45 protein-coding genes, 1 tRNA gene and 1 pseudogene (1 of these 47 only partly in view) are annotated in these 54994 nt (G+C 74.2%); 30 read left to right on the top strand and 17 right to left on the bottom strand.

Annotated features, from left to right (window positions below; translation table 11 throughout):
* The first annotated feature begins 176 nt into the window (after positions 1-176).
* The 5 genes from ABZ836_RS11795 (at position 177) to nudC (ending at position 11392) form a co-directional block, all read left to right on the top strand.
* Positions 177-563 (top strand): MGMT family protein, encoded by a 387-nt coding sequence (locus tag ABZ836_RS11795; protein WP_361141457.1) that lies wholly within the window; start codon positions 177-179, stop codon positions 561-563.
* 250 nt (positions 564-813) lie between these two features.
* Entirely contained in the window at positions 814-4425 is a 3612-nt protein-coding gene (locus ABZ836_RS11790; RefSeq protein WP_361141455.1) for an ATP-dependent DNA helicase, read from the top strand.
* Between the two features lie 788 nt (positions 4426-5213).
* The gene (locus ABZ836_RS11785; protein WP_361141453.1) at positions 5214-8921 is read left to right on the top strand and encodes an ATP-dependent DNA helicase; all 3708 of its coding nucleotides are present in this window, start codon (positions 5214-5216) and stop codon (positions 8919-8921) included.
* 10 nt (positions 8922-8931) lie between these two features.
* Positions 8932-10335 carry a dipeptidase gene (locus ABZ836_RS11780; RefSeq protein ID WP_361141451.1) on the top strand — a complete coding sequence of 468 codons (1404 nt, stop codon included), beginning with the start codon at positions 8932-8934 and terminating at the stop codon, positions 10333-10335.
* A complete protein-coding gene (nudC, locus tag ABZ836_RS11775; RefSeq protein ID WP_356130387.1) occupies positions 10325-11392 on the top strand; it encodes an NAD(+) diphosphatase in 1068 nt (355 codons plus the stop codon). The genes ABZ836_RS11780 and nudC overlap by 11 nt, the downstream gene beginning before the upstream one ends.
* 93 nt (positions 11393-11485) lie before the next feature.
* On the opposite strand, the gene ABZ836_RS11770 is transcribed toward nudC, so the two are convergent.
* The 3 genes from ABZ836_RS11770 to ABZ836_RS11760 all read right to left on the bottom strand — a co-directional run bounded on the left by ABZ836_RS11770 (position 11486) and on the right by ABZ836_RS11760 (position 13686).
* Positions 11486-12313 (bottom strand): hypothetical protein, encoded by an 828-nt coding sequence (locus ABZ836_RS11770; RefSeq protein WP_361141449.1) that lies wholly within the window; start codon positions 12311-12313, stop codon positions 11486-11488.
* A complete protein-coding gene (locus tag ABZ836_RS11765) occupies positions 12310-13083 on the bottom strand; it encodes a MerR family transcriptional regulator (RefSeq protein ID WP_356130391.1) in 774 nt (257 codons plus the stop codon). The genes ABZ836_RS11770 and ABZ836_RS11765 overlap by 4 nt, the downstream gene beginning before the upstream one ends.
* A 345-nt stretch (positions 13084-13428) precedes the next feature.
* Positions 13429-13686, bottom strand: a complete 258-nt coding sequence (locus ABZ836_RS11760) for a mycoredoxin (protein ID WP_356130393.1) — start codon at positions 13684-13686, stop codon at positions 13429-13431.
* A gap of 182 nt (positions 13687-13868) precedes the next feature.
* On the opposite strand from ABZ836_RS11760, the gene ABZ836_RS11755 reads away from it, so the two are divergent.
* The 4 genes from ABZ836_RS11755 to ABZ836_RS11740 all read left to right on the top strand — a co-directional run bounded on the left by ABZ836_RS11755 (position 13869) and on the right by ABZ836_RS11740 (position 17574).
* A complete protein-coding gene (locus ABZ836_RS11755) occupies positions 13869-16088 on the top strand; it encodes an ATP-dependent DNA helicase UvrD2 (protein WP_356130395.1) in 2220 nt (739 codons plus the stop codon).
* Between the two features lie 184 nt (positions 16089-16272).
* The gene (locus ABZ836_RS11750; RefSeq protein ID WP_356130397.1) at positions 16273-16695 is read left to right on the top strand and encodes a hypothetical protein; all 423 of its coding nucleotides are present in this window, start codon (positions 16273-16275) and stop codon (positions 16693-16695) included.
* A 181-nt stretch (positions 16696-16876) separates the two neighbouring features.
* Complete coding sequence (locus tag ABZ836_RS11745) at positions 16877-17245, top strand: WhiB family transcriptional regulator (RefSeq protein WP_356130399.1); 369 nt, start codon at positions 16877-16879, stop codon at positions 17243-17245.
* Positions 17242-17574, top strand: coding sequence for a hypothetical protein (locus ABZ836_RS11740; protein WP_356130401.1), 333 nt, complete (start codon positions 17242-17244; stop codon positions 17572-17574). Before ABZ836_RS11745 ends, ABZ836_RS11740 begins: the two co-directional genes overlap by 4 nt.
* Positions 17575-17763: 189 nt before the next feature.
* Here the strand turns inward: ABZ836_RS11740 and ABZ836_RS11735 are convergent, their stop codons facing one another.
* A complete protein-coding gene (locus tag ABZ836_RS11735) occupies positions 17764-19101 on the bottom strand; it encodes an AarF/ABC1/UbiB kinase family protein (RefSeq protein WP_356130403.1) in 1338 nt (445 codons plus the stop codon).
* Entirely contained in the window at positions 19094-20317 is a 1224-nt protein-coding gene (locus ABZ836_RS11730) for a ThiF family adenylyltransferase (protein ID WP_356130405.1), read from the bottom strand. The genes ABZ836_RS11735 and ABZ836_RS11730 overlap by 8 nt, the downstream gene beginning before the upstream one ends.
* 262 nt (positions 20318-20579) lie before the next feature.
* On the opposite strand from ABZ836_RS11730, the gene ABZ836_RS11725 reads away from it, so the two are divergent.
* The 4 genes from ABZ836_RS11725 to ABZ836_RS11710 all read left to right on the top strand — a co-directional run bounded on the left by ABZ836_RS11725 (position 20580) and on the right by ABZ836_RS11710 (position 24496).
* Positions 20580-21185 (top strand): M48 family metallopeptidase, encoded by a 606-nt coding sequence (locus ABZ836_RS11725; RefSeq protein WP_356130407.1) that lies wholly within the window; start codon positions 20580-20582, stop codon positions 21183-21185.
* A gap of 117 nt (positions 21186-21302) precedes the next feature.
* Positions 21303-23030, top strand: coding sequence for a TerD family protein (locus ABZ836_RS11720; protein ID WP_356130409.1), 1728 nt, complete (start codon positions 21303-21305; stop codon positions 23028-23030).
* 11 nt (positions 23031-23041) lie between these two features.
* The gene (locus ABZ836_RS11715) at positions 23042-23722 is read left to right on the top strand and encodes an AIM24 family protein (RefSeq protein ID WP_356130411.1); all 681 of its coding nucleotides are present in this window, start codon (positions 23042-23044) and stop codon (positions 23720-23722) included.
* An 18-nt stretch (positions 23723-23740) separates the two neighbouring features.
* Positions 23741-24496, top strand: a complete 756-nt coding sequence (locus tag ABZ836_RS11710; RefSeq protein WP_356130413.1) for an AIM24 family protein — start codon at positions 23741-23743, stop codon at positions 24494-24496.
* 176 nt (positions 24497-24672) lie between these two features.
* On the opposite strand, the gene ABZ836_RS11705 is transcribed toward ABZ836_RS11710, so the two are convergent.
* Positions 24673-25200 carry an NUDIX hydrolase gene (locus tag ABZ836_RS11705; RefSeq protein ID WP_356130415.1) on the bottom strand — a complete coding sequence of 176 codons (528 nt, stop codon included), beginning with the start codon at positions 25198-25200 and terminating at the stop codon, positions 24673-24675.
* Entirely contained in the window at positions 25197-26735 is a 1539-nt protein-coding gene (locus ABZ836_RS11700) for a zinc-dependent metalloprotease (RefSeq protein ID WP_356130417.1), read from the bottom strand. The genes ABZ836_RS11705 and ABZ836_RS11700 overlap by 4 nt, the downstream gene beginning before the upstream one ends.
* A 194-nt stretch (positions 26736-26929) precedes the next feature.
* Here ABZ836_RS11700 and ABZ836_RS11695 point away from each other — a divergent pair, with 194 nt between their 5' ends.
* From ABZ836_RS11695 to ABZ836_RS11685, 3 genes are all read left to right on the top strand, one after another.
* Positions 26930-28060: an SDR family oxidoreductase gene (locus ABZ836_RS11695; protein WP_356130419.1), complete on the top strand. Its 1131-nt coding sequence runs from the start codon at positions 26930-26932 to the stop codon at positions 28058-28060.
* An 800-nt stretch (positions 28061-28860) separates the two neighbouring features.
* Positions 28861-29331: a molybdenum cofactor biosynthesis protein MoaE gene (locus ABZ836_RS11690; RefSeq protein WP_356130421.1), complete on the top strand. Its 471-nt coding sequence runs from the start codon at positions 28861-28863 to the stop codon at positions 29329-29331.
* A 481-nt stretch (positions 29332-29812) separates the two neighbouring features.
* Entirely contained in the window at positions 29813-30907 is a 1095-nt protein-coding gene (locus ABZ836_RS11685) for a PDZ domain-containing protein (protein ID WP_356130423.1), read from the top strand.
* 181 nt (positions 30908-31088) lie between these two features.
* On the opposite strand, the gene ABZ836_RS11680 is transcribed toward ABZ836_RS11685, so the two are convergent.
* Entirely contained in the window at positions 31089-31631 is a 543-nt protein-coding gene (locus ABZ836_RS11680; protein WP_356130424.1) for a PPA1309 family protein, read from the bottom strand.
* Positions 31632-31769: 138 nt separating this feature from the next.
* Here ABZ836_RS11680 and ABZ836_RS11675 point away from each other — a divergent pair, with 138 nt between their 5' ends.
* From ABZ836_RS11675 to ABZ836_RS11665, 3 genes are all read left to right on the top strand, one after another.
* Positions 31770-34664: a UPF0182 family protein gene (locus ABZ836_RS11675; RefSeq protein ID WP_356130426.1), complete on the top strand. Its 2895-nt coding sequence runs from the start codon at positions 31770-31772 to the stop codon at positions 34662-34664.
* A gap of 262 nt (positions 34665-34926) precedes the next feature.
* Entirely contained in the window at positions 34927-36858 is a 1932-nt protein-coding gene (locus ABZ836_RS11670) for a tetratricopeptide repeat protein (protein WP_361141442.1), read from the top strand.
* Between the two features lie 72 nt (positions 36859-36930).
* Positions 36931-37004, top strand: a tRNA-Met gene (locus ABZ836_RS11665).
* Between the two features lie 153 nt (positions 37005-37157).
* Here the strand turns inward: ABZ836_RS11665 and ABZ836_RS11660 are convergent.
* The 3 genes from ABZ836_RS11660 to hisN all read right to left on the bottom strand — a co-directional run bounded on the left by ABZ836_RS11660 (position 37158) and on the right by hisN (position 39040).
* The gene (locus ABZ836_RS11660) at positions 37158-37571 is read right to left on the bottom strand and encodes a Fur family transcriptional regulator (protein ID WP_356130430.1); all 414 of its coding nucleotides are present in this window, start codon (positions 37569-37571) and stop codon (positions 37158-37160) included.
* A gap of 67 nt (positions 37572-37638) precedes the next feature.
* A complete protein-coding gene (locus tag ABZ836_RS11655) occupies positions 37639-38022 on the bottom strand; it encodes a CBS domain-containing protein (protein WP_356130432.1) in 384 nt (127 codons plus the stop codon).
* Between the two features lie 217 nt (positions 38023-38239).
* Positions 38240-39040, bottom strand: a complete 801-nt coding sequence (hisN, locus tag ABZ836_RS11650) for a histidinol-phosphatase (RefSeq protein WP_356130434.1) — start codon at positions 39038-39040, stop codon at positions 38240-38242.
* Positions 39041-39226: 186 nt separating this feature from the next.
* Here hisN and ABZ836_RS11645 point away from each other — a divergent pair, with 186 nt between their 5' ends.
* Complete coding sequence (locus ABZ836_RS11645) at positions 39227-39811, top strand: TetR/AcrR family transcriptional regulator (protein ID WP_356130436.1); 585 nt, start codon at positions 39227-39229, stop codon at positions 39809-39811.
* Positions 39812-39830: 19 nt separating this feature from the next.
* Here ABZ836_RS11645 and ABZ836_RS11640 read toward each other — a convergent pair whose 3' ends face one another.
* Together ABZ836_RS11640 and ABZ836_RS11635 are read right to left on the bottom strand one after the other, a co-directional pair.
* On the bottom strand, positions 39831-40457 hold the full coding sequence (locus ABZ836_RS11640) for an alpha/beta family hydrolase (protein ID WP_361141439.1): 627 nt from the start codon (positions 40455-40457) through the stop codon (positions 39831-39833).
* Between the two features lie 127 nt (positions 40458-40584).
* A complete protein-coding gene (locus ABZ836_RS11635) occupies positions 40585-41439 on the bottom strand; it encodes an SOS response-associated peptidase (protein ID WP_356130439.1) in 855 nt (284 codons plus the stop codon).
* A 219-nt stretch (positions 41440-41658) separates the two neighbouring features.
* On the opposite strand from ABZ836_RS11635, the gene ABZ836_RS11630 reads away from it, so the two are divergent.
* The 10 genes and pseudogenes from ABZ836_RS11630 to def all read left to right on the top strand — a co-directional run bounded on the left by ABZ836_RS11630 (position 41659) and on the right by def (position 51408).
* Complete coding sequence (locus ABZ836_RS11630; RefSeq protein ID WP_361141437.1) at positions 41659-42345, top strand: M50 family metallopeptidase; 687 nt, start codon at positions 41659-41661, stop codon at positions 42343-42345.
* Positions 42346-42470: 125 nt separating this feature from the next.
* Complete coding sequence (gene aroA, locus ABZ836_RS11625) at positions 42471-43820, top strand: 3-phosphoshikimate 1-carboxyvinyltransferase (protein ID WP_361141435.1); 1350 nt, start codon at positions 42471-42473, stop codon at positions 43818-43820.
* Positions 43821-43829: 9 nt separating this feature from the next.
* A complete protein-coding gene (rsgA, locus tag ABZ836_RS11620; RefSeq protein WP_356130445.1) occupies positions 43830-44840 on the top strand; it encodes a ribosome small subunit-dependent GTPase A in 1011 nt (336 codons plus the stop codon).
* A gap of 79 nt (positions 44841-44919) precedes the next feature.
* Positions 44920-45243, top strand: a complete 324-nt coding sequence (locus tag ABZ836_RS11615; RefSeq protein ID WP_356130447.1) for a multidrug efflux SMR transporter — start codon at positions 44920-44922, stop codon at positions 45241-45243.
* A 242-nt stretch (positions 45244-45485) separates the two neighbouring features.
* Positions 45486-46163 (top strand): sigma-70 family RNA polymerase sigma factor, encoded by a 678-nt coding sequence (locus tag ABZ836_RS11610; protein WP_356130449.1) that lies wholly within the window; start codon positions 45486-45488, stop codon positions 46161-46163.
* Positions 46160-46495 carry a mycothiol system anti-sigma-R factor gene (rsrA, locus tag ABZ836_RS11605; protein WP_356130450.1) on the top strand — a complete coding sequence of 112 codons (336 nt, stop codon included), beginning with the start codon at positions 46160-46162 and terminating at the stop codon, positions 46493-46495. Before ABZ836_RS11610 ends, rsrA begins: the two co-directional genes overlap by 4 nt.
* A gap of 145 nt (positions 46496-46640) precedes the next feature.
* Positions 46641-47906: pseudogene (locus ABZ836_RS11600) on the top strand (HD-GYP domain-containing protein); the annotation flags it as partial.
* A 362-nt stretch (positions 47907-48268) separates the two neighbouring features.
* Complete coding sequence (locus ABZ836_RS11595) at positions 48269-49597, top strand: HD domain-containing protein (protein ID WP_361141432.1); 1329 nt, start codon at positions 48269-48271, stop codon at positions 49595-49597.
* A 94-nt stretch (positions 49598-49691) separates the two neighbouring features.
* A complete protein-coding gene (locus tag ABZ836_RS11590; RefSeq protein ID WP_356130453.1) occupies positions 49692-50672 on the top strand; it encodes a hypothetical protein in 981 nt (326 codons plus the stop codon).
* 85 nt (positions 50673-50757) lie between these two features.
* Positions 50758-51408 (top strand): peptide deformylase, encoded by a 651-nt coding sequence (def, locus tag ABZ836_RS11585; protein ID WP_356130455.1) that lies wholly within the window; start codon positions 50758-50760, stop codon positions 51406-51408.
* A 98-nt stretch (positions 51409-51506) separates the two neighbouring features.
* Here def and ABZ836_RS11580 read toward each other — a convergent pair whose 3' ends face one another.
* From ABZ836_RS11580 to ABZ836_RS11565, 4 genes are all read right to left on the bottom strand, one after another.
* Positions 51507-52241 (bottom strand): D-Ala-D-Ala carboxypeptidase family metallohydrolase, encoded by a 735-nt coding sequence (locus tag ABZ836_RS11580; RefSeq protein ID WP_356130457.1) that lies wholly within the window; start codon positions 52239-52241, stop codon positions 51507-51509.
* 338 nt (positions 52242-52579) lie between these two features.
* A complete protein-coding gene (mctP, locus tag ABZ836_RS11575; protein ID WP_361141429.1) occupies positions 52580-54205 on the bottom strand; it encodes a monocarboxylate uptake permease MctP in 1626 nt (541 codons plus the stop codon).
* Positions 54202-54486 carry a DUF3311 domain-containing protein gene (locus ABZ836_RS11570; protein ID WP_356130461.1) on the bottom strand — a complete coding sequence of 95 codons (285 nt, stop codon included), beginning with the start codon at positions 54484-54486 and terminating at the stop codon, positions 54202-54204. Before ABZ836_RS11570 ends, mctP begins: the two co-directional genes overlap by 4 nt.
* Positions 54487-54609: 123 nt before the next feature.
* Positions 54610-54994, bottom strand: partial view of a GntR family transcriptional regulator gene (locus ABZ836_RS11565; protein WP_356130463.1) — the 3' portion only. 380 nt of this gene lie beyond the right edge of the window; 385 of the gene's 765 nt are visible here — the last part of the coding sequence; its start codon lies off the right edge, out of view; its stop codon occupies positions 54610-54612.

Raw genomic sequence — 54994 nt, 5'->3', positions numbered from 1 at the left:
ACCGGGGCGCGAGGGGTGCGGGGCCGGGTCCGGTGTGGTGCGGGATCGGGGCGCGAGGGGTGCGGGGCCGGGTCCGGTGTGGTGCGGGATCGGGGCGCGAGGGGTGCGGGGCCGGGTCCGGTGTGGTGCGGGATCGGGGCGTGAGTGTGCGGGGCATGTCGGAGGGGTGCGGCAGGATGGGTCGGATGAGTGACGAGCGGCGGTCCGGAGACTCGCTCCCCACGTACCCCGAGTACGCCGAGCTGGTCCTGGAGGTGGCGGAACGGATCCCTCCCGGCCGGGTGATGACCTACGGGGATGTCGCCGAGTGGCTCGGCGAGGGCGGTCCGCGCCAGGTGGGACGGGTGATGGCGCTCTACGGGAGCGCGGTCCCCTGGTGGCGGGTGGTCCGGGCCGACGGCCACCTGCTGCCCGGCCACGAACTGCGCGCGCTGGAGCACTACCGCGCGGAGGGCACGCCGCTGCGGGAGGCCGGCGGGGCGACCCGCGGATCACTGCCGAGGCTCGACATGCGCCGGGCCCGGTGGGACGGCGCCCCGTCGGGGGCGGGGCCGGAGGAATGACAGACCCCGCCGGGCGGCCGGGCCTTCGGAGCCGGCCCCGCGACCGGGGAAGGCCTCGCAGGGCCTGAACCGGCCGGTCGGCGCCCCCTGTGGGCCGTCCGGGTGAATCCCGCTGTCGGCGGACTCGTACGGGCACCGCCCCGGCATGCCGTACGTTCGACGGACGACCACCTTCCCACCGGCCCCTCAGGGACCTCCCTCACGCACCCACCGCACGCACTCGTTCCGCACCACCAGGACCGGCGAAACCATGAGCATCCCCTCCACCACCGCGTCACCCGCGCGCCGCCAGGCGTGGTGGGCGCCCGACGGCGGGTACCGGCTGGTCCGGACCCCGGTCGCCGTGCCCGAGCCGCCCCGGCTCGACGCCGCGCAGCGCGCCGTGGTGGACCACCGCTCGGGGCCGCTGCTGGTCCTCGCCGGCCCCGGCACGGGCAAGACCACCACCCTGGTGGAGTCGGTCGCCGCGCGGATCGCGCGCGGTGGCGACCCCGCGCGGATACTCGTCCTCACCTTCAGCCGCAAGGCCGCCATGGAGCTGCGCGACCGCATGGCGGCGCGGGTGGGCGCCGCCCGGGCGCCGCAGGCCACCACCTTCCACTCCTTCTGCTACGCCCTGGTCCGCGCCCACCAGGACAGCGGGCTCTTCGCGGAGCCGCTGCGCCTGCTCTCCGGCCCGGAGCAGGACGTCACGGTGCGGGAGCTGCTGGCGGGCCAGCCCGAGCTGGAGCGGCTGGGCCTCCCCCACGTCCGCTGGCCCGACGACCTGCGCTCCTGCCTCACCACCCGGGGCTTCGCCGACGAGGTCCGGGCCGTGCTCGCCCGCAGCCGTGAGCTCGGCCTGGACGCGGCGGCGCTGGACGCGTTCGCCCGCCGGATAGGCCGGCCCGACTGGCGGGCCGCCGCGGCGTTCCTCGCCGAGTACCTGGACGTCCTCGACCTGCAGGGCGTCGTCGACTACGCCGAGCTGGTGCACCGCGCGGTGCTGCTGGCCCACCGCCCCGAGGTCGGCAACCGGCTCGCCGCCGAGTACGACGCGGTCCTCGTCGACGAGTACCAGGACACCGACCCGGCCCAGGTCCGGCTGCTGCGGGCGCTGGCCGGGGGCGGGCGCACCCTGGTGGCCTTCGGCGACCCCGACCAGTCGATCTACGCCTTCCGCGGCGCCGACGTGAACGGCATCCTCGACTTCCCGCACGTCTTCCCCCGGACCGACGGCACTCCGGCGCCGGTGGAGGTGCTGCGGACCTCCCGCCGGGCCGGGGCCGGCCTGCTCGCCGCGACCAGGCTGGTCACCCGGCGGATGCCGCTGACCCGGCTGCCCGCGGAGAAGGTCCGCGCCCACCGGGAGCTGGCCGCGGACCGCGAGGGCGGCTCGGTGGAGGTCTACACCTACCCGACCGCCGGGACGGAGCTCGCCAACGTCGCCGACATCCTGCGCCGCGCCCACCTGGAGGACCGGGTGCCGTGGTCGGAGATGGCGGTGCTGGTGAGGGCGGGGTCGCGATCCCTGCCGGTGATACGCCGTGCGCTCACGGCCGCGGGCGTTCCGCTGGACGTCGACGGTGACGACGTCCCGCTGCGGCACGAGCCGGCGGTGGCTCCGCTGCTGACCGCCCTGCGCGCGGTCGCCCGGGCGGAGTCCGGCGGCGGCGTCCCAGCCGCGGAGGAGGCGTCGGAGGCGGGTGGGACAGCCGCGGAGGACCGGGACGCGTACGCCGGTGCGGCACGGGAGGACGGACGGGGCCCCGGGGCGGGCGGCGACGGCGAGGACGACCGTGGTGCCGGGGACGGCCGTAGTGCCGGGGACGGCCGTGGTGGCGCGGGGGGCCGCCGTGACGACGGTGCCTCCGGTGGTGCTTCCGGGGCGGAGGACGGGGGTGCGCCCGGGGCGGGCCCGGAGGCCGGGGGCGGGCTCGCCGACGGCGGTGAGGAGCCCGGCGAGCCCGGCGGTGAGGACACGGCGGCCGGTGTCGTGCCCGCGTGGCTCGACACCGAGACGGCGCTCACGCTGCTGGCGTCCCCGCTGGCCAACATGGACACCGCGGACCTGCGCCGGTTGGGCCGGGCGCTGCGCGACGAGGAGCGCGCGGCCGGCAACCCGCTGCCGCCGCCGTCCGACGACCTGATCGCCCGGGCGCTGGCCGAACCGGAGCGGCTGACCGTGCATGACCCGTCGTACGCCCGGGGCGCCCAGCAGCTCGGGGAGCTGCTGCGCCGCGCCCGGCACCTGCTCGCCGAGGGCGGCACCGCCGAGGAGGCCCTCTGGGAGCTGTGGAACGGCACCGGCTGGCCCGGCCGTCTGGAGCGCGCCGCCCGACGGGGCGGCGCCGCCGGACGCAACGCGGACCGGGACCTGGACGCCGTCTGCGCCCTGTTCGCCACGGCGTCCCGCGCCGAGGAACGCATCGGCGGCCGCGGCGCGCTCAACTTCCTGGCGGAGATCGACGCCCAGGACATCGCCGCCGACACCCTGACCCGCCGTGCCGTGCGGCCCGAGGCGGTGCGGCTGATGACCGCGCACCGTTCCAAGGGCCTGGAGTGGCGGCTGGTGGTGGTCGCCGGGGTCCAGGAAGGGCTCTGGCCCGACCTGCGCCGCCGCGGCTCCCTGCTGGAGGCCGACCGCATCGGCCGGGACGGCCTCGCCGAGCCCCTCTCCCCGGGGGCCCTGCTCTCCGAGGAGCGCCGCCTGTTCTACGTGGCGGCCACCCGTGCCCGTGAGCGCCTGGTGGTCACCGCGGTGAAGGCGCCGGCGGAGGACGGGGACCAGCCCTCCCGGTTCATCACCGAGCTCGGCGTCGAGCCGCGGGACGTCACCGGCCGGCCCCGCCGCCCGTTGGCGGTGGCCGCGCTGGTCGCCGAGCTGCGGGCCACCACCGTCGACCCGGAGGCCTCGGAGGCCCTGCGGGACGCCGCCGCCCGCCGCCTGGCGCGGCTCGCCGCCCTCACCGACGAGGAGGGCCGCCCGCTGGTGCCCGCCGCGCACCCCTACCGGTGGTGGGGCATGCTCGAGCGCACCGAGAGCAAGGTGCCGCTGCGCGAGCGGGACCGCCCCGTCGCGCTCTCCGGCAGCGCCCTCGACCAGCTCGCCAACACCTGCTCCCTCCAGTGGTTCCTCGGCCGCGAGGTGAAGGCCGACACCCCGGCCACGGCCGCCCAGGGCTTCGGCAACGTGGTCCACGTGCTGGCCGACGAGGTCGCCTCCGGGCGCACCCCCGCCGACCTGGACGTGCTGATGGAACGCCTGGACTCGGTGTGGAACGCGCTCGCCTTCGACGCGCCCTGGAAGTCCGCGCAGGAGCGGGAGACCGCCCGGGTCGCGCTGGAACGCTTCCTGAACTGGCACGTCATGGGCCGCGAGACCGCCGGCCGCGTCCCCGTCGCCACCGAGCACGACTTCGACGTCACGCTGGAGGCCGGGGAGTACCAGGTGCGCATCCGCGGCTCCATGGACCGCGTCGAGCGGGACGCCCAGGGGCGGGCGTACGTGGTGGACTTCAAGACCGGCAAGAACGCGCCGACCGGGGCCGAGGTGGCACGCCACCCGCAGCTCGCCGTCTACCAGCTCGCCGTCCGGGAGGGCGCGGTCGACGAGCTGTTCGACGGCGAGCGGCCCGAGCCCGGGGGAGCGGAGCTGGTCCACCTGCGGCAGGCCGCGCCCAAGAAGGAGGGCGGGGACGCCCTGCCCAAGGTGCAGGCCCAGTCGCCGGACGGCGGTGCGTGGGTGGGGGACCTGCTCGCCACGGCGGCGGGCAAGGTGCTGGACGAGAGGTTCACCCCGGCCGCCGGGCGGCAGTGCGACCACTGCGCCTTCCGCGCCAGCTGCTCCGCCCGCCCGGAGGGCCGTCACGTGGTGGAGTGACACCGCCACCGAGCCCTGTCCGGCCGGGGACGCGCCCCGTGGCCCGGCCTCCCTGCCTCGGTCTGCCTGCTTCGGTCTGCCTGCTTCGGTCCGCCTGCCTCTGTCCGGCTGCCTCGGCCTCCCTGCTTCGGTCCGCCTGCCTCGGCCTCCCTGCTTCGGTCCGCCTGCCACGGTCCGCTTGGCCCGGCCTCCCTGCTTCGGTCCGCCTGCCCCGACCCGCCTGCCCCGACCCGCCTGCCCCGACCCGCCTGCCCCGGCCCGCATGTCGGCCTGGCCTGCGTCGCATCGCCTCGGGCGGTCAGTGGCGCACACACGTCGCCCGGCCGGGTCGAGCCGTCGCGTCCGGCCGGGGCCGAGCGGTGTTGGCCGACCTTCGCCGCCCGGCACCGAGTGGTGTCGCAGGGGCCTTCGCCGGCCCGTGCTGCCCGGCAGACGTCCGACCGCCTCGCCGGTCGGTGGCGGGCAGCCGCCGTGCCCGGCCGGTCGGATGCCGAGCCTTCGGGGCCGGCGGGGCGGGGCCGAGCCTTCGGGGCTGGCGGGGCGGGGCCGAGCCGGCCGCGCCCGGCGGTTCGGGGTCGGTGCCGAGGCGTGGGCCCGCCCGGTCGGTGTCGAGCCTCTGGCCCGGCGGCAGGGGGCGACCAGTCCCGCCCGGCCGGGCCCGAGCCGTCCCGTTCGACCCCGCGCCGGCGGGTGCCCGGTTGTGAACTCCCGCACCACACGCGTCGCCGACCTGCGGTGATCCGGGCCGCGCGGTCCGGGATGTCCGAGCGCGCCGCTAGCCTCGACACGTGTCCCGCGCCCGTCTCACCGACCCCGAGCAGCTGAAGTCGCTGCTGGGGATCCCGTTCACCCCCGAGCAGATCGCCTGCATCACGGCCCCGCCCGCGCCGCAGGTGATCGTCGCGGGCGCGGGCTCCGGCAAGACCACCGTGATGGCCGCCCGCGTCGTCTGGCTGGCCGGCACCGGTCAGGTCGCCCCCGAGCAGGTGCTCGGCCTCACCTTCACCAACAAGGCCGCCGCCGAGCTGTCGGAGCGCGTCCGCAAGGCCCTGGTGAAGGCGGGCGTCACCGACCCGGACGCCGTCGACCCCACCGGCCCCGGCGCGGCGGACCCCGACGCGGTGCCGGGCGAGCCGCTGATCTCCACCTACCACTCGTTCGCCGGCCGGCTGCTCACCGACCACGGCCTGCGCATCGGCCTGGAACCCACCGCCCGGCTGCTCACCGGCGCCGCCCGCCACCAGCTCGCCGCCCGGGTGCTGCGCGAGGCGCCCGGCCCCTACCCGGCGCTCACCGGCACCTTCTCCACCCTGGTCAGCGACCTCCTCGCCCTCGACGGCGAGCTGGCCGAACACCTGGTGGCCCCCGGCCGCCTGCGCGCCTTCGACGCCGACCTGCTCGAACTCCTCGGCCGCGCCAAGCTCTCCAACGCCGACCTCCGCAAGGTCCCCGAGGCCGCCGCCGCCCGCCGCCAGCTCGCCGAACTGGTCACCCGCTACCGCGCCGCCAAGAACGAGCGCGACCTGCTCGACTTCGGCGACCAGATCGCCCTGTCCGCGGAACTCGCCCGGACCCGCCCCGAGGTCGGCACGATCCTGCGCGACCAGTACCGGGTCGTCCTGCTCGACGAGTACCAGGACACCTCGGTCGCCCAGCGCATCCTGCTCTCCCACCTCTTCGGCAACGGCACCGGACACCCGGTCACCGCGGTCGGCGATCCCTGCCAGGCCATCTACGGCTGGCGCGGCGCCTCGGTCGCCAACCTCGACGACTTCCCCGAGCACTTCCCGCACGCCGACGGCCGCCCCGCCGACCGGCTCGCCCTCAGCGAGAACCGCCGCAGCGGCGGCCGCCTCCTCGACCTGGCCAACGGCCTGGCCGCCCCGCTGCGTGCGATGCACGAGGGCGTCGAGGCCCTGCGCCCCGCCCCCGGCGCCGAACGCGACGGCCTGGTGCGCTGCGCCCTGCTGCGCACCCACGCCGAGGAGATGGCGTGGGTGGCGGACTCGATCGCCCACCTGGTCCGCACCGGCACCGCCCCCGGCGAGATCGCCGTGCTGTGCCGCAAGTCGGCCGACTTCCCGGAGATCCACGCGGCCCTCGTCGCCCGCGACGTGCCGGTGGAGGTGGTCGGTCTGTCCGGGCTGCTCAGCCTGCCCGAGGTCGCCGACCTGGTCGCCACCTGCGAGGTCCTGCAGGACCCCGGCGCCAACGCCTCCCTGGTCCGTCTGCTCACCGGCCCGCGCTGGCGGATCGGCCCGCGCGACCTGGCCCTGCTCGGGCGCCGCGCCCGGCTGCTGGTCGCCCGCGACCGGGGCGAGGACGACCCGGAGCGGCGGCTCGCCGCCGCCGTCGAGGGCACCGACCCGGCCGAGGTGATCTCGCTCGCCGACGCCCTCGACACCTTCCTGGAGCCCTCCTCGGACGGTTCCGACGACGGGCTGCCGTTCTCCGCGGAGGCGCGCGTCCGCTTCGCCCGGCTCGCCGCCGAACTGCGCGACCTGCGGCGTTCGCTCGCCGACCCGCTGATGGACGTGCTGCACCGGGTCCTCGCGGTGACCGGCCTGGAGGTCGAACTGTCCGCCTCCCCGCAGGCGCTGGCCGCCCGCCGCCGGGAGACGCTGCACAACTTCCTCGACGTCGCCGCCTCCTTCGCCGCCACGGCCACCGCCGACGAGGGCCGCGCCACCCTGCTCGCCTTCCTCGGCTTCCTGCGCACGGCCCAGCAGTACGAGAAGGGCCTCGACAACGCCCTGCCCGGCGGGGAGAACACCGTCAAGGTGCTCACCGCGCACAAGTCCAAGGGGCTGGAGTGGGACGTCGTGGTCGTGCCCGGCCTGGTCACCGGCACCTTCCCGGACAGCAAGGGCCAGGAACGGTGGACCGCCCACGGCAAGGTCCTCCCGCACTCCCTGCGCGGCGACGCCGGGACGCTGCCCGACGTCACCGGCTGGGACGCGGCGGGACTCAAGGCGTTCCACGCCGACATGAAGGACCACCACGGCACCGAGGAACTCCGCCTCGGCTACGTCACCTTCACCCGGCCGCGCTCCCTGCTGCTCGGGTCCGGCCACTGGTGGGGCCCCAGCCAGAAGACCAGGCGGGGGCCGTCCACGTTCCTGCGGGCGCTGCACGACCACTGTGTCGCCGGGTACGGCGAGATCGAGGTCTGGGCCGACGAGCCGGAGCCCGACGAGGAGAACCCGGCGCTCGCCGAGGACACCGTGGAGCATGCGTGGCCGCTGCCGCTGGACCGGGAGGCGCTGCGGCGCCGCCGGGAGGCGGAGCGGGTCGTGCTCGCGTACCTGGAACGCGCCGCCGGCCACGAGGACCCGCACCCGGCCGCCGCCCCGCTGCCGGACCCGCTCCCCGAGCCGGGCCCGGAGCCCTACGACCCCGACTGGCCCCCGCCGCCCGACGACGTCGACGACCTCCCCCCGGAGGCGTACGAGGACCCCGACGGCGCGCTCCCGGACTGGGACTCCCTGTCCACGGAACGTCCCGTCGCCCTCCCGCACCAGGCGCCTCCGCCGGAACCGGATCCGGAGGTGGAGCCGGCGTGGGACTCCGCGCCCGCGCCCGAGCCGGAGCCCGCGCCCGAGCCGGAGTCGGAGCCCGGGACCGGCCCGGGGTCCGGCTCCGGTGCGGTCGCCGTGTCGCCGCGCGCCCCGTTTCCGCGGCAGGACGCGCCCGCCGCCGCCCGCCTCACCCCCGAGGAGGCGCGGGCCGTCGCGTCCTGGGACCGGGACCTCGACGTGCTCGCCGAGGAGCTGCTGCGCGCCCGGCAGGCGGTCACCGAGGTCCGGCTGCCCGCCTCGCTCACCGCCTCCGAGCTGATGCGCCTGAACGAGGACCCCGACGCGTTCGCCCGGGAGCTGGCCCGTCCCATGCCCCGCCCGCCGCAGCCCGCGGCCCGCCGCGGCACCCGGTTCCACGCCTGGGTGGAGTCCCGTTTCGAGGCGCTGCGGCTGCCCATGCTGGGGCCCGACGAACTGCCGGGGAGCGACGCGGAGATCGAGGACGAGCGCGACCTGGAGGCGCTCAAGGAGGCGTTCGAGCGCACCGAGTACGCCCGCCGCACCCCCTTCCGCGTCGAGGCGCCGTTCCAGCTCGCCCTCGCCGGCCGGGTGGTGCGCGGCCGGATCGACGCCGTCTACCGGGAGACGGACGGCGAGGAGGTCCGGTACGAGATCGTCGACTGGAAGACCAACCGCGCCCCCACCGCCGACCCGCTGCAGCTCGCCGTCTACCGGCTGGCCTGGGCGGAACAGCGGGGGATACCCGTGGAATCGGTCACAGCGTCCTTCTTGTACATCCGTACGGGAGAGGTGGTCCGCCCGGCCGATCTGCCCGGCCGCGAGGCGCTGGAACGGCTTCTTTCCGGGGACGATCCGGACGAAACGGGCGACGGTGCGGCGGTCCGCCCGGCCGGGGTGGCACGTCCCACTGCGCCGTCGCCCCCTTCGGCCCACCGGCACACGGGTTCGGGCCGATAGGGTCGAGAGCATGAGCGAGACCTTGGACAGCGCCGTCCGGACGTACATCGAGCAGCACAGCGCCTCGTTCCTCGAGGAGCTCTCCCAGTGGCTGCGGATCCCGTCCGTCTCGGCCCAGCCCGAGCACGCCGAGGACGTGCGGCGCAGCGCGGAGTGGCTGGCCGGAGCGCTGAAGGACACCGGCTTCCCGGTCGTCGAGGTCTGGGACACCCCCGGAGCCCCGGCCGTCTTCGCCGAGTGGCCCGCCGAGGACCCGGACGCCCCGGTCGTGCTCGTCTACGGCCATCACGACGTCCAGCCCGCCGCCCGTGAGGACGGCTGGGACACCGAACCGTTCGAGCCCGTCGTGAAGGACGGCCGGATGTACGCGCGCGGTGCCGCCGACGACAAGGGCCAGGTCTTCTTCCACACCCTCGGCGTCCGCGCCCACCTCGCCGCCACCGGCCGCACGGCCCCCGCCGTCCACCTCAAGCTGCTGGTGGAGGGCGAGGAGGAGTCCGGCTCCCCGCACTTCCGGGCGCTGGTCGAGGAGCGCGCCGACCGGCTCGCGGCCGACTCCGTGATCGTCTCCGACACCGGCATGTGGTCCGAGGACACCCCGACCGTCTGCACGGGCATGCGCGGGCTCGCCGAGTTCGAGGTGCGCCTCTTCGGCCCCGACCAGGACATCCACTCCGGCTCGTTCGGCGGTGCCGTGCCCAACCCGGCCACCGCCCTCGCCCGCCTGGTCGCCGCGCTGCACGACGCGGACGGCCGGGTCGCGATCCCCGGCTTCTACGACGGCGTCGTCGAGCTCACCGAGCGCGAGCGCGCCCTCTTCGCCGAGCTGCCGTTCGACGAGGAGCGGTGGCTGCGCACCGCCAAGTCGCACGCCGCCTCCGGCGAGGCCGGCTACACCACCCTGGAGCGCATCTGGGCCCGCCCGACCGCCGAGGTCAACGGCATCGGCGGCGGCTACCAGGGAGCCGGCGGCAAGACGATCGTCCCGTCCTCCGCGATGGCCAAGCTGACCTTCCGGCTGGTCGCCGGCCAGGACGCCGGCCGGATCGAGGACCTGGTGCGCGCCTGGGTCGCCGAGCGGGTCCCCGCCGGCGTCCGTCACGAGATCCACTTCGGCGGCGCCACCCGGCCCTGCCTGACGCCGCTCGACCACCCGGCGCTGCAGTCGCTGGCCCGCGCCATGGGGCGCGCCTTCGACCGGCCGATCCGCTTCACCCGTGAGGGCGGCTCGGGGCCCGCCGCCGACCTCCAGGAGGTGCTGGGCGCGCCGGTGCTGTTCCTCGGCATCTCGGTGCCGTCCGACGGCTGGCACGCCCCCAACGAGAAGGTCGAGCTGGACCTGCTGCTCAAGGGCGTGGAGACCACCGCGTACCTCTGGGGAGATCTCGCGGAGAGCCTGCGCCATGCCCGCTGACACCACCGACGCCCACGCCGCCGCCGACGGGCCGGCCGCATCACAGGGGGAGCCCGAACCTGCCGTGACCGCTTCGACCACCGCACGCGCCGCCGATCCCGCAGACTCCGCCGAGACGCCCGGGGCCGGCGGTCCGGCGGCCGACCGCCCCATCGCGCTCACCGCGGACTCCGGCATCGACCGGGCCGCCCACCACCGGCTCGACGAGGCCTGGCTGGCCGCCGCCTGGAGCCACCCGACCACCCGCTGCTTCGTGGTCTCCGGCGGACAGGTGCTCATCGACGAGACGCCGGACGGGCGCACCGAGCTGGTGACCACGCCCTCCTTCGAGGCGCCGCCCACCGAGGCGCACCGTTACTTCCTCGGCACCGACGAGGACGGCGTGCGGTACTTCGCGCTGCAGCGCGACTCGCTGCCGGGCCGCCTGGACCAGTCCGCGAGGCCCGCCGGGCTGCGGGAGGCGGGGCTGCTGCTGTCCGACCGGGACGCCGGGCTGATGGTGCACGCGGTCGCGCTGGAGAACTGGCAGCGGCTGCACCGCTTCTGCTCCCGCTGCGGCGGCAAGACGGTGATCGCCGCGGCCGGGCACGTGCGGCGCTGCCCCAAGTGCGGGGCGGAGCACTACCCGCGCACCGACCCCGCGGTCATCATGGCCGTCACCGACGACGACGACCGGATCCTGCTCGGGCGGCAGGTGCACTGGCCCGAGGGCCGGTTCTCGACGCTCGCCGGGTTCGTGGAGCCCGGGGAGTCCATCGAGGCGGCGGTGCGGCGCGAGGTCTTCGAGGAGGCCGGCGTGGTCATCGGCGACGTCTCCTACGTCGCCAGCCAGCCGTGGCCGTTCCCGTCCAGCCTGATGCTGGGCTTCATGGCGCACGCGACGACCACGGAGACGGAGGTCGACGGCGAGGAGATCAGCGAGGCCCGGTGGTTCTCGCGGGACGAGCTCTCCGCCGCGTTCGCCTCCGGCGAGGTCCTGCCCCCGTACGGCATCTCCATCGCCGCCCGCCTCATCGAGGACTGGTACGGCCGGCCCCTGCCCACCCGGTCCGTCTGACCCACCGGCGGGTCGGAGCGCCGGCGGGTCGGAGTACCGGTGGCCTGGACCCGCCGGGGGTAGGGCCACCGGCGGGTCCAGGCCACCGGCGGGTCACCCGGCCGGTCGGGCGGGGGCCGGGCCGGCGGAGGAGGGGAGCGGGGGCCGGGTCAGGGCCGTGTGGAGGCCGGCGGGGTCGTCGGCGTGGAGGCGGATCACCCGCACCGGCCGGGGGCGTCCCAGCAGGCTCGGGGCGTTCACGGGCTCGGTGAGCGACAGGGTGAGCGACGTCCGTGAACCCACCGGAAGGTCAAGCTCGCCGTCCGCCTTCTCGTGGGTGTAGAGCGACTCCCGCCGCACCGACGCGATCCGGTCCAGCGGTATCGCGACGTCCACGTGAGCCCCGCTCCGCACCCGCAGCACCCCGCGCCCCAGCACATGCGGCCGTACCACCGCCGCGGCCCGCAGCCCCAGCAGGAACAGCACCGTCTGGACATCGAGCACCAGCACCACCGCGTGCGCGACCGGCCGGTCGGCCAGCAGCACCGACAGCCCCACGGTCTCGACCACACACACGAAGAGCAGCCCGTACATCATCGGCGCGTCGTCCCTCGCGTGCCCGAACGCCAGGTCGCCCGCCCCGACCCCGTGCCGCTTCCGCCGCACCCACAGGGCCATGCTGTGCCACAGCCGCAGCTCGTGGCCGGCCAGCCGCAGCACCGGCTCGGGCAGCAGCGTCCCGGCCGCCCGGCGCCACGACATCCCGCGGCGCCGCAGCCGCACCAGCGCGACCCCCTCCGCCACCACCAACGCCGCCACCGCGGTCTCCGCCGCCAGCAGCACCGGCAGCGGCAGGCCCGCACCGGCCACCAGGCACACCACCACGACCAGTTCGGCCGGAAGCACGAGCCAGGCCGCCCTCCGCAGCCACCGCCGGCTCATCGCCCGTGCTCCGCGCGTTCCAGCGCCAGCCGCATACCGCGGCGGACCGCCGCCCGCTGGGCGGGGGACATCCCGGAGAACAGGGCCTCCGCGGCCGCGGTGTCCGGGGCGGAGTCGGTCCAGCCGGACAGCATCTCCCCGGGGAGGAGGTCCGCCAGCAGCCGCCCCGCCTCCTCGGCCCGCGGATCGTCCGCCGGGGCGTCCGCCAGGTCGTCCAGCCGCCGGTACAGGTCGTGCGCCCGCTCCACGACGTCCGGCTGCTCGGACAGCGCGCCGAGCGTCCCCATCAGCCGCTCGCGTTCCTCGGCGGGCATGATCGTGTCCAGCAGGGTCAGCAGCTCCCGGTCCATCGCCGCCATCGGCGACGACGCCGCCGGTGCGCCGAACGAGGCGAGCAGCCCGGCGAGCTGCGGGGAGAGCGGGCCCTCGGCGGCCAGCCGTCCGGCGCGGGCGTCCTCCAGCACCGTCGCCAGCCGCTCCCGGCGCTCGCGGATCAGCCGCTCCTGCCGCGCCAGGTCGTCGTCGAGCTCCTCCAGCACGTCGGCCAGCTCACGCCCGGCGTCGTCGGCGAGCACGTCCCGCACCTCGTCCAGCCCGAGCCCCAGCTCGGTCAGCCGCCTGATCCGCGCCAGCAGCACGGCATGGCGCAGCGTGTACCGCCGGTACCCGTTGGGGTCCCGCTCCGGCTCCGGCAGCACGCCGATGTGGTGGTAGTGCCGCACGGCACGCGGGGTCACCCCGACCAGGGCGGCGATCTCTCCCGTTCGCATGCCCCCAGTACAAACCCTGACGCTGCGGCAAGGTCAAGGAAACACCGCAGGCGGGGCGTGCTTCAGGGCGGGACGACGGCCGCCGGGTCCCCGCGGGCGTCGGGGATGCCGGGGCGGGCGTCGGGGATGCCGGGTCCTCGCGGGCCTCGGGGACGCCAAGGCCGCCTGGGGAGCCAAGGCCCTGGGCGCCTGGGTGCCTGGGACGCGCCGGGGTGCCTGGGACGCGCGGAGCCCCCGCGGGGCCGGGAGACGGCACCGACGGGGGCTCCGTGCGGGGACTGCGCGACGGGACTGCGCGCGGGACTGCGTGCGAGGGCTCCGTGCCGGGGCTCCGCGCGGGTGGGGTCAGGCGCCCAGTGCCTGCTTGACCTGGGCCAGGCTCGGGTTGGTCATCACGACCTCCTCGCCGCCCGCGGCGGGCACCACACGGACCGTGGGGACGACCTGGTTGCCGCCGTTCACCTTCTCCACGAACAGGGCCGACTCCGGGTCCTGCTCGATGTTGATCTCCTCGTACGCGATGCCCTCGCGGCTCAGCTGGCTCTTCAGCCGGTGGCAGTAGCCGCACCAGGTGGTGCTGTACATCGTCACGGTGCCGGGCATGGTCTTCGCGCTCCTCGGGGAGATGGGACGGACGGTCTGTCGCCTCCGGTGAACGTACGGTGTCCGCCCGGCATTCCCACCGTCCCCGCCCTCCGTGAGCTGCGCCGCATTTCGTACGACAACATGCCCACCCCTGTGGACAGCCGCCCCGTCCGCCCCGGCAGACCTGGCAGCATGGCGGGGTGACACCAGCAACGCACTCCTCTCTCTTCCCCGCCGTCCCGGACTCGGCCGACGCGGTACTGGAAGGGCTCGACCCCGAACAGCGCGCCGTCGCCACCGCGCTCCACGGGCCGGTGTGCGTCCTGGCCGGCGCGGGCACGGGCAAGACCCGCGCGATCACCCACCGCATCGCGTACGGCGTCCGCGCCGGCATCCTCCAGCCCGCCACCGTCCTCGCCGTCACGTTCACCAACCGCGCCGCCGGCGAGATGCGCGGGCGGCTCCGCCAGCTCGGCGCCACCGGCGTGCAGGCCCGCACCTTCCACGCGGCGGCCCTGCGCCAGCTGCAGTACTTCTGGCCCAAGGCGGTGGGCGGGGGGCTGCCGCGGATCGTGGACCGCAAGGTGCAGGTGGTCGCCGAGGCCGCCGCCTCCTGCGGCATCCGCCTCGACCGCGGCGAGCTGCGGGACGTCACCGGCGAGATCGAATGGGCCAAGGTCACCCAGACCGTGCCCGCCGACTACCCGCCCGCCGCCGTCAAGGCCGGGCGGGAGGCGCCGCGCGACCCGGCGGAGATCGCCCGCGTCTACGACATGTACGAGGAACTCAAGCGGGAGCGCGGCGTCATCGACTTCGAGGACGTGCTGCTGCTGACCGTCGGCATCCTCCAGGACCGGCCGGACATCGCCCGCGAGGTCCGCGCCCAGTACCAGCACTTCGTGGTCGACGAGTACCAGGACGTCTCCCCCCTCCAGCAGCGGCTGCTGGACCTGTGGCTGGGGGACCGGGAGAACATCTGCGTGGTCGGCGACGCCAGCCAGACCATCTACTCCTTCACCGGCGCCACCCCCGACTACCTGCTGGACTTCCGCACCCGGCACCCCGGCGCCACCGTGGTCAAGCTGGTTCGCGACTACCGGTCCACGCCCCAGGTGGTGCGCCTCGCCAACGGCCTGCTGGGCCAGGCCACGGGCCGGGCCGCCGACCACCGGCTGGAGCTGGTGTCGCAGCGTCCGTCCGGCCCCGAGCCCCGCTGGGCCGAGTACCCGGACGAACCGTCCGAGGCGGAGGGCGCCGCCCGTGCCATCAGGACGCTCATCGACTCCGGCGTCCCGGCGAGCGAGATCGCCGTGCTCTTCCGGACCAACGCCCAGTCCGAGACCTACGAACAGGCCCTCGCCGACGCCGGGGTGCCCTACCAGCTGCGCGGGGCCGAGCGGTTCTTCGAGCGGCAGGAGGTCCGCCAGGCCGTCCACCAGCTGCGCGCCGCGGCCCGCTTCGGCGGGAACGACGCCCTGCTCGGCGACGCCGAGGGCCTGCCCGGTCAGGTGCGTGCGGTGCTCTCCGGACAGGGCTGGACGACGGCTCCCCCCGCGGGGTCGGGCGCCACCCGGGAGAAGTGGGAGTCCCTGGCGGCGCTGGTCCACCTCGCCGAGGGCTTCGCCACGGCCCGGCCCGAGGCCGCCCTCTCCGACCTGGTAGCCGAACTCGACGAACGGGCCGCCGCCCAGCACGCCCCCACGGTCCAGGGCGTCACCCTGGCCTCCCTCCACTCGGCCAAGGGCCTGGAGTGGGACGCCGTCTTCCTGGTCGGGGTGGCCGAGGGCATGATGCCGATCACCTACGCCCGGACCGACGAGCAGATCGAGGAGGAACGCCGCCTCCTCTACGTGGGCATCACCCGGGCCCGGGAGCGGCTGCACCTGTCCTGGTCCCTGTCCCGTTCCCCGGGCGGGCGGCCCAACCGGAGGCCCAGCCGCTTCCTCGACGGGCTGCGCCCCGGCAGCGGCGCGGCGAGCGGGGCGCGCGCGGGGCAGGGCGCCGCGGGCGGTGTCGAGTACGGGACCGCGAGCGGTGCGGACGGCTCCCGGGCCGCCGCGCGGGCGGAACGGGCGGTGCCGCGGCGCACCAGTCGCACGGTCGCCCGTTGCAAGGTCTGCGGGCGCACCCTGACCGACGCCGGCGAGATGAAGCTGATGCGCTGCGAGGACTGCCCCTCGGAGATGGACGAGGGGGTCTACGAGCGGCTGCGCGCCTGGCGCGAGGTGCAGGCGAGCCGCAGCGGGCAGCCCGCGTTCTGCGTCTTCACCGACAAGACCCTGATCGCCATCGCCGAGACGGTGCCAGAGGACCCGGTGGAGCTGGCCCGCATCCCCGGCGTCGGGATGCGCAAGCTGGACCGGTACGGGGCCGACGTGCTGGCCATCTGCGCCGGTCAGGACCTCGCGGAGACGGGCTGAACGACTTCGCGACACACCGTTGCGAAGTCGTCGCAAAAATAGTTTGCGCCCGCCCCGTAGTGCCCCATAGGTTCTAGAGCACGGAACACGAAGCCTCCGGAAGGCTTCCGATCCGTCCTGTAATGACGTCTGTATCCGCCGGACCGTTCACGGTCCCCCAAGACGCCGAGAGGAGGCGATTGAAGTGATCAGCAAGACCAACACCACCGGCATCAGCACCACGCGTGCCTTCGGCACCGCCGTCCTGGAGAACGATCACCACGTCGCCTCGCTGTGCGCTCTCGTCGCCTTCGATCGTGGCACCGGTGTGTCCGCCTCCTCCCTGTCCGGCGCCGGCCTGTCCGGTCTCGGCATGGGCCTGGTCGGCGGCGGCCTGACCGAGGGCGGCGTGCTGGTCGGCGCCCCTGCCTTCGGCAGCCGGTCCGAGTCGTTCGCGGGCATTCGTGTCCGCGCCGAGCGACCGACCAAGGCACTGGAAGCAGGAGTGGCGAAGGCTCAGGCCTTCGGCTACGCGGCGGCCGGTGCCGGAAACCTCAAGCAGACGACGAACCACCCCCAGACGATGTGGGCCCTCCGCGGGCCGGAACCCTGGAGCGATCCAGCCTGATCTCTATCAGGTCGGTGCCTTCAGGGCCGCGGAACCCCATCAGGGATCCGCGGCCCTTCTGTTTTCCCCGATCCGCGACGCGAAGCGGCGGGAGACGGACCGAAGGACCTCGGGACAAGAGAACAACCGGTACCCAGCACCGGCCGACCGGCCGGACGACACCAGACGAGGAAGACACCCCGTGCAACTCGAAGCGCACGCCCCGTCCGTTCCGCTCTCCGACACGATTCCCCCGCCCGGCCTCACGGAGGACCTTTCCTTGACTCCGCTCATCACCCTGACCGCTCTCGACGACGCGATCGAGGGCCTCGGCACCCCGGTTCCGTGCCGCTCCAACGACCCCGAGGTCTTCTTCGCCGAGTCCCCGGCCGACGTGGAGTACGCCAAGTCGCTGTGCCGCACCTGCCCGCTGGTCGACGCCTGCCTCGCCGGCGCCAAGGAGCGCCGTGAGCCCTGGGGCGTCTGGGGCGGCGAGCTGTTCGTCCAGGGTGTCGTCGTGGCCCGCAAGCGGCCGCGGGGTCGTCCGCGCAAGAACCCGGTCACGGCATGACCGGCCACCGCACCATCGACGCTCCCCACACGCACGACCCCCGGAAACAGGCCCCGATGAAGCCGTCCATCCACAAGCCCGCGGGCTCCTCCCTGCCCGCCACCCGAGACTTCCCTCACACCGGCGCACACGAGGTGCGTCAGAACAGGACCCGAGAGATGCAACTCATCCCAGAAGCCCTCGCGCGTGCGCATATGCGCGAGCGGATGCGCGAGGCCGAGATGGCTCGGCCCGGGCTCCGCATTCTCGCCGCGCGGCGGATGCAGCGGCGGGCCGAGCGCGCGTCGATGCGTGCCCGGCGCGCGCTGGCGCTCGCCGTCATGCAGTGACCGCGTGAGACCACGCCTCCCGCGAGGCGTCGCGTGCCGTGTGCCGTGTGCCGTGTGCGGTGGCGCGTGTCGTGCCGCATCCGTGCCGCATCGTTGCCGCATTCGTGCCGCTCGAGTGGTCGAGGGCCGTCCCCGTTCGGGGGCGGCCCTCGCCGCGTTCCCGGCTCCGTCGGCCCGGGGTGCTGCCCCTCAGTCCAGGGGAGCGAAACCCGGGAGCCAGGACTCCAGTTCGTGGCGCAGCCGCACCGTCGCGCCGAGCTGGCACAGGACGCCTATGGTGCTGAGCGTCACCCGATGTATCAGCAGGTACGACGGCGGCAGGTTCAGCCGCTTGCCCAACTGGTGCGCGGGGGACCGCGGATCGGCCAGCCGCGCCGCCTGGCCGCGCAGCCAGCCCCGGGTGAAGGTGAACTCCGTGACCCGCGCCGGCTCGATGATCGGCAGCAGGTACTCCAGCACCGCCTCCGGGTCGAGTTCGGCGGTCTCCTTCACGAACCCCTCCGAACACAGCCGCGCGTGGACCGCCTCGGCCTCGCCGTCCAACGCCATCCTCAGCGCCTCGCCGATCGGCGAGGGCAGCCCACCTGGCAGCCGGTCCACCGTGCCGAAGTCCAGCACCCCCAAACGCCAGTCATCAGGGCGGTCCGAACCCCCCGTCAGGAGACGGAAGTTGCCCGGATGCGGATCGGCGTGCAGCAACCCGGTGCGCGAGGGGCCGGAGAAGAGGAAGCGGGCCAGCAACTGCCCCGCCCGGTCGCGCTGTTCCGGCGTGCCGTCGGTTATCACCCGGGAGAGCGGCGTGCCGTCGATCCACTCGGTCACCAGGACCTGCTCGCGCTGGTGCACCACGGCGGGCACCACGACGTCCGGGTCACCGGCGAACTCCTCGGCGTGCGCCTGCTGGGCCTCCGCCTCCAGCCGGTAGTCGAGTTCCTCGCACACCCGCTCCCGCAGCTCGGTGATCAGTGGCTTGACGTCGATGCCGGGCACCAGTGGGCCCAGCAGACGGGCGAAACGGCCGAGTTGGGTGAGGTCGGAGACCAGGGCCTCCCCGGCGCCCGGATACTGCACCTTCACGGCGACCGGGCGGCCGTCCCGCCACACCGCGCGGTGCACCTGCCCGATGGAGGCGGCGGCCGCGGGGGTGTCGTCGAACTCCTGGAAGAGGTCCCGCCAGTCCTCGCCGAGGCGCTCGCGCAGCACCTCGTGGACCGTGTGGGTGGGCATCGGCGGGGCGGCGTCCTGGAGCTTGGTGAGCGCGGCGCGGTAGGGGCCGGCCAACTCCTCCGGCAGGGCCGACTCGAAGACGGACATCGCCTGCCCGAACTTCATCGCCCCGCCCTTGAGTTCGCCGAGCACCTTGAAGAGCTGCTCGGCCGTGCGCTGCTGGAGTTCGCGCCCCACGAGCTCCGCCGACTCGCCCACGATCCGCTTGCCCAGCCCCCAGGTGACCCGGCCCGCGAGACCGAGGGGGAGCGCGGCCAGCTTCGCGGTCCGGGTGACCGCCTTCCGGGGAAGATCAGACATGCGCCCTCCAAGTCCCGGGCCGGCGTGCCGTGTCCACCCGATGGCAGGACTCCGATGACGGCCCGTGCCCGGCCATTGTGTCCTGTGACTGCTGCCGGACCCCGGTCAGTTCCACCGCCGGACGTCCCGCCGCACCGCACGGGCAGTCCGGATGCGGGGCGATGTCACGGGAACGCCAGCGCAGCGCGGGCAGCGCCGCCTCCCAGCGCACCCCCGCGGCGTCCGGCGAACCGGCGGCGGACAGACCGTCGAGGAAGGCGAGCGCGTGCCCGGCGGTCGTGCCCGCGACGGCGGTGGCCAGCGCCAGGTCGCAGGCGGGCACCGCGCGCGACCGGCCGGAGCGCCACTGGGCCAGCAGCCGGGGCCAGGTGGGGTCGCGCTCCAGCCGCCACCGGTGCAGGCACTCGGCGCAGGACGTCTCGCCCGGCAGCACCAGCGGACCCACCACGCCCGTCCCCTCCACCACCCCCGCGTAGAGGTGCGGGATGCCCGCCGCCACCAGCGGCTCGGCGTCGCGCGGATCGGGGGAGTGGACGGAGAGGTCGTCCCGCGGGGTGAGCAGCACCAGGGCGAAACCGGTGTCGTCGCGGAACGGGCAGGGGGAGCCCCGGCGGGGCGGGCGTTCGGGGGCGGTGTCGCGGACCAGCCGCCGGGCGGCGTCCGAGCGCCGTTGGCCGACCGATCCGGGCGGCAGCCCGCCCGGAGCCACGTCCCAGGGCTCCACGCAGCCGCCGTCCCGCACGTCCACCTCGCCCACCCCCGCGGCCGAGAGCAGCGCAGCCAGCGTTGCCCCGACGCGGCCCACCCCGCGCACCTGCACCCGCAGCCGGCGGCGGGCCGCCAGCCGCCGGATGGCGTCGCCGGGCGCGGGGGCCGTCAGCGAGAGGGTGGCGAGGTCGGGCCGCAGCCGGTCCAGGGTGTGCGGACGCTCGCGCAGCGCCTCGGCCGCCGCCCCTCCGCCGGTGGCGTCGTCCAGCAGACCGGCCTCGGACAGCCGCTCCACCAGGGCGTCGGCGTGACTCTCCGGCAGCCCCATGCGCACCGCCTCCTCGCGCAGCAGGTCCATGCCGCGGGTGCCGTTGAGCAGGTCGAGGAAGGTGCCGGTGACCGTGTCCACCGGACCGAGCGTCATGGCGTGCGCCGAGGTCATCCCGAACTGCGCCGTGCTGAGATCTCGCCAGCCGCGGCGGAGCGCCGGCTTCATCCTGGGATGCACGAGGACCAACCCCTTCCTGGCCGTCCGGGACGAGCCGCCGCGCGGCAGACTCCCGGACGTGACCAAATGCACTGGAACGGCACGGATCGGGCCGTCGCTCGTCAGCATGCATCGATCCGCCGTATCCGTGCGTCGAGTTGTCCACAGGCACCGGACATCCGTCGTACCAATCCGCCGAGCAGGCGGCTCCACCGGTGTGCACATCGGACCGGATCCGGTGCGGACCGGGGACGCCTCCGGTCGCAGGCGGTAACGTCGAGGGGTGCCCTCCGACCCGTCCTCCCGCGCCTTCTCCCCGCCGCGCAGCGTCACCGGCACCCCCTCCGCGGGCCCTTCGGCGGACGCGGTGGAGGTCCGCAGGAGCGCCCGCAGGCGCCGGACCGTCTCCGCCTACCGGGAGGGCGACCGCACCGTCGTGCTGATCCCGGCGCGCATGTCCGAGGCCGAGGAACGGCGCTGGGTGCGGGTGATGCTGGAGAAGCTGGCTGCCCAGGAGAGCCGGCGCTCCCTCGACGACTCGGACCTGGCGCAGCGGGCGGCCCGGCTGTCCGACCAGTACCTCGCCGGCCGCGCCCGGCCCGCAACGGTCCGCTGGGTGACCAACCAGAACAGCCGCTGGGGCTCCTGCACCCCCGCCGAGGGCAGCATCCGGCTCTCGCACCGGCTGCAGGGCATGCCCGAGTACGTGGTGGACTACGTGCTGCTGCACGAACTCGCCCACCTGCTGGTGCCCGGTCACGGGCCGGACTTCTGGCGCCTCCTGGAGACGTACCCCCGCACCGAGCGAGCCCGCGGATACCTCGAAGGAGTGGTGGCCGCAGAACGGTTGCCGCATCTGCCCGCCGCGCGGCCCGGCGAGTCGGCCTGAGCCGGTCCGAGCCCGTCCGCGTTTGGTTGCGGCTCTGTACCGACCGAACCGATCCTCAGGAATCCGGGCTAGCCTGTCCCAGCACCTTTTCGGACGGGATGGGGGACGGCGTAACGCATGGCCAGGGAATTCCAACGCGGCCACAAGGCCAAAATCAGTGATCTCACCGCGGGCACCGACCTCTACATCGGTGTGCGGATCGAGGGGCCCGGGTTGAGCTTCGACATCAGCTGCTTCGGGCTCGACGCGGACGAGCGCCTCTCGGACGACCGCTACTTCGTCTTCTACAACCAGCCGAAGTCGCCCGAGGAGGCGATCCAGCTGCTGGGCGAGCAGGCGGGCGACACGCAGTCGTTCCGGGTCACGCTGGACCGGATCCCGTCGCAGGTCCAGAAGCTGTCGTTCACCGCGACCATCGACGGCGCGGGACAGATGTCGCAGGCCGGCCCCGGCTACGTGCGCATCGTCGCCGGAGGCGAGGAGGTGGCCCGGTACCCGTTCACCGGAGCCGAGTTCTCCACCGAGCGCGCGGTGATGCTGGCGGACCTCTACCTGAAGGACGTCTGGCGGTTCGCCGCCGTCGGCCAGGGCTTCGACGGCGGACTGGACGCGCTGCTGAGGAACTTCGGCGGCGAGGTGGCGGAGGACGAACCCGCCGCGCCCGCCGCCCCGCAGGACGCACCGGGCTTCGCCGCCCCTGCCGCGCCCGCACCCGCCTTCGGCGTGCCCGCCGCTCCGCCCGCACCCGCCGCCCCGGCGTTCGGTGTCCCGTCCGGTCCCGCCCCGGTGCCCCCGCAGCAGCAGCCGCAGGCCCCCGCGCCCGCGTTCGGCGCACCGCCCGCCCAGCCGCAGGCCCCGGCGCCCGCGTTCGGTACCCCGCCCGCCCAGCCGTCCGGCTACGGCTTCCCGCCGCCCGGGCAGCCCCAGCCCGGCCAGGTCCCGCCCGGCCACGGGCAGCCGCCCGGTCCGCCCGGATCCCACGCCGCTCCGCCGGTCCACTCCGCGCCGACCCTGGCCGTCCCGACGGCCCCGCCCGGCTACGGGCAGCCCCCGGCCGCTCCCGGCATGCCGCCGGCCCCGGGCGTCCCCGGCGCCGCACACCCGCCCGCCGCTCCCGGCATGCCGGGAGCACCCGGCATCCCCGGCCAGCAGGCCTTCACCGGCACGCCCAACGCCCCGCAGACCCCGGGTGTCGCGGGCGCGCTGAACCTGTACAAGGAGAAGCCCACCGGCCAGCGCTGGACCCAGCAGAACGAGAAGCTGGTCCGCGTCGACCTCAGCGTCGGCGGCCAGCCCGTCCTCGCCCGCCAGGGCAGCATGGTGCTGTACCAGGGCAAGGTCGAGTTCGGGTACAAGGGCGCCGGCTTCAGCGGCCGGATCGTCGGCAACGCCACCGGCCAGGAGATGCAGCTGATGCGCTGCACCGGCTACGGCCAGGTCTTCCTAGCCGAGAGCGCGGCCCACCTGCACACCGTCGAGCTCCAGGGCGACGCCCTGTGCGTCTCGGCGGAGAACGTGCTCGCCTTCGACGAGTCCCTCCAGTACGAGGTCCGCCGCGTCGAGGGGCACGGCATCCCCGGCGGCGCCCTGTTCACCATGCAGTTCCAGGGCGTCGGCACGCTGGTCCTCAAGACGCACGGCGTCCCCGTGGTCCTGCCGGTCACGCCGACCACCTTCGCCGACGCCAACGCGGTGGTCGCCTGGTCCGCGGCCTCGCAGGTCATCGTCTCCAGCCAGGTGCGGATGCGGCGCAACGCCTACCCCGGCGACACCGGCGAGAGCGTCAACCTGCAGTTCCGGGGCGCCCCCGGCAACTTCATCGTCGTCCAGCCGTACGAGGTCTGAGGGAGCCCGACATGAACCAGCAGCTCGCGGGCCACGCCCCCGCACCCGTCGTCGCCCGCATGGAGAACCACGGGACCCACATGGCGAAGATCGCCATGCAGACGGGTCACGACGTGCTCGCCCGGGTCGGCTCCATGGTCGCCTACGAGGGCTTCGTGCAGTACGAGCCGAACCCGCCGGCCGTCCGGCAGATCGCCAAGGACTGGGTCACCGGCGAGGGCGCCGCGCTGATGCGCTGCCACGGCGACGGCATCCTCTACCTGGCGGACTACGGCGCCGACGTGGTCGTGATCAACCTCAACGGCGAGGCGATCTCCGTCAACGCCACCAACCTGCTCGCCTTCGACGCCCACCTCAAGTGGGGCGTCGAGCGCGTCAAGGGCATGGCCAAGTTCGCCGGGCAGGGCCTGTGGAACACGAGGATCGAGGGCCAGGGCTGGGTGGCCATCACCTCCCGCGGCACCCCGATCGTGGTCGACTGCGGCGGCGGCGAGGACGAGACCTACGTCGACCCGGACTCGCTGATCGCCTGGTCCCCGAACCTCAAGGTGAAGGGCAAGCGCAGCTTCAAGGCGTCCTCGCTGATCGGCCGCGGCAGCGGGGAGGCCTTCCAGATGGCCTTCTCCGGCACGGGCATCGTCGTCGTGCAGCCGAGCGAGGACAGCACCGACCGTCTCCGGATCCGGGGCTGAGGGGGAGAACGACCGATCATGCAGAGCCCGATTTTCGCCTACAACGAGCAGCAGACCCAGGAGCACTGGAGCCTGCAGAACAGCCAGATGCTCCGCGTCCTCGTCGACGGCAACCGCGACGTGCTGGCCCGCAAGGGGTCCATGGTCGCCTACCAGGGCCTCGTCGAGTTCGACGCCGAGTACCAGACGGGCAACCAGCGCAACGCCCGCCGCCGGACCGGCGAGGGGCTGGACCTGATGCGCTGCCACGGGCAGGGCACCCTCTACCTGGCCAACCTCGCCCAGTACATCCACCTGGTGGACGTCGATCAGGACGGCCTCACCATCGACAGCTCCTACGTCCTGGCCATGGACTCGGCGCTGCACCACGAGGTCATCGCGGTGGACAGCCTCTACGGCATCTCCGGGTCCGGGAAGTACCAGCTCAACATCTCCGGCCGCGGGAAGGTCGCCCTGATGACCTCCGGCGCGCCGCTGATGCTCCAGGTCACCCCCGACCGGTACGTCAACGTGGACGCGGACGCGGTCATCGCCTGGTCGACCTCCCTGCGGGTCCAGATGCAGGCGCAGACCCACTCCTCCGGCGTGTGGCGCCGCCGCGGCAACACCGGCGAGGGCTGGGAGCTCAGCTTCATGGGCACCGGCTTCGCGCTGGTCCAGCCCAGCGAACTGCTCCCGCCGCAGAGCGCCCAGATCGGTTCCGGCGCCGCCGCCCAGTTCGGCATGGGCCAGCAGGGGGCGCGGGGGCAGAACCAGAACAACGCCTGGAACTGACGGCGCGAGGATCCGACGGCGCGGGGTCCGAGGCCGCGGGGAACCGACGGCGCGGGGAACCGACGGCGCGGGAACCGCCGGCCCCGGAACCCGCGGCGCCCGGCACACGAAGGGGCGGTCACCTCGGAGGAACTCCCGAGGTGACCGCCCCTTCGTGTGCCCCGTGCCCCGTGGCCTCACAGCAGCGCCCGGGTCGCCTCCACCAGCCGAGCCACCGAGGCGTCCGCCACGTCGGCGACCTCGTCGTAGGCGAACCAGCGCAGGTCCAGCGACTCGTCGCTGATGGCCTCCACCGCACCGCGCGGGGCCAGCGCCGCGTACTGGACGTCCAGGTGCCAGGCGCAGGGCGTGTGGTGCCGGTCCAGCCGCACCGGAGTGCCGCCGAGCAGGCGCAGCCCGGGGATGCCGGACTCCTCCGTCGCCTCCCGCAGCGCCGCACCGGCCACCGTGGTGTCGCCCGGTTCGCAGTGGCCGCCCATCTGGAGCCACATCCGCAGCTTGCGGTGGAAGGTCAGCAGCACCCGGCCGCCCTCCGGGTCGACGACCAGGGCGCTCGCCGTGATGTGCCCGTCCGCGCACTCGCGCCACATGCCGTCGGCGTGCTCGTCCAGGTGCTTGAGGTAGACGCGGCGAAGCTCCTCCTGGGAGTCCGTCGTGGTCTCCAGGCCGTCCAGCAGCCGGACCGCGTCGTCGTGCAGGGTCACTCGGAACCTTCGCCCTTCGGGTCGTCGTTCGTGCCGCCCTCGGGCGTGTCTCCGGGGCCGGCCTTCGGGGAGCGGCCGCCGTCGGCGCCGCCCTCCGCCGCGCCGGGGTCCTGCGGACGGTCGGTGCCCTTGGCGCCGCCGGCCGCCTCGCCCAGCATCCGGTCCAGCTCGGAGAAGTCCAGCTGCTCCCGGTGCACGAAGCCGTCCGGGTCGTCCAGGTCGGTCGCGTTGGGCAGCATGTCGGGGTGGGCCCACAGGGCGTCCCGGCCGTCCACGCCGCGCGCGTCGGTCAGCGACGCCCACAGCCGCGAGGCGTCCCGCAGCCGACGCGGCCGCAGCTCCAGGCCGATCAGCGTGGCGAAGGTCTGCTCCGCCGGACCGCCGGAGGCACGGCGGCGGCGCAGCGTCTCGCGGAGCGCCCCGGCGGACGTCAGGCGCGGCGTGGCGGCGGCGTGGACCACCGCGTCCACCCAGCCCTCGACGAGCGCCAGAGCGGTCTCCAGGCGGGCCAGGGCGGCCTTCTGCTCGGGGGTGTCCTCGGGCTGGAACATGCCCTGCTGGAGCGCCTCCTGCAGCTGCTCCGGGTTCTGCGGGTCGAACTGGCCGACCACGTCCTCCAGCTTGGAGGTGTCCACCTTGATGCCACGCGCGTAGCCCTCGACGGCGCCGAACAGGTGCGACCGCAGCCACGGCACATGGGCGAAGAGCCGCTGGTGGGCGGCCTCGCGCAGGGCCAGGTAGAGGCGGACCTCCTCCAGCGGCACACCGAGGTCCTTGCCGAAGACCTCGATGTTGCGCGGCAGCAGCGCGGCCTTGCCGGCCGGGCCCAGCGGCAGGCCGATGTCGGTGGAACCGACCACCTCGCCGGCGAGCACGCCGACGGCCTGGCCGATCTGCGCGCCGAACATGGCGCCGCCCATCGAACGCATCATCCCGAGCAGCGGGCCCGCCATGGCCTGCATCTCCTCGGGCAGCACCTGGCCCATGGCCGTGCCGACCCGCTCGGCGACCGGGTCGACCAGTTCCTTCCACGCGGGCAGGGTCGCCTCGACCCACTCCGCGCGGCTCCAGGCCAGGGTCGTCGCCGCGCCGGACGGCAGCGACGTCACGCCGTCCAGCCACAGGTCGGCCAGGCGCACGGCCTCCTCGGCCGCGGCGCGCTCGGCGGGGCCGATGCTGGCGTCCTTGGTGCCGTTCGGGGCGCCCTGCGCGACCGCCTGGCGGGCGATCTGCTGGGCCATGTCCCAGTTCACCGGCCCGCCCTCGTAGGAGAGCATCTGGCCGAGCTGCTGGAAGGCGGCGCCCAGGTCGGCGGGGTTCATGCCACCGGCGTTCGGGGCTCCGAAGGCCCCGAAGAGGGACGCGAACGGATTGTCCCCGCCCGCACCGCCAAAGCCTCCGGCCCCGGGCGCGCCGAAACCGAACGGGTTGGCCGGTCCCTGCCCACCGCCGCTCTGCTGGTCCTTCTTCTTGCCCTCGTCGCCGTCGTCCGGCTCCTCCGGCGGAAGGCCGAATCCGAATGGATTGTCACTCACGGGGTTCCTCGGCTGGTTGGGCCACCGGTCTCTCTCCGGCGGCGCGGCTGCCCGACATCACCACCCAGCGTAGACACCCCGGCCCGATAGGGCCTTGATGCTCCGCCGACCATCGGCCTGCGGCAGGATGGATGCCACCTGGTTCGTACACGCGGCACGCGCGTTCCTCTCGAGACAACCGCTGGAGACGCCTGGTGAGTTCCCCAGATCCGCAGGTTCGCGCAGCGCGAAACGCCCCGGCCGACGCGTCGTCGGCCCGTCCCCCCGCCGGGCGGGGGCCCGTCGTGGCCGTCACCGGCGCCGCCTCCGGCGTCGGCGCGCTGCTGACCGAGCGGCTCGCCGCCTCCCCGGAGATCCGGGAGGTGGTGGCCCTCGACGAGCGGCGCGGCGACTGCGCCGCCGCCCGGTGGCAGGTCCTCGACATCCGGGACCCCGCGATCGCCGAGCGGCTGCGGGGCGTGGACGTGGTCGTCCACCTGGCGGTCGACCTCGACCTGGAGACGGACCCGGCCGCCCGCACCGCCTACAACGTCCGCGGCACCCAGACGGTGCTCACCGCCTCCGCGGCGGCCGGAGTGCGGCGGGTGGTGCTCTGCACCTCCGCCATGGTCTACGGCGCGCTGCCGGACAACGAGCTGCCGCTGGCCGAGGACGCCGAGCTGAGGGCCACCGCGGAGGCCACGGCCGTCGGCGACCTGCTGGAGATCGAACGGCTCGGGCGCCGCGCCCCACGCGCCCACCCGGGCCTCAACGTCACCGTGCTGCGGCCCGGCGTCCTGGTCGGAGGCGGCACCGACACGGCGCTGACCAGGTACTTCGAGTCGCCGCGGCTGCTGGTGGTGGCCGGATCGCGGCCCGCCTGGCAGTTCTGCCACGTCGACGACCTGTGCTCGGCGCTGGAGTACGCGGTGCTGGAGAAGGTCGAGGGCGAGGTGGCCGTCGGCTGCGACGGGTGGCTGGAGCAGGAGGAGGTCGAGGAGCTCAGCGGGATCCGCCGCATGGAGCTGCCGTCCGCGGTGGCGCTGGGCGCGGCGGCGCGGCTCCACCGGATCGGTCTCACGCCGTCCCCGGCGGGCGACCTCGCCTACACCATGTACCCGTGGGTGGTGAGCGGCAGCCGGCTGCACGACGCCGGGTGGCGGCCGCGGTGGAGCAACGAGGAGGTCCTCGCCGAACTGCTGGCCGAGGTGGCCGGGCGGCACACGGTGGCCGGGCGGCGGCTCGGCCGCAAGGACGCCACGGCGGCGGGTGCGGCGGGCGCGACGGTGGCCCTCCTGGGCACCGCCGCGGTCATCCGCCGAGCCCGCCGGGCCCGCCGCCGCTGACCCCCGCGGCCCCACCGCCCCGGGTGCGGCCCGGAGCCCCCGGGCCGCGCGGGCCGCGGTCGGCCCGCCCTGCCCGCCCCTCCGACATCCGTCGGGACCGCCCGACGGCCGGACCACCAGGGCACCCGCGACCGGTTCCCACTGGTCGATGCCGTCACCCTGCCGCGCCCGGTTTCCCACCCTGCCCGGTGTCCCGCTGTGGACGGTCCCCGACCGTGTCGGTGTCCCGCTGTGGACGGTTCTCGACCGTGCTGGCGTCCCGCCGTGGACGGTTCCCGACCGTGCCGGTGTCCCGCTGTGGACGGTTCCCGACCGTGCTGGCGTCCCGCCGTGGACGGTTCACCACCGCGCCCGGTGTCCCGCCGTGCACGGGCGGCCCGCCGTCCCGATCACACCGCCCAGCCCCCGTCGCCCCGCCCCCGGTCCGGCGGACGGCTCGCTCGGACGGCCACGGCTCAGGGCAGCGGCCGGCCGCGGGCGGCGGGACCGGACGCGGAGCCGGGGCCGACGGCACGCGGGTCGCTGCGACGCTCAGGGCGCGGTTCGCGCTAAGGACCACGTCGCCCGACCCGCCCCATGCGGTAGGCCTACCGCCGCTGACCCCGCTGCCCTACCGCCCAGCCGTCCGCGGACGGCCCACCGCGCCGGTCTCTTCCCGTGGTCACCACCCCGGTCGGCCCCGGGCGCTCCGCCCTCACGCTCCGCCCGGACGCACCGCCGCCCGCACCGCCCCGGCGACCTGCGCCGACGGGGCCGGGTCGGCCTTCCGGTGGCGGGGCGGGTGGGGCACGATGGCAGGCATGGCTGACTCCCACTCCTCCGACGTCCATCCGGGCGAGCGCGCCGCGCAGGACCCCGTCAAGCTGATCGCGATCCGTGACACGCCGCTGTCCCTGGACGAGGTGTTCCGGGCCGTCGGGGACGACGCGGCCGGCGGGACCGCGCTGTTCGTCGGAACCGTCCGCAACCACGACGGGGGATCCGACGTGGACGCGCTGGGGTACTCCGCCCACCCCTCCGCCGAGACGGAGCTACGGCGCGTGGCCGAGAAGGTGGTCGCCGACTTCCCCGTCCGGGCGCTCGCGGCCGTCCACCGGGTGGGCGACCTCGCGGTGGGTGACCTCGCCGTGGTGGTGGCGGTGTCCTGCCCGCACCGGGCGGAGGCCTTCGAGGCGTGCCGTCGGCTGATCGACGACCTCAAGCACGAGGTGCCGATCTGGAAGCACCAGCGGTTCGGCGACGGCACCGAGGAGTGGGTCGGCGCCTGCTGACGCCCGTCGCGCCGGGGCCCGCCGCCCTGTCCGCCGGGCCGGCCCCGCCGCCGTGCCCGGCGCGGAAACACCGCCCCGGCGCGGAAAACCCGCCCCGCCTCCGGTTGCGTAACCGGGGGGCGGATATGAGCGTTGTCACAGTAGAAGGTTAATCTGCTGATCAGTCAGTTGCAGTCGCTCATTCGGGTTGGGAGGTCGGCATGGCGGCTCTCGCCTGGTTGCTGATTCCGCTTGTGGCTGCGATCGGCGCGAGTCTCTGGGGCACCTGGGCCCTGAGGACGCGCAGGACCCGGGGGGACGGACCGGAACTCGTCGGATACGCACGTTTCCGCGAGGCGATGGAGAGGTCCACCACCTCGGTCTCCAGCTCCTGAGACACGCCCCGTCCGGCACAAGCGGCGGAGTACCGGGGCGCCACCGGGGAGGCCCGTACGGACGGCCCCGGCGGTGCTCCGGCAGGCCGGTCCCGTACTGTCGTTCCATGCCACGCCGCACTGCGACGATGCTCGCCTCGACCCTGATGCTGATCGTGCTCCTGTGCGCGGGCCTGGCGGTCCCGACCGAGTACTCCGAGATGACGCCGGGCCCGACGGTGAACACCCTCGGCAAGCACGACGGCGAGCCCGTGCTGCAGATCTCCGGCCGCCGCACCTACCCGGCGGACGGCCACCTCAACATGACGACCGTCCGGGTGACCAGCCCGGACTACCGGCTGAACCTGGTCTCGGCGATGTACGGCTGGCTGGCCCACGACAACAAGGTCGTGCCGCACGAGACGCTCTTCCCGGAGGGACAGACCGAGGAGGAGTCGAGCCAGGAGAACGCCGAGGAGTTCAGCCAGTCGCAGGAGAGCGCCAAGGTCGCCGCCCTGCGCGCGCTGGACATCCCGGTCGAGTCCTGGGTCGTGGTCTCCACGGTGGTCAAGGACACCCCGGCCGAAGGGGTGCTGCACGCCGGCGACGTGATCAAGTCCGTCGACGGAACCCCCGTGGAGGAGCCCGGCGACGTCTCGAAGCTGGTCACCCGCCACCGACCCGGCGAGAAGGTCGTCTTCACCGTCGTACCGGCCAAGGAGCAGGCCGCGGCCGAACGCGAGGGCCGCGAGGCCACCCGCACGCGGGAGCTCACCATCACCACGGCGAAGTCCGAGGACGGCGGCAAGCCGCGCGCCATCGTCGGCATCGCGGCCGGGACCGACCACACCTTCCCGTTCCACATCGACATCAAGCTCGCCGACGTCGGCGGTCCCAGCGCCGGTCTGATGTTCGCGCTCGGCATCTACGACAAGCTCACGCCCGGCAGCCTCACCGGCGGCGCCTTCGTGGCCGGCACCGGCACCATCGACGACGCGGGCGAGGTCGGGCCCATCGGCGGCATCAGCATGAAGACGCTGGGCGCGCACTCCAAGGGCGCCAAGTACTTCCTGACGCCCGAGAAGAACTGCGCCACCGCCGCCGAGGACGTCCCCGACGGCCTCACCCTGGTCCGGATCGGCGACCTGGACGACGCCCTCGGCGCCCTGGAGGACATCCGCGAGGGCCGCACCGGCGAGCTCCCGCGCTGCGCCGCCGACTGATCCACCGCCGGTCCGCCGCCCGGTCCGCCGCCCGGTCCGCCTACGCAGGGGGAACCGGAACCCGCCGGGCCCCGCTGCGCCGGAGGGGTGAACCGTCGGCGCCGGGAGGCCGCCGCCCGTCGGCCGCGAGGCGGCGCCTCAGCCGCGGCGCGCCCTCCGGCCGCCGGGCGCCCGGCGCCCCTCAGTCCTCGAAGGTCGCGGCGAGCGCCTCGGCCAGCCCGGGCACCAGGCCGGAACCGGTGAGCACCTCGGTGGCGGAGTCCTTCTCCCGCAGCCGCAGCGCGGACTCGCGGGAACCGTCGCGCAGCACGCCCACCGTCATCCGGACCTCCTGGCGCTGCGGGTGGTCGGCCACCCAGCGGGCCAGCCCGGCGTCGTCGAGGCCGATGGGCACCTCGGCCTCCGCGGTCGGCGGGAGCATCAGGCGCTCCACGGTGAGGGCGCAGCCCGCGACGGCGTCCGGCCAGGCGATGGTGGCGAGGAACTCGTCCAGCGGCTGCGAGGCCGGGATCTCGTCCTGCTCGACGGGGGTGAGCGCGGCCTGCTCCGGCTCCTCCGGGAGACCGAGCTGGTCGGCGAGGGCCGGCTCCTGGGAGCGCAGCGCGGAGGTGTCGACGAGGGCGAAGAGCCGGGCGGGCTGGTCCCAGCCGAGGGTGGAGGCGTACTCGTCGATCTCGAGCACGGCCCGGGTGAGCGGGTTGGCCGCCATGGGGGTGTTGGACATGGTCACAATCCTGCCTGGTATCCACCCGTAATCGGGAACTGGGTAAAGCCTCGGTAAGTTGCATACGTGGGGATCCATGATGAACGGGTCCCTCCCGCCGGGCCCGCGGAGGATCCGGCGGATCAACACTGACTTGAGGTGCGCACCTTGGCTTTCCAGATGCCGGACCGCGGCGGAGGCCCTACAGGGCCGCGGATGAGAGTGGGCCGCCCGTCCCGGCGGTCACGGACCCTGCTCATGACGCTGGGCGTCCTTGCCGTCCTCGGCATGGCGTTCACCATGTTCGCAGGGTTCTGGACCGACTGGCTCTGGTACCGCTCGGTGGACTACTCGTCGGTCTTCACGACCACCCTCACCACGAAGATCGGGCTGTTCTTCGTCTTCGGCCTGCTGATGGCCGCCGCCGTGGGCGTCAACATCTGGCTGGCGCACCGGCTGCGTCCGCCGCTGAGCGCCATGTCGGTCGAGCAGCAGAACCTCGACCGGTACCGGATGGGCATCGCCCCGTACAAGAAGTGGGTCCTGCTCGCGATCACGGCCCTGGTGGGCCTGGTCGCGGGCGCGTCGGCCGGCAGCCAGTGGCGCACCTGGCTCACCTGGATCAACGGCGTGGACTTCGGCCGCAAGGACCCCCAGTTCGGTCTGGACGTCGCCTTCTACGCCTTCGACCTGCCCTGGTACCGGTTCCTGCTGGGCTTCGGCTTCGCCGCCGTGATCCTCTCGCTGATCGCGGCCGCCGTCACCCACTACCTGTACGGCGGTCTGCGCCTCAGCTCGCCGGGCGCCAAGGCCACCGGCGCGGCGACCGGGCACCTGTCGGTGCTCTTCGGCCTGTTCGTGGCCCTCAAGGCGGTCGCCTACTGGCTGGACCGGTACGGCCTGGCCGTGAAGTCCAGCGACTTCAAGGCCACCGACAACTGGACCGGTCTGCGGTACGTCGACGCCAACGCCTACCTGCCGGCCAAGACGATCCTCTTCTGCATCGCCGTCATCTGCGCCGTGCTGTTCTTCGCCACGCTGTGGCGGCGCACCTGGCAGCTGCCGGTCATCGGCTTCGGCCTGATGGTCCTGTCCGCGCTGCTGATCGGCGGCCTGTACCCGGCCATCGTGCAGAAGTTCCAGGTCCAGCCGAACGAGCAGGCCAAGGAGGCGCCGTACGTCGCGAAGAACATCGACGCGACGCGCTACGCCTACGACATCGACGACACCAAGGTCACCGGGTACTCCGGCCGCGGCGCCGACCCGGAGAAGAAGCCGGAGCTGCGGAGCGAGGCCGACGCGGCCGCCAGCATCCGCCTGCTCGACCCGAACATCGTCTCGCCGACGTTCCAGCAGCGGCAGCAGATCCGCAGCTACTACGGCTTCCCGGAGAACCTCGACGTCGACCGGTACACGGTCGACGGCCAGACCCAGGACACCGTGATCGGTCTGCGTGAGCTCGACCTGAACGGCGTGCCCAAGCGGAACTGGATCAACGACCACTTCCGCTACACCCACGGCTACGGCGTGGTCGCGGCCAAGGGCACCGAGGCCGACGGCGAGGGCCTGCCGGTCTTCACCGAGTCGGACCTGCCGTCCAAGGGCCAGCTCGGCTCCTACCAGCAGGCCGTCTACTACGGCGAGAAGACCACCCAGTATTCGATCGTCGGCGGTCCGCAGGAGGAGATCGACTACTCCAAGGACGGCCAGGAGGTCGGCACCCGGTACAAGGGCGACAGCGGCGTCAGCCTGGCGAACCCGCTCAACCGGGCCGCGTACGCGGTGGCCTTCAGCGAGCCGCAGATCCTCTACTCGGGCGCCATCGGCGAGGGCTCCAAGGTCCTCTACAACCGCACGCCCAAGGAGCGGGTCGAGGCGGTCGCCCCGTGGCTGACCATCGACGGCGACCCGTACCCGGCGGTGATCGGCGGCAAGATCCAGTGGATCGTCGACGCCTACACCACCTCCAACGGCTACCCGTACGCCTCGCGCACCACCCTCGGCGACACCACCTCCGACTCGCTGACCACCGACCAGCGGGCGGTGATCGCCCAGCAGGACCGGGTGAACTACATCCGCAACTCGGTCAAGGCGACGGTCGACGCCTACACGGGTGACGTCAAGCTCTACGAGTGGGACACCAAGGACCCCGTCCTGAAGACCTGGATGAAGGCCTTCCCCGACACCGTCGAGCCGCGTACGGCCATCTCCGACGAGCTGATGGCCCACCTGCGCTACCCGCAGGACCTCTTCAAGGTCCAGCGCGAGCTGCTGACCCGCTACCACGTCTCCTCCGACGACGCCCAGACGTTCCTAAGCGGCAGCGAGGTCTGGCAGGTGCCGGACGACCCGACCACCCGGGCCGGCGAGGCGGTGCCGCCGTACTACCTCTCCATGAAGATGCCGGACCAGCAGAAGCAGGCCTTCTCGCTGACCACGACGTTCACGCCCAACGGCCGCGACAACCTGAGCGCCTTCATGGCGGTCAACGCCGAGGCGGGCACGGACGACTACGGCAGCATCCGCATCCTCAAACTGCCGACCAGCACCACCGTCCAGGGCCCCAAGCAGGTCCAGTCGATGTTCAACTCCGAACAGGACATCGCCGAGACGATCCGGCTGCTGCGCGGTGGCGACTCCGAGGTCGAGTACGGCAACCTGCTGACGGTGCCGCTGGACGAGGGCCTGCTCTACGTCGAGCCTGTCTACGTCCGCGGTGGCGGCCTCAAGTACCCGCTGCTGCGCAAGGTGCTGGTGAGCTACAACGGCCAGACCGCCTTCGAGGACACCCTGGGGCAGGCCCTGGACAAGGTGTTCGGCGCGGCCGGCGAGGCCCAGCCGCCCGAGGAGGAGACCCCGCCCGGTGAGGACACCCCGCCGGACACGGGCGACACCACGCTCGACCAGGCCCTGAAGGACGTCCAGGAAGCCTTCGACGCGGGCCAGGAGGCCTTCAAGAAGGGTGACTGGGAGGCCTACGGACGGGCACAGGAAGATCTCGAGGAGGCGCTGAGGCGCGCCGAGGAGGCCCGGGCCCCCTCGGCCGATGGCTGACCCTTCCGGTCGGCAGCTGACCTAAGCGCCATTACCGGATCTTCGGATTCGGCGCAAGGCCCGGGTCCCTCGTTCGGGGGAACCGGGCCTTGTCCGTTCCGGACTTCGGTGCAGGCCGGGAGGGGTCAACACCCCTTGCGGCAGTTGGGCAGTTGGGGTGCCCGGGTTTTACTTGTCTCTCTGTGGGCATGTCGACAAAACGCTGAAGTGACCTCCAAGGCTGCGGTATACCAGGTGTACCCGGGGTTCGGGTGGTGCGACGATGGACGTTATGGGGGACAAGGGAACTCTGTTGGACACAGGGCGATTTGCACCGTCCGTCGATCCGGACGGGCTCGCCGGGGCCGATGAGGCCGCCGGCGTCGAGGGAGCCGGGCAGGCCACCGGCTTCGTCGGCGACCCTGTGGACGAGGCGGGCCACCGGATCGCCGCGGAGGCCGGCGACATCGAGGCGATGAGCGTGCTCGGCGCCATGCTGCTGCGCCGCGGCGACCTGGACGGGGCCGAGGGGCCGCTGCGCGTCGCCACCGCGGCCGGCGACCGGGCCGCCGCCAACAACCTGGGGGTCCTCCTCCACCAGCGCGGCTACGCCGACGAGGCGGCCGGCTGGTGGCGCATCGCCGCCGTGGCCGGCTCCGCCGCCGCCGCGCACGCCCTCGGACGCCACCTGCGCGAGCGCGGGGACGAGCCCGGCGCCGAGTACTGGCTGCGCCAGGCGGCCGAGGAGGGCCACGTGCTGGGCGCCTACGCCCTGGCCGACCTGCTCGAGCACCGGGGCGCGACCGCCGAGGCCGAGACCTGGCTGCGGACCGCCGCCGACCGCGGCCACCGCGAGGCCGCCTACCGCCTCGCCCTGGCCCTCGAGCGCCGCACCGCCGAGGCGTCCCCCGCCGACGCCTCCACCGCCCTCGCCGGCGCCCCCGAGGGCCGGGCCGGGCGCGGAGCGCGCCCCGCCGGCCGCGGGGCCGGCGGGCGGACCGGCGCAGCCTCCCGTGAGGCCGAGCAGTGGTACCGGCAGGCCGCCGCCCGCGGCCACCACCAGGCCGCGCTGCGCCTCGGCGAGATTCTGGAGCGCCGCGGCGACCTCAAGGAGGCCGGCCGCTGGTACCTGACCTCCGCCAAGGGCGGCGAGGCCCGCGCCGCTTTCGCGCTGGGCCACCTGCTCCGTGACGCCGGGGACGCCGAGAACGCCGCCTCCTGGTGGCTCAAGGCCGCCCGGGACGGTGACGGCGCCGCCGCCAACGCCCTGGGCGCCCTGCACGCCGAGCGCGGCGAGACCCAGACCGCCGCGCGCTGGTACCGCGCCGCGCTCGACGCCGGCGACGTCAACGGCGCCTACAACCTGGGCCTGCTCTGCGCCGGACAGGGCCGCACGGCGCAGGCCGAGCAGTGGTACCGCCGTGCCGCCTACGCCGGGCACCGGGAGGCGTCCAACGCGCTGGCCGTCCTGCTGCTGGGCAACGGCGACCCGGCGGGCGCGGAGCCGTGGTTCTCCAAGGCGGCCGAGGCGGGCAGCGTGGAGGCCGCCTGCAACCTCGGCATCCTGCACAGCAACCGGGGCGAGGAGAAGGAGGCGCTGCGCTGGTTCGAGCGCGCCGCCGCGGCCGGGCACCCGGACGCGGCGCTGCAGGTCGGCGTGGCCCTGCTGCGCGACGGCGAGGAGCAGGAGGCCGAGCGGTACCTGCGCTGCGCGGCCGGGGCCGGCAGCGCCGAGGCGGCCTACCGGCTGGCCATGGTGCTCGACCGCCGCCGTCCGCCGGCGCCCGCGCACGAGCTGGGCCCGTGCGCGCACCGGAAGACCGAGTGTGAGGAGTGGTACGAGCGGGCCGCCGGGCAGGGACACCGCAAGGCGCAGGTCAGGGCCGGCATGCTGGCCGCCGCGCGGGGCGACATGGAGGAGGCCGCCCGCTGGTACCGGGAGGCCGCCCAGGCCGGTTCGGAGAGCGGCGCGTTCAACCTCGGTCTGCTGCTGGCCCGCGAGGGCAGCGAGGCGGAGGCCGTGCTCTGGTGGAAGCGGGCCGCGGCCGCCGGGCACGGAGGGGCGGCGCTGCGCCTGGCGCTCGCCCACGCCCGTCGCGGCGAGCTGTCGGAAGGCCAGCGCTGGGCCGAGCGGGCCACCGCGCTGGGCCCGGACAAGGTCCGCGAGCGCGCGTCCCGGCTCGGCGCCGTGCTGCGGGAGGAACTCTCCGCCTGACGGCTCCTCCGCCGGGGCCTCCGGATCGGATTTGCGCGCCACGCCCACGTCGCGTAGTGTTCAACGAGTCGACGCGGGGTGGAGCAGCTCGGTAGCTCGCTGGGCTCATAACCCAGAGGTCGCAGGTTCAAATCCTGTCCCCGCTACTGAACCCGAAGGGGTCGGACCGGTTCGCCGGTCCGACCCCTTCGGCGTTGTCCCGCCACGCCACGCGCCGCCGCGGGGGGCGCCCGGTGGGGGCGGAGGGCCCCCGGTGGCGGGCTGGGGTGACGTCGACGGGTCCGGCGGTGCGGGAGGCGTCAGGCGGTGCACTCCGGGCACAGGCCGCGGTAGGTGACCTCGACGTCGGAGACGGTGAACCCGAAGCGCTCGGCGGCCGGCAGGTCGGCCAGCGGGTCCCCGGTCGGGTGGACGTCCTTGATGGCGCCGCAGCCCGCGCACACCAGGTGGTGGTGGGGCCGGTGGGCGTTCGGGTCGTAGCGCTTGGCGCGCTTGTCCGTCGTCACCTCGACGACCTCGCCGAGGGAGACCATTTCGCCCAGCGTGTTGTAGACGGTCGCCCGGGAGATCTCCGGCAGCTTCGCCGCGGCACGGGCGTGGACCTCGTCGGCCGTCAGGTGGACGTGCTCGCCTTCGAGCACCTCGGCCACCACGCGCCGCTGTGCGGTCATGCGCCAGCCGCGTCCGCGCAGGCGTTCCAACAGGTCGCTCATGCTGCTCAGCCTAACAGCGGCGCGGGAGCCTGTCTCGAATTGGACACGGTCTAAGTTCGCCCCGAGGTCATCCGGCATCGCGCCGGGAGAGGCATCGCAGCACGTCACGGACCGACACGATGCCCGCCGGCTCACCGCGGTCCAGGACCACGAGGTGCCGGAAACCGCCGTGCGCCATGGCCCGGACGGCGTCCTGGATGCTCCAGGACGGATCGGCGAGGACCACGTCGGCGGTGAGGTGGGCGTGGGCCCGCTCGACGTCCGGGTCCTGCCCCAGGCCGAGGGAGTTGAGTATGTCCCGTTCGGTGAGGATGCCCGGATGGGCCGCCTCCGGGTCGAGCACCAGCGCCGCCCCGACGCGGCGGGACGACATCAGGACGGCGGCCTGGCGCAGGGTGTGGGCGGGGCCCACGGTGAGCAGCGCCTTGGTCATCGCGTCGCGGACGAGCATCGGCCGGAGTCGCCTCCTCCTGTGGAGCGCCGAACGGCTGAGGCGCCGTGGAGCGCCCGCGCAGCAGGGCTTCACCGTCGCGCACAACCGGGGACGTCGTCAGCGTCGCAGCCGGGCGGGAGGCCGACAAGACGTCGCCCCGGGGCGCGCGGGGCGTCCCGGGGCGTCGGGGGCGTGCGGAGGCGTCGAGGGGGCGTCGAGGGGGAGTCGGGCCGGCTCAGTACCGCTGGTTGAGGTGGCCGAGCAGCTCGTCGTGGAGCAGGCCGTTGGAGGCGGCCGCGTTGCCGCTGTGCGGGCCGGGGCGGCCGTCGAGGCCGGTGAAGACCCCGCCAGCCTCGGTGACGATCACGGCGGTGGCCGCCATGTCCCACAGCGAGAGCTCCGGCTCCGCGCAGATGTCCACGGACCCCTCGGCCACCATCATGTACGGCCAGAAGTCGCCGTAGGCGCGGGTCCGCCACACCTCGCGGGTCAGGTCCAGGAAGCCGTCGAGGCGGCCCTGCTCCTCCCAGCCGGTCAGCGAGGAGTAGGCGAACGAGGCGTCCTCCATCCGCGACACCTGGGACACCGCCAGCCGCGAGGCCGAGGACAGGCTGCGGCCGGTGTACGCGCCGTGGCCCTTCGCCGCCCACCAGCGGCGGCCCAGCGCGGGCGCGGAGACCACGCCGACGACGGGCTGGTAGCCGCCCTCGCCGGCCTCCATCAGCGCGATCAGCGTGGCCCAGACCGGCACGCCGCGCACGTAGTTCTTCGTGCCGTCGATCGGGTCGATCACCCAGCGGCGGGGGCCGGTGCCCTCCACGCCGTACTCCTCGCCGAGGATCGCGTCCCGCGGCCGGGCGCGCTGGAGCTGGCCGCGGATCAGTTCCTCGGCCGCCTTGTCGGCCTCGCTCACCGGCGTCATGTCCGGCTTGGTCTCGACCTTCAGGTCGAGCGCCTTGAAGCGGGCCGTCGTCGCGGCGTCGGCGGTGTCCGCCAGCACGTGGGCGAATCGCAGGTCATCGAGGTAGTCGGCCATGGCGGAAACCGTATCGGCCGGGCGCGCGGCGGGGCCACACGGGGCGGAGGGCGGTTGACGCGAGGGCCGGAAGGCCCCGCCCCCGGGGACGCCGGGGGCCTTGACAGTGACCTGGCTCACGTCAAGTCTGGGCGCAGACCCGGGACCGGCGGGGCGAGCCGCGGGGCGGGCCGGGGGGAGGCGACGATGCGCACGGCACGCGACACGCTGCTGGAGGCCGCCGAGAGGGCGCTGGACGGACAGCCCTGGGCGGTGGTGCGGATGGTCGACGTGGCCGCCGCGGCCGGGGTCTCGCGGCAGACCCTCTACAACGAGTTCGGGAGCAAGGAGGGCCTCGCCCGCGCGCTGGTGCGGCGGGCGGCCGACGCCTACCTGGCCGGGCTGGACCGCGCGCTGGCCTCGCACACCGATCCGCGGGAACGGCTCGCCGCGGTGGCGGAGTGGACGGCGCGGGCGGGGCGGGCGAGCGTGATCGCGCGGGCGCTGCTCACCGGGTGCTGGGGCGAAGGGCTGCCGGCGCCGGTGCTCACGGCGGTGCCGTCCTCGTCGGCGGTGCCGGCCCAGCGGCGCGCGGACGGGGCGCTGCCGTCCCCGTCGGAACTGGTCGCCCTCGCACGGGACCGGGCGGTGGCGGCGCTGGGCGCGGTGCCGGGCGCCGCGCGGGCCTGCGAGCTCGCCGTCCGCCTGGGCCTGTCCTGCCTCCTCGCGCCCCCGCCCCCGGGCACCACCCCCACCGACCTCCTCCGCACCGCCCTCCCCCGCAGGCCCTAGGACCGCCGCCGTCCGGCCGTCAGAGGAGGGTGGCGGTCCAGGCCGTGACGGCGGCGGTGACCAGGTCGAGGGCGTCGGACCGGGTGAGGGGGGCGCGTTCGGGGACGGCGAGGCCGTGGTCGGCGTGCGGCACGACCGCGGCGGGACGGAGCTCGGCGGGGAACTCCTCGGGCCGGCCGAACGGGTCGTTCGCGCCCTGGACGACGAGGAGCGGCACGGTGACCGACGCGAGCTCCTCGACCCGGGACCGTTCCGGCCGCCCCGGCGGGTGCAGCGGGAAGCTGAGCGCCAGCACGGCCGCGGCGCCGAGCTCACCCGCCGTGCGGCACGCGACCCGCGCCCCCGCGCTCCGGCCCCCGGAGATCACCGGAAGGCCCTGCCGGGACACCGTCGGCCAGATGCCCCGCCACCCCGCGTCCAGCGTCTTCGGCGCCGGCGCCACCTTCCTGCCCGCGACCCGCCACGGCTGCTCCACCAGCGCGACCGTCACGCCGTGCCGCGGCAGCGCCTCCGCCAGCGCCTGGAGGTCGCCCGCCTCCACACCACCCCCGGCGCCGTGGCTCACCGCCAGCACCATCCGGGCGTCACGCGCCCGCCGCCAGGTGATCCGGGCCTGGCCGGCCTCGGTGGCGACCAGTTCGGTCACCGCACCTGGCCCCGCGGCGGCACCGGACGGCCCGGAACCCGCGGAACCGGCGGGGCCGGCGGAACCGGCAGGGCTCGCGGAACCGGCGGGGCCCGCCGAACTCGCTGAACTCTCGGAATGCGTCACGTCAGAAGAGTGTGCCCTCCTCCGGTCCCGCCAGCTCCTTCAGCAGCTCCGGCCCGTTGTTGCGGACGTTGCTGACCGCGGTGGAGACCGGGTAGGCCCGCATCAGCCCGCCCGGCGGCGGGGCGAGCAGCGCCCGCAGGTCCTCCGGGTCCTCACGGCGCGGGTCGAGCCAGGCGTCCCAGCGGTCGGGGGTGAGCATCAGCGGCATCCGCGGATGGATGTCGGCCAGCGCCCGCGGCCCCTCGGCGGGGGCGACCCCGAGCGGCGCGGTCTCCGCCTCGGTGGTGATCACCGAGCAGGTGGCCCACCAGGCCTGCGGATGGTCGTCCGGCAGCGTGCGGTCGCGCCAGAACTCGTAGAGCCCGGCCATCGCGAAGACCGAGCCGTCGGCCGGGGTGACGAAGTACGGCTGCTTGCGCGCCCGTTTGCGCCGCCCCTCGACCTCCAGGTCCCGCTCCTCCTTGCCGGTGACCCACTCGTAGTAGCCGTCGGCGGGCAGGAGGCAGCGGCGCGAGGCGAACGCCCGGCGGTAGCTGGGCTTCTCGTGCACGGTCTCGGCACGGGCGTTGATCATGCGGGCCGCGCCCTCGGGGGACTTCGCCCAGGCCGGCACCAGCCCCCACTTCAGGCGGCGCAGCTGCCGCACCGGCCGGGGGTCGCCGGAGCCCTTCAACGGGCGGTCCAGGACGACGAACACCTCCTTGGTGGGGGCGATGTTGTAGTCCGGCGCGAAGGACTCCTCGGGCACGCCCCCGGAGGTTCCGGAACCCGGCGGCGCGGGAAGGAGACCGGCCTCTATGCCGAAGATGTCCGCGAGGTCCTCCGGAGCCCGCGTGGATGCATACCGTCCGCACATACGTGCCACACTGCCAGGCCGGGCCCCCGCCGGACCACCTGCCCCGGCATCCGGCACGCCCGGAGCCCGGCGGGTCCCAAGGCCGGCCGGCCCCGGCGCCTGCCGGCCCGGACAGGCCAAGCCCCGGAACACCGGCGTCCACCGGCGTCCACCGGTCGGCGCCGCCGAAACACCGCGAACGAAACACCGCGAACGAAGCACCGCGAAGGAGACCGCGCGATGGACCAGGTCCTCGGCCGCCAGCCCGACCCCGACCTGTGGGTGGTGGTCGCCACCGCCGTGGCCGCCCTGGCCGTGGTGGCGCCGAACGCGGTCTGGCGCCTGGCCCGCAACGCCGTGACCATCGCGCACGAGGGCGGCCACGCCCTGGTGGCGCTGCTGACCGGCCGCACCCTCACCGGGATAAGGCTGCACTCCGACACCAGCGGCCTCACCGTCAGCCGGGGCAAGCCCCGGGGCGTCGGCATGGTGCTGACCGCCCTGGCCGGCTACACCGCCCCGCCGCTGCTCGGCCTCGGCGGCGCGGCGCTGCTCTCCGAGGGCCGGATCACCCTCCTGCTGTGGCTGGCCACGGCGCTGCTGCTGGCCATGCTGGTGATGATCCGCAACGTCTACGGGGTGATCACCGTGCTGCTCACCGGCGCGCTGTTCCTCCTGGTGTCCTGGCGGACCGGCCCGCAGGTGCAGGCGGCGTTCGCCTACGCGGTGGTGTGGTTCCTCCTGCTGGGCGGCGTCCGTCCGGGTTTCGAGCTCCAGCGGGAGCGGCGGCGCAACCCCACCGGCGCGTCCGACGCGGACCAGCTCTCCTCGCTCACCGGCACGCCCCCCGCGCTCTGGCTCTTCCTGTTCCACGTGGTGTCGCTGTGCTCGCTGATGGGCGGCGCGCGCTGGCTGCTCGACCTCTGACCGACGGCGTCTCGCACTGTGGGCGTCCGCGGCGCGGAAATGCCGCTACCACGGACCTGTTTCGGCGGTATTTCCACGATTTTGATCAGGAATCTCCCCCGCGGTCAGCCACTAGAGTGGGCCGTATGACCGTTCACTCCGCGCAGCAGACCGACCTCTGGCCCGCCCCCACCGCGAGCGGGCCCGTCGACGCGACGGTCCACGTGCCGGGATCGAAATCGGTCACCAACCGCGCCCTGGTGCTGGCCGCCCTGGCCTCCGAGCCGGGCTGGATCCGCCGCCCGCTGCGCTCGCGCGACACCCTGCTGATGGCGGAGGCGCTGCGCGCGCTGGGCGTCGGCATCGAGGAGACCATCTCCTCCAACTCCACGGTCACCCCCGGCGGCGAGAAGGCCGGCGAGGCCTGGCGCGTCATCCCCGCGCCGCTGGCCGGCCCGGCCACGGTCGACGTCGGCAACGCCGGCACCGTGATGCGCTTCCTGCCCCCCGTGGCGGCCCTCGCCGACGGTCCCGTCCACTTCGACGGCGACCCCCGCTCCCACGAGCGTCCGCTGCACGGCGTGATCGACGCCCTGCGCGCCCTCGGCGCCCGGATCGACGACGAGGAGCGCGGCACCCTTCCGCTGACCGTGCACGGCAGCGGCGCCCTGGACGGCGGACCGGTCGAGGTCGACGCCTCGTCGTCCTCCCAGTTCGTCTCCGCGCTGCTGCTCTCCGGCGCCCGCTTCAACCAGGGCGTCGAGGTCCGGCACACCGGCGCCACCCTGCCCTCGCTGCCGCACATCCAGATGACGGTCGACATGCTGCGCGCGGCCGGCGCGCAGGTCGACGCCCCCGGGTCCGGCGGCGAGGCGAACGTCTGGCGGGTGACGCCCGGCGCCCTGCTGGGCCGCGACCTGACCGTCGAGCCCGACCTGTCCAACGCGCAGCCGTTCCTCGCCGCCGCCCTGGTCACGGGCGGACGCGTGATCGTCCCGGACTGGCCGGAGCGCACCACCCAGCCCGGTGACCGGCTGCGGGAGATCTTCACCCGGATGGGCGGGACCTGCGAGCTCAAGGAGTACGGCCTGGAGTTCACCGGCACCGGCCGGATCCACGGCATCGACGTGGACCTCTCCGAGGTCGGCGAGCTCACCCCGGGCATCGCCGCGGTGGCCGCGCTCGCCGACTCGCCGTCCACCCTGCGCGGCGTGGCCCACCTGCGGCTGCACGAGACCGACCGGCTGGCCGCGCTCACCAAGGAGATCAACGGACTCGGCGGCGACGTCACCGAGACCTCCGACGGCCTGCACATCCGGCCGCGCCCCCTGGGCGGCGGCGTCTTCCACACCTACGACGACCACCGGATGGCCACCGCCGGTGCCGTCATCGGCCTCGCCGTCGAGGGGGTGGAGATCGAGAACGTGGCCACCACCGCCAAGACCCTGCCCGACTTCACAGAGCTGTGGACGGGAATGCTCGAGGACCGGCGGTAGGGCGGAACCATGCGTCGCTACGGCAAGCACACCGACGAGGACGACATCCGCAGCCGCCCCAACCGCAAGGGCAACCGGCCGCGGACCCACATCCGGCCCAAGCACGAGGACGCGGCCGAGGGACTGGTCCTCACCGTCGACCGCGGGCGGCTGACCTGCCTGGTCGACGGCCGCACGGTGACCGCCATGAAGGCGCGCGAGCTGGGCCGCAAGGCCGCGGTGGTCGGCGACCGGGTGGCCCTGGTCGGCGACCTCTCCGGCGCCAAGGACACCCTGGCGCGGATCGTCCGCATCGAGGACCGCACCTCCGTGCTGCGCCGCACGGCCGACGACGACGACCCGTACGAGCGGGTGGTGGTCGCCAACGCCGACCAGCTCGCCATCGTCACCGCCCTCGCGGACCCCGAGCCCCGGCCCCGGCTGATCGACCGCTGCCTGGTCGCCGCCTTCGACGGCGGCCTGACCCCGCTGCTGGTGCTCACCAAGTCGGACCTGGCCCCGCCGGACAAGCTGCTGGAGCTCTACGGCGCCCTCGACATCCCCTACGTCGTCACCAGCCGCGAGGAGCTCGAGGACGGCGGTGCCGCCGACCGGGTGCGCGAGCACCTGGCGGGCAAGGTCACCGCCTTCGTGGGCCACTCCGGCGTCGGCAAGACCACCCTGGTCAACGCGCTGGTGCCGCCCGAGCGCCGGCGGATCACCGGCCATGTGAACGCGGTGACCGGCCGCGGCCGGCACACCACCACCTCCGCCCTGGCGCTGCCGCTGGAGGACGCCGAGGGCTGGGTCGTCGACACGCCCGGCGTGCGGTCGTTCGGTCTCGCCCACATCGACCCCTCCCGGGTCATCCACGCCTTCCCCGACCTCGAGGCGGGGACCGCGGACTGCCCCCGCGCCTGCAGCCACGACGAGCCCGACTGCGCCCTCGACCAGTGGGTCGCCGACGGCCACGCCGACCCGGCGCGGCTGTACTCCCTCAGGCGGCTGCTCTCGACGCGGGAGGCGCGAGAAGGGGACTGAGCGGGGCAATCCGGGCATAATCGCGTCAACCGGTCCGGATCGTGCGGCCGCGGAGCCTGACGGATGCGGAGGACACCCCATGGCGTGGCTGCTGGTCGTGGTCGCCGGGCTGCTCGAGACTGGATTCGCGGTCTGCCTCAAGCTCTCCCACGGCCTCACCCGGCTCTACCCGACCCTGGCCTTCTGCGTCTTCGCGCTGGGCAGCTTCGGCCTGCTCACCCTGGCGCTCAAGCGGCTGGACGTGGGACCCGCCTACGCGGTGTGGACCGGCATCGGGGCGGCGGGCACGGCGATCTACGGCATGGTCTTCCTGGGCGACACGGTCTCCGTGCTGAAGATCGTCTCGATCGGCCTGGTCATCTGCGGCGTGATCGGGCTCCAGCTCACCGGTTCCGTGCACTGAGCCGGTGCCGGGGCGGCCCGGGAATGTGTCGGTGGGGCGTGAGGTTGAAGGGGGAGAACGACACGTCCTGACCAGTCGCCCCGGGAGGAATCCGCCGCATGGGATCCGTTGCGTGCCCCAGCCGCCGCGCCACCGAACTCGAGTGGTCGGTGCTCCCCTCGTCGCGCACGGGCGCCGCCCGGCGGGCGGTGGGAGGGGATCGTCGTCTATCCTCCGATTCGAGTGGCACGTCACTGGAGGAGGTGGGTCCGGTCGCCGGGACCGACGCGGAACAGCCCGCGAGCGCCGAGGGCGCCGAGGGCAGGCGGACGACCGAGACGGACGAGGAGCGCAGCGCCCGCTTCGAGCGGGACGCGCTGGAGTTCCTCGACCAGATGTACTCGGCCGCGCTGCGCATGACGCGCAACCCGGCCGACGCCGAGGACCTGGTGCAGGAGACCTACGCCAAGGCGTACGCGTCCTTCCACCAGTTCCGTGAGGGCACCAACCTCAAGGCATGGCTGTACCGCATCCTCACCAACACGTTCATCAACTCCTACCGCAAGAAGCAGCGGGAGCCCCAGCGCAGCGCCGCCGAGGACATCGAGGACTGGCAGCTGGCGCGCGCCGAGTCGCACATGTCGACGGGCCTGCGGTCCGCCGAGTCGCAGGCGCTGGACCACCTGCCGGACTCCGACGTGAAGTCGGCGCTGCAGGCGATCCCCGAGGAGTTCCGCATCGCCGTCTACCTGGCGGATGTCGAGGGGTTTGCCTACAAGGAGATCGCGGACATCATGGGGACACCCATCGGCACGGTGATGTCCCGGCTGCACCGGGGCCGCCGTCAGCTGCGCGGCATGCTGGAGGACTACGCCCGCGACCGCGGCCTGGTCCCCGCCGGCGCAGGCAAGTCGAACGAAGCGAAAGGCTCGGGCTCATGAGCTGTGGAGAGCCGCACGAGACGGACTGCACGGAGATCCTCGACCACCTCTACGAGTTCCTCGACCGTGAGATGCCGGACTCGGCCTGCGCGAAGTTCGAGGAGCACTTCGAGGAGTGCTCGCCCTGCCTGGAGAAGTACGGTCTTGAGCAGGCCGTGAAGAAGCTGGTCAAGCGCTGCTGCGGCCACGACGACGTGCCGGCCGACCTGCGCGCCAAGGTGATGGGCCGCATCGAGCTGATCCGCTCGGGCGGGACGGGCCACGGCACCGCCGGGCCGGACGTCGAGACCCGGGGCGCGTCGGTGACGCCCGCGTCATCCGGCGACGCCTGAGCTTTCACCCGTACGTGCTAATCCGCGGGTCATAGGCCCGCGGATTCACCTATCAGGCCTCCTGTACCCCATTCGGCCGTTCTACGCTCCGAGGCAGAACGGGCACGAACCGGACCGACCCGGTCCGGCCGGGGGAGGGGACGCCATGGGGTCGGTTCCGGCGGCATCGGTGCCGGTCGGCGCGCGTGTCTACGCGGGCGCCGCCGTCCTCGCCGCCGGCCTCTGCCTGTCGCCTCTCCCGCAGCTGCACGCACCGTGGTGGGCCGTCCTGCTGCTGGCGGCCGTCTACGCCGGCTGCGGTCGGGCGGGGCGCCGGGCCGGCCTGGACGCCTTCTACCCGGTCCTGCTCGCCGCCGCCTTCCTGCTCCCCCCGCCAGCCGCCGCCCTGGTGGCGGTGCCGGGAACCCTCCTCGCGCCGGTCGCCGATCCGCCGCGGCTGCTGCGCCGCGCCTGGCGGGCCGCCTCCCTGTGCCTGTCGGTCCACGCCGCCGCCTGGACGTACTGGGTGCTCGGCGGCCGGGACGCCGTGGTCGCCTCCGACCTGCCGGGCGCGCTGCTCGCCGCCGCCCTCGCCGTGCCGGTGTTCTGCCTGACCGTGGTCCTGCTGGACGGCGGGATGAAGATCCTCGCCGACCGCGCCCCGGTACGCGCCGCCTGGTGGCCGCCCCTGGTCCGCTCCCTCCCGCCGATGGCGGTGCACGGACTCGCCGGCGTGATGATGGCCCTCCTCTGGCGCTCCCCGCACGGGCCTGCCGCCGCGCTCCTCGTCCTCCTGCCGATGTACGTCACCTGGTGGGTGTTCGCCCACTCCGACCAGGAACGCGCCGCCCACCGGTCCACGGTGCGGGCCCTGGTGCGGGCCGTCGACCTCAAGGACAACTACACCCGCGGCCACAGCGAACGGGTCGGCCAGGCCTCCGTGATGATCGCCCGGGAACTCGGCATGGACGACGAGCGGGTCGAGGTCATCCGCTTCGCCGGCATCCTCCACGACGTCGGCAAGATCGGCGTCCCCACCCGGCTGCTCCGCAAGGACGGGCCGCTCACCCCTGCCGAACGCCGGGCGATCGAGCTCCATCCGGAGTACGGGCACGAGATGACCCGCGGCATCGGCTTCCTGGAGGAGGCGAGAGCGGCCATCCTCCACCACCACGAACGCCTCGACGGCAGCGGCTACCCGTACGGGCTGTCGGGGTGCCAGATCCCCGAGTGCGCGCGGGTGGTCGCCGTCGCCGACGCCTTCGACGCGATGACCTCCACCCGTTCCTACAGCCGCGCCCGGCCCGTCACCACCGCGCTCCAGGAACTCGCCCGCTGCGCCGGCACCCAGTTCGACCCCCGCATGGTCACCGCCCTCACCCGCGCCCTCGACCGGCACGGCTGGAACCCCGTCGTCACCTCGGACGGCCCGGCCCCGCCCGCCCCACCACCGGGCGGACCCCCCTCCCGGGACCGGGCCGCGGCGGGCGGAGGCGCCGAGGCCGACGCCGAAGCCGGCGCCGCGGAGAACGCCGGAGCCGACGCCGAAGCAAACGCCGGAGGAAGCACCGGGAACCGCGCCGGGGACAGCACCGGGAACCGTGCCGCCGACAGAGCCGGGGAACCCGCCGGGACCGCCCGGACGGGCGCCGCACCCACTGTCCCCGCCGTGCCCTCCGCGGCCGCCGTGCCCTCCGTGTCCACCGGGGTCCCCTCCGGGGCCGCCGGGCCCGCCGGGTCCGCGACAGGGCCCCGAGGAGCCACCGCACCGGCCCGCGGGGAAGGGGGCGCCCGGTGAGGTCCCTCCTGGCGGGCGTGGGGCGGCCCGGTGTCCTGCCGCGCCTCGCGGTGCACGCCGCCGCCCTGCTGCTCGCCCTCCTCTGCCTCGGCGACGCCCTCTGGAACGGCGTCGCCGACCGGGAGACCGCCTACGTCTTCGTCCTGTTCATCGCCCTCGGCGAACTCCTGCGGCTGCCCGACGGCCTGCCCGAGGAACGCGACCCGGCGCCCGTCGGGGCCGCCGCGACCCTGGCGTACGCGCTGCTCGCGGCCGCCACCGTCACCCAGGTGGTCGCCGTCGTCGCCGTGGCCGTGCTGGCCGGACGGATCCCGCGCATCGCCCACCCCCGGCCCGGCGGTCGCACCACCGGGGACCACCTGGCCCGCCGGGTGCTCTCCGCCGGTTTCATCGCCGTGTGCTGCCAGCCGCTGACCGCTCCGGCACCCGGCGCACCCGCGCCCGGCCCCGGACAGGTGCTGCTGGTGATCGTGGTGCTGCTGCTGGCCGTGCTCGCCGACTCGCTGCTCGGCGCCGTCCTCGGCCACTCCCGCACCGGGCGGACGTTCGGCCCGCTGCTGCGGGAGGAACTGTGGGGGACCACCCGGATGAGCTTCGTCACCGGCTCCTCCGGGACCGTGATCGCGCTGGCCGTGGACGCCGTCGGGCTGTACGCGCTGCCCGTGTTCTGCGTGCCGCTGCTCCTCGCGCAGCTCGCCTTCCGCCGCTACGCCGCCGTCCGGACCACCTACCGGCAGACCATCGCCTCCCTCGCCCGCGCCACCGAGGTGGCCGGGTACACCCCGCAGGGCCACGCCCACCGGGTGGCCGCGCTCAGCCTCGCGGTCGGCCGCGACATGGGGCTGACCGGCTCCGACCTCACCGTGCTGGAGTACGCGGCGCTGATGCACGACATCGGGCAGCTCGGCCTCGTCGACCCGGTCCCCGACGGTGCCACCGCCCGGCTCTCCGCCGCCGAGCAGCGGCGCATAGCGCTCCTGGGCGGGGCCGTCGTCCGCCAGACGGGCGTCGACCCGCGGGTGGCCGCCGTCGTGGAGTCGCAGGCCGAGCCCTGGACCCGGCAGCCGCGGGCCGCGCGCATCGTGCGGGCCGCCAACGCCTACGAGGAGATGGCCCAGCGGGCCACCGGGCCCGGCGCGCGCCTGCGCGCCCTGGAGGAGCTCCGCCTCGGCACGGCCGGGACCTACGCGCCCGACGTGGTGGAGTCGCTGGCCAGGGTGCTGCTCCGGATTCCCGCGGGCCTCCCGGCGCCCGGGGCGGGAGGCGTCCCGGAGCGTCAGGTTCCCCGGTCTGAGGCCGTGCCCGGCTGGGTAACCCATGGGTAATGAGCGACCGTCCGACCGTCCGTGGTTGGATGCGGGAGAGCGGGCCCACGGGGGCAGGGACCGGTCCGCTCCACAGAACTGGCAGGCGGGAATCGTGAGGATCTTCGGCAAGGGACGGCACCGGCCCTCCGCCTCCTGGCGGCAGGCCACGGACCGCGCGTTCACGCTGATCGGCGACGGCAGGTACGAGGACGCGGGCGCGCTGCTCACGCGCGCCGCCGACCTCGAGCCCTGGCTGTCGGAGTCCTGGTTCAACCTGGCACTGCTGCACAAGTTCCGGCACGACTGGGAGCAGGCCCGCGCCGCCGGACTGCGCGCCGTCGCCCTCCTCGACCGGGACACCGGGGCCCCCGACTGGTGGAACGTCGGCATCGCCGCGACCGCGCTGCAGGACTGGCCGCTGGCCCGCCGGGCCTGGCAGGAGTACGGGCTGCGGGTGCCGGGCGGCGCCGCCGCCTCCGGGCCGCCCACCGGGATGGACCTGGGCAGCGCGGCCGTGCGGCTCTCCCCGGAGGGGGAGGCCGAGGTGGTGTGGGGGCGCCGGCTGGACCCGGCGCGCATCGAGGTCCTCTCCATCCCGCTGCCGTCCTCCGGCCGCCGGTGGGGCGAGGTCGTCCTCCACGACGGCGTGCCGCACGGCGAGCGCACCACCGCCACCGGCCACAGCTTCCCGGTGTTCGACGAGATCGAGCTGTGGGCGCCCTCGCCGGTGCCGACCTGGGTGGTGCTGCTCGAGGCCGCCTCGGAGGACGACCGGGACGCGCTGGAGGCGCTCGCCGCCGACGCCGGATACGCCGCCGAGGACTGGTCGTCGTCGGTGCGGCTGCTGTGCCGGATGTGCTCCGAGTCGCGGATGGCGGCCGTCGAGGGCGACGGCGAGCACCTGGACCCGCACGACCACAGCGAACCCGGCCAGCCCGGCCCGCTCGGACACCGCACCGACGGACAGTTGTGGGTGCCGGAACGCGAGTGCGGGGTGGCCGCCCCGGCCACGCTGGTGCGCGGACTGCTGGACGGCTGGGTCGCCGACAGCCCCGACACCCGGGACTGGCGGGATCTGGAGGAGGTCTGCTGACCGCCCGGGGACCGCGGACGCCCGGTGCCCCGTAGGCTATGCCTCTGTCAGGGACGTGGAACACCGAGGAAGGCGTACGTCGGGCATGGCGCAGCAGGAGACCGATCAGCAGCACGCGGGCGTGCTCCCCGTGGACGACGAGGGTTACGTCATCGACACCCGGGACTGCGAGGAGCGCGAGAGCGCCTACCGCGAGCGCGGCACCTCGCGCCCCATCACGGTCGTCGGCAACCCGGTCCTGCACAAGGAGTGCCGGGACGTCACCGAGTTCGACGACGAGCTGCGCACGCTGGTCGACGACATGTTCGCCAGCCAGCGCACCGCGGAGGGCGTGGGCCTGGCCGCCAACCAGATCGGCGTCGACCTGAAGGTCTTCGTCTACGACTGCCCGGACGACGAGGGCGCGCGCCACGTCGGCGTGGTGTGCAACCCGAAGCTGGTGGAGCTGCCGGCCGAGCGCCGCATCCTCGACGACAGCAACGAGGGCTGCCTGTCCGTGCCGACCGCCTACGCGCCGCTGGCCCGCCCGGACTACGCCGAGGTCACCGGCCAGGACGAGTACGGCAACCCGATCAAGGTGCGGGGCACCGGCTACTTCGCCCGCTGCCTCCAGCACGAGACGGACCACCTGTACGGCTACCTGTACATCGACCGTCTCTCCAAGCGCGAGCGGAAGAACGCGCTGAAGCAGATGGAGGAGAACGAGCCGCGCTACCCCGTGGTGCCGAACGACTGACGCGTCGCACCGCGCGACACGCACGGAAGGCCGGGCCCCCAGGGGCCCGGCCTTCGTCGTGCGGTGCGGTTTCGGCGCCGCGCGGTCGTTCGCGAGGGTCAGATGCCGCAGCTCGGGGCGTCCCAGAACGGCGACGGGTCGTGCGCCACGTGCGTGTGGTCGTTGTGGCCCGGGTAGCCCGGGCCGAGGATCTCCGCGAAGCCGTGCGTGCGCGCCTGCTGCGCGAGGCGGCAGAAGCTCGGCGAGCCGACCAGGTCGGCGGCGTCGCCGTAGAGGTGACGGCTGCCCGAGGCGCCGCCCACCGCGCTGTTGCAGGAGTACGAGCGGAAGCCGCTGGAGATGTTGATCGGAACGTCGCCCAGCGCGCGCCGCATCGCCTCCAGCTTCCACATCGTCTTCAGGGCGTTGGCCTTGGCGGTGGCCGCCGAGACCGCGCCGCCCGACCAGTCCGAGTTGCACTTGTTCAGCTCGGCGTAGGTGAAGTGGATCGGCGTGCAGTCGGCGTCCTGCAGCGCGTAGATCTTGGCGAAGGTCGCCGGGCCGGCGACGCCGTCCGCCGCGAGGCCGTAGGCCGCCTGAAACTTGGCGACGGCCGCCTTGGTGCGGGCGCCGTACGCGCCGTCGTAGGAGAGGCGCTCGCCGGAGGTGACCCAGCCCGCCACCCGGATCTGGAGCTGGGTGACGTCGGCGCCGCTGCTGCCCTCGGAGAGCGTGCGGCTCCAGGTGTAGCACTCGTCGGCGTGGGCGGTGCCGGCGGTGGCACCCACACCGACCACTGCACCCGCCAGGATCATGACAAAACTGACAAGTGCTCGGGACATGCGTCTGATCATTCCGGCCTCCTGACCGTCGATCCGTGGGAGCGGTGCCGCGGGGTCGCCGTGGCGCCGCAGCCAGGGTGGGGCCCATGGGCTACGCGCGTCAACACCGCCTGCCGTGACGGAAGTCGAAGTTCGTGTGAAGGAACCGGACGCTCCCGGCGCTCCGGGTCAGAACGTCAACCCGTAGGCCAGGAGGGCGAGGCCGACGGCATCCGGAAGCCGCGGCAGCGCGGGACGGACGGCGAGGTCCGTCCCCCGGCAGGCCCGGGCCCGCCGTCGTCGTGGACGTGCCGGACCCCGCCCACCGCGGGGGTGGACGGGGCCGGAGGATGTGCCGGGGGTGCGGCGGGTCAGTGTGTGGCAGCGGTGACCGGCGGCAGCTCCGGGTCGACGCCGGGGTCGCCGGCGTCGGCGGTGTAGTCGGACGGGCTGGTCTCGTCGACGCCCTCCGGGGCCTTGACGGCGCGGAGGACGAAGGTGAGGACGACCGTCACCAGCACGTTGAGGACGAAGGCGGTGAGCCCGATGTACCCGATCTCGCCGATCACCGGCATCTCGGCGGAGGAGCCGCCGAAGTGCTTCTGGGTCGGGGAGGAGACCAGGTACGCCTGCCAGGTGCCGTAGACCATGCCGACCGCCCAGCCGGCGATCAGGGCCCAGCGGTGGAACCAGCGGGTGAACAGGCCGGCCACCAGCGCGGGGAAGGTCTGCAGGATCCAGATGCCGCCCAGCAGCTGGAAGTTGATCGCGACCGTCTTGTCCATGCCGAGGACGAAGACCAGCGCGCCGACCTTGACCAGCAGGGAGACGATCTTCGAGACCTTGGTCTCCTGCTCCGGCGTGGCGTCCGGCTTCAGGAAGTCCTTGTAGATGTTCCGGGTGAACAGGTTGGCCGCGGCGATGGACATGATGGCCGCCGGGACCAGCGCGCCGATGCCGATGGCGGCGAAGGCGACGCCCGCGAACCAGCCCGGGAACATGTCCTCGAAGAGCTGCGGGATGGCGAGCTGGCCGTTGGCCACCTTGATGCCGGCCGCGATGGCCATGAAGCCGAGCAGCGCCAGCAGGCCCAGCATCAGCGAGTAGAGCGGCAGGATGGTGGTGTTGCGGCGGATGACCTCACGGCTCTTGGAGGAGAGCGTCGCGGTGATCGAGTGCGGGTACATGAAGAGCGCGAGCGCGGAGCCGAGCGCCAGGGTGGCGTAGGTCCACTGGCCGGGCTCGGCCGGCACCAGCGCGCCGGTCGGCTTCTCGGTGACCGGGTTGACGGCCTCGAACTTGCCGCTCGCCGCCTCGAAGATCGCGTCGAAGCCGCCCAGCTTGATCGGGATGTAGATGATGGCCACCGCGATCACGAGGTAGATCAGGGTGTCCTTGACGAAGGCGATCAGGGCCGGGGCCCGCAGGCCGGAGGAGTACGTGTAGGCCGCCAGCACGCCGAAGGCGATCAGCAGGGGCAGGTCCTTGACGAACCAGTGGGTGTCCTCCCCGCCGCCGACGCCCATCACGTCCAGCACGGCCTGGATGCCGACCAGTTGGAGCGCGATGTACGGCATGGTGGCGAGGATGCCGGTGACCGCCACCGCGAGGGAGAGGCCCTTCGAGCCGTACCGGCCGCGGACGAAGTCCGAGGTGGTGACGTAGCCGTGGCGGTGCGAGACCGACCACAGGCGGGGCAGGAAGGTGAAGATCAGCGGGTACACCAGGATGGTGTACGGCACCGCGAAGAAGCCGGCCGCGCCGCCCGCGTAGATGGCCGCGGGGACGGCGACGAAGGTGTACGCGGTGTACAGGTCGCCGCCGAGCAGGAACCAGGTGATCCAGGTGCCGAACGACCGCCCGCCCAGGCCCCATTCGTCCAGCGAGTTCTCGTTCGCGGCCCTGCGCCACCTCGCCGCCAGGAAGCCCATCACCGTGACGGCGACGAAGAAGAGGCAGAAGACGACCAGTGCGACGACGTTCACGCCCTCGTTCACGACGACGCACCCCCGTCCCGGGCGGCGGAGCGGTCGCGCGAGGCGGCCCGGTCCCGCTGGTCACGGCGCCACAGCACGTAGGCGACCATGGTGAGCGCGGTGGAGATCAGCACCCACAGCATCTGGTACCAGTAGAAGAAGGGGACGCCCATGAGGATCGGTTCGATCCTGGCGTAGGACCCCACCCACAGCATCGCCACGAAGGGCGCGATCAGGCAGACGGCGATGACCACCCGGGTGGGGGTGATCACCCCCCTGCCGGTTCCTGATGTTTCTGACATCGAACGGCTCCATTGCCTCCGGCGGATTGGCGTCGGCAATGTAAGTGACGGGGTGCGCGGCCGGGAACCCTCGGCAGGGTTGCGAAAAGGTAATCGCGGCCGCCGGGTCGGGCCCGCCGCCGCTCAGGCCTCCGGCCGCCGCAGCCGGGCCACGAACTTGTACCGGTCGCCGCGGTAGACCGAGCGCACCCATTCGACCGGTTCGCCGTCCATGTCCAGGGAGTGCCGGGAGAGCATCAGCATCGGCAGACCGACGTCGGTGCCGAGCAGGCCGGCCTCGCGCGGGGTCGCCAGCGAGGTCTCGATGGTCTCCTCGGCCTCCGAGAGCCGGACGTCGTACACCTCGGCCAGCGCCGTGTACAGCGAGGTGTACCGGGCGAGGCTGCGGCGCAGCGCGGGGAAGCGCTTGGCGGACAGGTGGGTGGTCTCGATCGCCATGGGCTCGGAGTCGGCCATCCGCAGCCGCTCGATGCGCAGCACCCGGCCGCCGGGGGTCATGCCCAGCAGC

Source organism: Streptomyces sp. NPDC047130 (assembly GCF_040643475.1).
Taxonomy (GTDB): Bacteria; Actinomycetota; Actinomycetes; order Streptomycetales; family Streptomycetaceae; genus Streptomyces.
The sequence above is the reverse complement of the archived record's forward strand: the minus strand, read 5'-3'. Positions and strand labels throughout refer to the sequence as shown.

Bases quoted from the DNA above. Each gene is read 5' to 3' on its own strand.
- ABZ836_RS11790 (WP_361141455.1), top strand. From the start codon at position 814: ATGAGCATCCCCTCCACCACCGCGTCACCCGCGCGCCGCCAGGCGTGG.
- ABZ836_RS11735 (WP_356130403.1), bottom strand. From the start codon at position 19,101: ATGTCTGATCTTCCCCGGAAGGCGGTCACCCGGACCGCGAAGCTGGCC.
- ABZ836_RS11655 (WP_356130432.1), bottom strand. From the start codon at position 38,022: ATGCTCGTCCGCGACGCGATGACCAAGGCGCTGCTCACCGTGGGCCCC.
- ABZ836_RS11765 (WP_356130391.1), bottom strand. From the start codon at position 13,083: ATGCGAACGGGAGAGATCGCCGCCCTGGTCGGGGTGACCCCGCGTGCC.
- ABZ836_RS11580 (WP_356130457.1), bottom strand. From the start codon at position 52,241: ATGATCAGACGCATGTCCCGAGCACTTGTCAGTTTTGTCATGATCCTG.
- ABZ836_RS11715 (WP_356130411.1), top strand. From the start codon at position 23,042: ATGAACCAGCAGCTCGCGGGCCACGCCCCCGCACCCGTCGTCGCCCGC.
- hisN (WP_356130434.1), bottom strand. From the start codon at position 39,040: ATGGCCGACTACCTCGATGACCTGCGATTCGCCCACGTGCTGGCGGAC.
- nudC (WP_356130387.1), top strand. From the start codon at position 10,325: ATGCCCGCTGACACCACCGACGCCCACGCCGCCGCCGACGGGCCGGCC.
- ABZ836_RS11780 (WP_361141451.1), top strand. From the start codon at position 8,932: ATGAGCGAGACCTTGGACAGCGCCGTCCGGACGTACATCGAGCAGCAC.
- rsgA (WP_356130445.1), top strand. From the start codon at position 43,830: ATGCGTCGCTACGGCAAGCACACCGACGAGGACGACATCCGCAGCCGC.
- ABZ836_RS11615 (WP_356130447.1), top strand. From the start codon at position 44,920: ATGGCGTGGCTGCTGGTCGTGGTCGCCGGGCTGCTCGAGACTGGATTC.
- ABZ836_RS11680 (WP_356130424.1), bottom strand. From the start codon at position 31,631: ATGTCCAACACCCCCATGGCGGCCAACCCGCTCACCCGGGCCGTGCTC.
- aroA (WP_361141435.1), top strand. From the start codon at position 42,471: ATGACCGTTCACTCCGCGCAGCAGACCGACCTCTGGCCCGCCCCCACC.
- ABZ836_RS11670 (WP_361141442.1), top strand. From the start codon at position 34,927: ATGGACGTTATGGGGGACAAGGGAACTCTGTTGGACACAGGGCGATTT.
- ABZ836_RS11635 (WP_356130439.1), bottom strand. From the start codon at position 41,439: ATGTGCGGACGGTATGCATCCACGCGGGCTCCGGAGGACCTCGCGGAC.
- ABZ836_RS11645 (WP_356130436.1), top strand. From the start codon at position 39,227: ATGCGCACGGCACGCGACACGCTGCTGGAGGCCGCCGAGAGGGCGCTG.
- ABZ836_RS11740 (WP_356130401.1), top strand. From the start codon at position 17,242: ATGACCGGCCACCGCACCATCGACGCTCCCCACACGCACGACCCCCGG.
- ABZ836_RS11690 (WP_356130421.1), top strand. From the start codon at position 28,861: ATGGCTGACTCCCACTCCTCCGACGTCCATCCGGGCGAGCGCGCCGCG.
- ABZ836_RS11720 (WP_356130409.1), top strand. From the start codon at position 21,303: ATGGCCAGGGAATTCCAACGCGGCCACAAGGCCAAAATCAGTGATCTC.
- ABZ836_RS11570 (WP_356130461.1), bottom strand. From the start codon at position 54,486: ATGTCAGAAACATCAGGAACCGGCAGGGGGGTGATCACCCCCACCCGG.
- ABZ836_RS11770 (WP_361141449.1), bottom strand. From the start codon at position 12,313: ATGAGCCGGCGGTGGCTGCGGAGGGCGGCCTGGCTCGTGCTTCCGGCC.
- rsrA (WP_356130450.1), top strand. From the start codon at position 46,160: ATGAGCTGTGGAGAGCCGCACGAGACGGACTGCACGGAGATCCTCGAC.
- ABZ836_RS11710 (WP_356130413.1), top strand. From the start codon at position 23,741: ATGCAGAGCCCGATTTTCGCCTACAACGAGCAGCAGACCCAGGAGCAC.
- ABZ836_RS11685 (WP_356130423.1), top strand. From the start codon at position 29,813: ATGCCACGCCGCACTGCGACGATGCTCGCCTCGACCCTGATGCTGATC.
- ABZ836_RS11795 (WP_361141457.1), top strand. From the start codon at position 177: ATGGGTCGGATGAGTGACGAGCGGCGGTCCGGAGACTCGCTCCCCACG.
- ABZ836_RS11630 (WP_361141437.1), top strand. From the start codon at position 41,659: ATGGACCAGGTCCTCGGCCGCCAGCCCGACCCCGACCTGTGGGTGGTG.
- ABZ836_RS11660 (WP_356130430.1), bottom strand. From the start codon at position 37,571: ATGAGCGACCTGTTGGAACGCCTGCGCGGACGCGGCTGGCGCATGACC.
- def (WP_356130455.1), top strand. From the start codon at position 50,758: ATGGCGCAGCAGGAGACCGATCAGCAGCACGCGGGCGTGCTCCCCGTG.
- ABZ836_RS11760 (WP_356130393.1), bottom strand. From the start codon at position 13,686: ATGCCCGGCACCGTGACGATGTACAGCACCACCTGGTGCGGCTACTGC.